This window comes from Afifella aestuarii (assembly GCF_004023665.1).
In the GTDB taxonomy this organism is placed as follows: domain Bacteria; phylum Pseudomonadota; class Alphaproteobacteria; order Rhizobiales; family Afifellaceae; genus Afifella; species Afifella aestuarii.
Genome location: NZ_SAUF01000001.1, coordinates 1,015,200 through 1,072,059 on the forward strand (window position 1 = coordinate 1,015,200; position 56,860 = coordinate 1,072,059).

49 protein-coding genes (1 of these 49 running past the window's edge) are annotated in these 56,860 nt (G+C 62.9%); 31 read left to right on the plus strand and 18 right to left on the minus strand.

What is annotated here, in order from left to right:
- Positions 1-69: 69 nt before the first annotated feature.
- Positions 70-279 carry a hypothetical protein gene (locus EO094_RS04710; RefSeq protein ID WP_128291110.1) on the plus strand — a complete coding sequence of 70 codons (210 nt, stop codon included), beginning with the start codon at positions 70-72 and terminating at the stop codon, positions 277-279.
- A gap of 56 nt (positions 280-335) precedes the next feature.
- On the opposite strand, the gene EO094_RS04715 is transcribed toward EO094_RS04710, so the two are convergent.
- Positions 336-698 carry a DUF1289 domain-containing protein gene (locus tag EO094_RS04715; RefSeq protein ID WP_246008361.1) on the minus strand — a complete coding sequence of 121 codons (363 nt, stop codon included), beginning with the start codon at positions 696-698 and terminating at the stop codon, positions 336-338.
- A gap of 328 nt (positions 699-1,026) precedes the next feature.
- On the opposite strand from EO094_RS04715, the gene EO094_RS04720 reads away from it, so the two are divergent.
- Together EO094_RS04720 and EO094_RS04725 are read left to right on the plus strand one after the other, a co-directional pair.
- Positions 1,027-2,127, plus strand: a complete 1,101-nt coding sequence (locus EO094_RS04720; RefSeq protein ID WP_246008425.1) for an efflux RND transporter periplasmic adaptor subunit — start codon at positions 1,027-1,029, stop codon at positions 2,125-2,127.
- Positions 2,124-5,216, plus strand: coding sequence for an efflux RND transporter permease subunit (locus EO094_RS04725; RefSeq protein ID WP_128291112.1), 3,093 nt, complete (start codon positions 2,124-2,126; stop codon positions 5,214-5,216). Before EO094_RS04720 ends, EO094_RS04725 begins: the two co-directional genes overlap by 4 nt.
- Positions 5,217-5,254: 38 nt before the next feature.
- Here EO094_RS04725 and EO094_RS04730 read toward each other — a convergent pair whose 3' ends face one another.
- From EO094_RS04730 to EO094_RS04740, 3 genes are all read right to left on the minus strand, one after another.
- Positions 5,255-5,731, minus strand: coding sequence for an RrF2 family transcriptional regulator (locus EO094_RS04730; protein ID WP_128291113.1), 477 nt, complete (start codon positions 5,729-5,731; stop codon positions 5,255-5,257).
- 135 nt (positions 5,732-5,866) lie between these two features.
- A complete protein-coding gene (locus EO094_RS04735; RefSeq protein ID WP_128291114.1) occupies positions 5,867-6,376 on the minus strand; it encodes a MarR family winged helix-turn-helix transcriptional regulator in 510 nt (169 codons plus the stop codon).
- A 99-nt stretch (positions 6,377-6,475) separates the two neighbouring features.
- A complete protein-coding gene (locus EO094_RS04740) occupies positions 6,476-7,210 on the minus strand; it encodes a Crp/Fnr family transcriptional regulator (protein WP_281275228.1) in 735 nt (244 codons plus the stop codon).
- Between the two features lie 248 nt (positions 7,211-7,458).
- On the opposite strand from EO094_RS04740, the gene EO094_RS04745 reads away from it, so the two are divergent.
- Positions 7,459-9,669: a sensor histidine kinase gene (locus EO094_RS04745; RefSeq protein WP_128291116.1), complete on the plus strand. Its 2,211-nt coding sequence runs from the start codon at positions 7,459-7,461 to the stop codon at positions 9,667-9,669.
- Positions 9,670-9,811: 142 nt separating this feature from the next.
- Positions 9,812-10,204 (plus strand): response regulator, encoded by a 393-nt coding sequence (locus tag EO094_RS04750; protein ID WP_128291117.1) that lies wholly within the window; start codon positions 9,812-9,814, stop codon positions 10,202-10,204.
- A gap of 69 nt (positions 10,205-10,273) precedes the next feature.
- On the opposite strand, the gene EO094_RS04755 is transcribed toward EO094_RS04750, so the two are convergent.
- Complete coding sequence (locus EO094_RS04755) at positions 10,274-11,428, minus strand: PQQ-dependent sugar dehydrogenase (RefSeq protein WP_128291118.1); 1,155 nt, start codon at positions 11,426-11,428, stop codon at positions 10,274-10,276.
- A 525-nt stretch (positions 11,429-11,953) separates the two neighbouring features.
- Between EO094_RS04755 and EO094_RS04760 the strand changes: the two genes are divergently transcribed.
- The 4 genes from EO094_RS04760 to EO094_RS18530 all read left to right on the plus strand — a co-directional run bounded on the left by EO094_RS04760 (position 11,954) and on the right by EO094_RS18530 (position 16,997).
- Complete coding sequence (locus tag EO094_RS04760) at positions 11,954-13,729, plus strand: N-acetylglutaminylglutamine amidotransferase (protein ID WP_128291119.1); 1,776 nt, start codon at positions 11,954-11,956, stop codon at positions 13,727-13,729.
- 12 nt (positions 13,730-13,741) lie between these two features.
- A complete protein-coding gene (gene ngg / locus EO094_RS04765; protein ID WP_128291120.1) occupies positions 13,742-15,532 on the plus strand; it encodes an N-acetylglutaminylglutamine synthetase in 1,791 nt (596 codons plus the stop codon).
- Positions 15,532-16,686 (plus strand): osmoprotectant NAGGN system M42 family peptidase, encoded by a 1,155-nt coding sequence (locus EO094_RS04770; RefSeq protein ID WP_128291823.1) that lies wholly within the window; start codon positions 15,532-15,534, stop codon positions 16,684-16,686. Before ngg ends, EO094_RS04770 begins: the two co-directional genes overlap by 1 nt.
- Before the next feature lie 98 nt (positions 16,687-16,784).
- On the plus strand, positions 16,785-16,997 hold the full coding sequence (locus EO094_RS18530; protein WP_205649821.1) for a hypothetical protein: 213 nt from the start codon (positions 16,785-16,787) through the stop codon (positions 16,995-16,997).
- Between the two features lie 165 nt (positions 16,998-17,162).
- Here the strand turns inward: EO094_RS18530 and EO094_RS04780 are convergent, their stop codons facing one another.
- Complete coding sequence (locus tag EO094_RS04780; RefSeq protein ID WP_128291121.1) at positions 17,163-17,972, minus strand: universal stress protein; 810 nt, start codon at positions 17,970-17,972, stop codon at positions 17,163-17,165.
- A gap of 172 nt (positions 17,973-18,144) precedes the next feature.
- Between EO094_RS04780 and EO094_RS04785 the strand changes: the two genes are divergently transcribed.
- Entirely contained in the window at positions 18,145-18,882 is a 738-nt protein-coding gene (locus tag EO094_RS04785) for a Crp/Fnr family transcriptional regulator (protein WP_128291122.1), read from the plus strand.
- A 154-nt stretch (positions 18,883-19,036) separates the two neighbouring features.
- Here the strand turns inward: EO094_RS04785 and EO094_RS04790 are convergent, their stop codons facing one another.
- The gene (locus tag EO094_RS04790) at positions 19,037-19,693 is read right to left on the minus strand and encodes a hemerythrin domain-containing protein (protein ID WP_128291123.1); all 657 of its coding nucleotides are present in this window, start codon (positions 19,691-19,693) and stop codon (positions 19,037-19,039) included.
- Between the two features lie 175 nt (positions 19,694-19,868).
- Between EO094_RS04790 and ccoN the strand changes: the two genes are divergently transcribed.
- The 11 genes from ccoN (at position 19,869) to mtnK (ending at position 30,921) form a co-directional block, all read left to right on the plus strand.
- Positions 19,869-21,470, plus strand: coding sequence for a cytochrome-c oxidase, cbb3-type subunit I (gene ccoN, locus EO094_RS04795; protein ID WP_128291824.1), 1,602 nt, complete (start codon positions 19,869-19,871; stop codon positions 21,468-21,470).
- A gap of 37 nt (positions 21,471-21,507) precedes the next feature.
- Positions 21,508-22,239, plus strand: coding sequence for a cytochrome-c oxidase, cbb3-type subunit II (ccoO, locus tag EO094_RS04800; RefSeq protein WP_128291825.1), 732 nt, complete (start codon positions 21,508-21,510; stop codon positions 22,237-22,239).
- Between the two features lie 4 nt (positions 22,240-22,243).
- Positions 22,244-22,450, plus strand: coding sequence for a cbb3-type cytochrome c oxidase subunit 3 (locus EO094_RS18660; protein ID WP_128291124.1), 207 nt, complete (start codon positions 22,244-22,246; stop codon positions 22,448-22,450).
- Between the two features lie 2 nt (positions 22,451-22,452).
- On the plus strand, positions 22,453-23,385 hold the full coding sequence (gene ccoP, locus EO094_RS04810; protein WP_128291125.1) for a cytochrome-c oxidase, cbb3-type subunit III: 933 nt from the start codon (positions 22,453-22,455) through the stop codon (positions 23,383-23,385).
- Positions 23,386-23,741: 356 nt separating this feature from the next.
- Positions 23,742-25,274: a cytochrome c oxidase accessory protein CcoG gene (gene ccoG, locus EO094_RS04815; protein ID WP_246008362.1), complete on the plus strand. Its 1,533-nt coding sequence runs from the start codon at positions 23,742-23,744 to the stop codon at positions 25,272-25,274.
- Between the two features lie 8 nt (positions 25,275-25,282).
- The gene (locus EO094_RS04820) at positions 25,283-25,780 is read left to right on the plus strand and encodes a FixH family protein (RefSeq protein WP_164879557.1); all 498 of its coding nucleotides are present in this window, start codon (positions 25,283-25,285) and stop codon (positions 25,778-25,780) included.
- Entirely contained in the window at positions 25,777-28,083 is a 2,307-nt protein-coding gene (locus tag EO094_RS04825; RefSeq protein ID WP_128291127.1) for a heavy metal translocating P-type ATPase, read from the plus strand. Before EO094_RS04820 ends, EO094_RS04825 begins: the two co-directional genes overlap by 4 nt.
- Positions 28,080-28,280, plus strand: a complete 201-nt coding sequence (gene ccoS / locus EO094_RS04830; protein WP_128291128.1) for a cbb3-type cytochrome oxidase assembly protein CcoS — start codon at positions 28,080-28,082, stop codon at positions 28,278-28,280. Before EO094_RS04825 ends, ccoS begins: the two co-directional genes overlap by 4 nt.
- Positions 28,273-28,704, plus strand: coding sequence for a hypothetical protein (locus EO094_RS04835; RefSeq protein WP_128291129.1), 432 nt, complete (start codon positions 28,273-28,275; stop codon positions 28,702-28,704). The genes ccoS and EO094_RS04835 overlap by 8 nt, the downstream gene beginning before the upstream one ends.
- A gap of 136 nt (positions 28,705-28,840) precedes the next feature.
- Positions 28,841-29,533, plus strand: a complete 693-nt coding sequence (locus EO094_RS04840; protein WP_128291130.1) for a glutathione S-transferase N-terminal domain-containing protein — start codon at positions 28,841-28,843, stop codon at positions 29,531-29,533.
- A gap of 92 nt (positions 29,534-29,625) precedes the next feature.
- Positions 29,626-30,921: an S-methyl-5-thioribose kinase gene (mtnK, locus tag EO094_RS04845; RefSeq protein ID WP_128291131.1), complete on the plus strand. Its 1,296-nt coding sequence runs from the start codon at positions 29,626-29,628 to the stop codon at positions 30,919-30,921.
- Positions 30,922-30,946: 25 nt separating this feature from the next.
- On the opposite strand, the gene EO094_RS04850 is transcribed toward mtnK, so the two are convergent.
- The gene (locus tag EO094_RS04850; protein WP_128291132.1) at positions 30,947-31,480 is read right to left on the minus strand and encodes a GNAT family N-acetyltransferase; all 534 of its coding nucleotides are present in this window, start codon (positions 31,478-31,480) and stop codon (positions 30,947-30,949) included.
- Between the two features lie 148 nt (positions 31,481-31,628).
- On the minus strand, positions 31,629-32,735 hold the full coding sequence (gene mtnA, locus EO094_RS04855; protein ID WP_128291133.1) for an S-methyl-5-thioribose-1-phosphate isomerase: 1,107 nt from the start codon (positions 32,733-32,735) through the stop codon (positions 31,629-31,631).
- A 141-nt stretch (positions 32,736-32,876) separates the two neighbouring features.
- On the opposite strand from mtnA, the gene EO094_RS04860 reads away from it, so the two are divergent.
- The gene (locus EO094_RS04860; RefSeq protein WP_128291134.1) at positions 32,877-33,548 is read left to right on the plus strand and encodes a class II aldolase/adducin family protein; all 672 of its coding nucleotides are present in this window, start codon (positions 32,877-32,879) and stop codon (positions 33,546-33,548) included.
- A 62-nt stretch (positions 33,549-33,610) separates the two neighbouring features.
- Here EO094_RS04860 and EO094_RS04865 read toward each other — a convergent pair whose 3' ends face one another.
- The 4 genes from EO094_RS04865 to EO094_RS04880 all read right to left on the minus strand — a co-directional run bounded on the left by EO094_RS04865 (position 33,611) and on the right by EO094_RS04880 (position 39,051).
- Positions 33,611-35,269 (minus strand): ABC transporter ATP-binding protein, encoded by a 1,659-nt coding sequence (locus EO094_RS04865; protein ID WP_128291135.1) that lies wholly within the window; start codon positions 35,267-35,269, stop codon positions 33,611-33,613.
- A 1-nt stretch (position 35,270) separates the two neighbouring features.
- Positions 35,271-36,404: an ABC transporter permease gene (locus EO094_RS04870; protein WP_128291136.1), complete on the minus strand. Its 1,134-nt coding sequence runs from the start codon at positions 36,402-36,404 to the stop codon at positions 35,271-35,273.
- Between the two features lie 8 nt (positions 36,405-36,412).
- The gene (oppB, locus tag EO094_RS04875; RefSeq protein ID WP_092810188.1) at positions 36,413-37,336 is read right to left on the minus strand and encodes an oligopeptide ABC transporter permease OppB; all 924 of its coding nucleotides are present in this window, start codon (positions 37,334-37,336) and stop codon (positions 36,413-36,415) included.
- Between the two features lie 128 nt (positions 37,337-37,464).
- Positions 37,465-39,051 carry a peptide ABC transporter substrate-binding protein gene (locus tag EO094_RS04880; RefSeq protein WP_128291137.1) on the minus strand — a complete coding sequence of 529 codons (1,587 nt, stop codon included), beginning with the start codon at positions 39,049-39,051 and terminating at the stop codon, positions 37,465-37,467.
- Between the two features lie 162 nt (positions 39,052-39,213).
- Here EO094_RS04880 and EO094_RS04885 point away from each other — a divergent pair, with 162 nt between their 5' ends.
- Positions 39,214-39,930, plus strand: coding sequence for a fumarylacetoacetate hydrolase family protein (locus EO094_RS04885; protein WP_128291138.1), 717 nt, complete (start codon positions 39,214-39,216; stop codon positions 39,928-39,930).
- A 9-nt stretch (positions 39,931-39,939) separates the two neighbouring features.
- On the opposite strand, the gene EO094_RS04890 is transcribed toward EO094_RS04885, so the two are convergent.
- A complete protein-coding gene (locus tag EO094_RS04890) occupies positions 39,940-40,950 on the minus strand; it encodes an NAD-dependent epimerase (RefSeq protein ID WP_128291139.1) in 1,011 nt (336 codons plus the stop codon).
- Positions 40,951-41,343: 393 nt separating this feature from the next.
- Here EO094_RS04890 and bchE point away from each other — a divergent pair, with 393 nt between their 5' ends.
- Both bchE and bchJ read left to right on the plus strand, forming a co-directional pair.
- Positions 41,344-43,113: a magnesium-protoporphyrin IX monomethyl ester anaerobic oxidative cyclase gene (gene bchE / locus EO094_RS04895; RefSeq protein ID WP_128291140.1), complete on the plus strand. Its 1,770-nt coding sequence runs from the start codon at positions 41,344-41,346 to the stop codon at positions 43,111-43,113.
- 57 nt (positions 43,114-43,170) lie between these two features.
- Positions 43,171-43,791 (plus strand): bacteriochlorophyll 4-vinyl reductase, encoded by a 621-nt coding sequence (gene bchJ, locus EO094_RS04900; protein WP_164879558.1) that lies wholly within the window; start codon positions 43,171-43,173, stop codon positions 43,789-43,791.
- Between the two features lie 97 nt (positions 43,792-43,888).
- Here the strand turns inward: bchJ and EO094_RS04905 are convergent, their stop codons facing one another.
- Positions 43,889-46,648 (minus strand): bifunctional acetate--CoA ligase family protein/GNAT family N-acetyltransferase, encoded by a 2,760-nt coding sequence (locus EO094_RS04905; RefSeq protein ID WP_128291142.1) that lies wholly within the window; start codon positions 46,646-46,648, stop codon positions 43,889-43,891.
- A 149-nt stretch (positions 46,649-46,797) separates the two neighbouring features.
- Here EO094_RS04905 and EO094_RS04910 point away from each other — a divergent pair, with 149 nt between their 5' ends.
- Positions 46,798-47,781 carry a zinc-dependent alcohol dehydrogenase family protein gene (locus EO094_RS04910; RefSeq protein WP_128291827.1) on the plus strand — a complete coding sequence of 328 codons (984 nt, stop codon included), beginning with the start codon at positions 46,798-46,800 and terminating at the stop codon, positions 47,779-47,781.
- 8 nt (positions 47,782-47,789) lie between these two features.
- On the opposite strand, the gene EO094_RS04915 is transcribed toward EO094_RS04910, so the two are convergent.
- A complete protein-coding gene (locus EO094_RS04915; protein ID WP_128291143.1) occupies positions 47,790-49,361 on the minus strand; it encodes a bifunctional aminoglycoside phosphotransferase/ATP-binding protein in 1,572 nt (523 codons plus the stop codon).
- 259 nt (positions 49,362-49,620) lie between these two features.
- Between EO094_RS04915 and mgrA the strand changes: the two genes are divergently transcribed.
- Entirely contained in the window at positions 49,621-50,658 is a 1,038-nt protein-coding gene (gene mgrA / locus EO094_RS04920) for an L-glyceraldehyde 3-phosphate reductase (protein WP_128291144.1), read from the plus strand.
- Positions 50,659-50,668: 10 nt separating this feature from the next.
- Here mgrA and EO094_RS04925 read toward each other — a convergent pair whose 3' ends face one another.
- Complete coding sequence (locus tag EO094_RS04925; RefSeq protein ID WP_128291145.1) at positions 50,669-51,385, minus strand: D-lyxose/D-mannose family sugar isomerase; 717 nt, start codon at positions 51,383-51,385, stop codon at positions 50,669-50,671.
- Positions 51,386-51,415: 30 nt separating this feature from the next.
- On the minus strand, positions 51,416-52,498 hold the full coding sequence (locus EO094_RS04930; protein WP_164879559.1) for a LacI family transcriptional regulator: 1,083 nt from the start codon (positions 52,496-52,498) through the stop codon (positions 51,416-51,418).
- Positions 52,499-52,676: 178 nt separating this feature from the next.
- On the opposite strand from EO094_RS04930, the gene EO094_RS04935 reads away from it, so the two are divergent.
- The 4 genes from EO094_RS04935 to EO094_RS04950 form a co-directional block, all read left to right on the plus strand.
- Positions 52,677-53,939, plus strand: a complete 1,263-nt coding sequence (locus EO094_RS04935) for an ABC transporter substrate-binding protein (protein ID WP_128291147.1) — start codon at positions 52,677-52,679, stop codon at positions 53,937-53,939.
- Positions 53,940-54,047: 108 nt separating this feature from the next.
- Complete coding sequence (locus tag EO094_RS04940; RefSeq protein ID WP_128291828.1) at positions 54,048-54,947, plus strand: carbohydrate ABC transporter permease; 900 nt, start codon at positions 54,048-54,050, stop codon at positions 54,945-54,947.
- Positions 54,944-55,828 (plus strand): carbohydrate ABC transporter permease, encoded by an 885-nt coding sequence (locus EO094_RS04945; RefSeq protein WP_092810207.1) that lies wholly within the window; start codon positions 54,944-54,946, stop codon positions 55,826-55,828. Before EO094_RS04940 ends, EO094_RS04945 begins: the two co-directional genes overlap by 4 nt.
- A gap of 2 nt (positions 55,829-55,830) precedes the next feature.
- A protein-coding gene (locus EO094_RS04950; protein WP_128291148.1) for an ABC transporter ATP-binding protein crosses the window boundary here: on the plus strand, positions 55,831-56,860 show its 5' portion. It continues 89 nt past the right edge of the window; only the first 1,030 of its 1,119 coding nucleotides appear in the window; its start codon is at positions 55,831-55,833; its stop codon lies beyond the right edge, outside the window.

Here is a 56,860-nt window from a genome sequence, read left to right on the forward strand (position 1 = left end):
AGGGGCTGGTGCAAACGCACCGGCCCCTGATGCGTTGTTGTCTCGTGATGTGCGCGAAGGAGTGTTCGCATGAGCAATCAGGGGTTTCATGGACATGCCGGCCGGCCAACATCCGAAGCGGGCAAGACGACGCGAGAGAGCAATGCGGACCGGCTCGCCGCGGAAAGGCTCGCGACGGAAAAGCTTGATCGCGAGCTCGACGAGGGGCTCGAGGAATCATTCCCCGCAAGCGATCCGCCGGCTCCGACGCAGCCGCACAAAGAGGTCGACGAGGATTGATTTCGGCGCCGGGGACACGGGTTTAGGACGAGGCGATCGAACGCCGCGCCCTTACCTCATGCGTCGACTGTGAGCTTGTCGAGCGGGCAGGGGACGCCCTGTTTTTCACATTTTCGACGGTAGGCGGTCGCCCAAAAGGGAAGGCCGCCCTGTTCCCTCAGTCTCTCCACCAAGGCCGTCAGGAACGCCTTCTTGTCTTCCTTGCTGTCGAGCCGCTTGAACGAGGCCTTGTCCTCTCGCGACATGCTGCAGCCGATGCAGCGGCCTTTGCGCTTGAATTTGCACACGTCAATGCACGGCGAGGGTGCATTCTTCCAAGTCTTGGTCATGCGGCTCTGGCGGTCTCGGTCAGTCAATGAGGGGCGTCTCGCAATCCTGCGAGCAATCTGAAACATTTGTCGAACGATCGACGACGTCAAGTGGGGAAGTTGTCCCGCACAATCCGTTTCAAAGGGCTGGCTTGGCCGCTGCCGATCATCTTGCCTCCGGCCGTTCCTCCTCTGAGCTGGAGAAGGTCACCGTCACGACCAAATGATCGGGGTCGTCTCGAAGCCTTATGATGGTCGTGTCCTGGCCGCAAAGCTCTCCGAGACTGGTGTCGCAGTGCGCCCGGCAGCACCCGTCTGACAGAAATTTAAGTCGCTCTTCCTATGTGCGGCGCGGTAACATGACATCTCTTGATGTGCCCGGTCGGCCCCCGCGTCGGCTGCTGAAAGGTCGCGACAGCGGAGCGCCTCTTTGTCCCTTGTGAAGCAGGTCATTTTCGTCGCTTTGATCGGAGCGGCCGCGTTGGCGGGCTATGCCGTCTTCGACACGTGGTTCAATGGGAGCCGCGGCAGCGAGGAGGCGCGGGCCGCGCGCGGCCCTGCGGCGATTGCAGTCGAGGTGGCACGTGCCAAGGCTGAGACGATCGAGCGTAGCTTTGATGCGGTGGGCTCCACGCGTGCCCGCCGTTCCGTCGAGATCGTTCCCCTCGCGTCAGGACGGATCACCGAGCTTTTCTTCGAAGCCGGCCAGAAGATTGAGGCTGGCGCGCCGCTGTTGACGCTCGACGACGATATCGAGGCGGCGGACGTCAAAGAGGCGGAAGCGAAACTGCGTGAGGCCGAGCTCGCATTGGAGCGGGCTCGCTCTCTGCACCAGTCGAACACGGTCACGGCCGCCACCGTCGAAACGCTGACGGCGGCGCGGGTCACCGCGGAGGCCGAGCTGGAGCGGGCCCGCCGCCGGTTTGCGGATCGGACCGTGCGGGCTCCGTTCTCCGGCATTGCCGGATTGCGCCGGATCGACCTTGGTGCGCGTGCCGACGACCAGACGGTGATCACCACGCTCGATGATCTCTCGTCCGTCGAAGTGGAATTCGCCCTGCCGGAAACTGCGTTCGGCGAGATCGAGACCGGGATGCCGATCTTTGCGCGCAGCGCGGCTTTCCCCGACAAGACCTTCTCAGGGAAGATCATCGCTATCGATAGCCGCATCGATCCGGCTTCGCGCGCCTTCAAGGTCCGGGCGTCCATCCCCAATGAAGATTTCGTTCTGCCGGCCGGCATGTTCATGACGCTGTCTGTGGTTCTCGACCGGCGCACCGGGGTGATGGTGCCCGAAGAAGCGGTGATGGTGGAGGGGGACGGCGCCTATCTGTTCGTGGCGGATGGCGAGACGGCGCGGCGCCGCGCCGTCGAATTGGGCCAGCGGCAAAGAGGGGCGGTCGAAATCTCCAAGGGGCTTGAGGACGGTGAAGCCGTCATCGTGCGCGGCGTGCAACGCCTGCGCGACGGGTCACAAATCCGCATCGTCGAAGATGCGGAGAATGGCAAGGCGGCCGCGGACGCTGACGGCATCGGATGATTCTCTCCGATATCAGCATCAAGCGGCCGGTTCTCGCCGCAGTCGCCTCGATCCTGATCGTGGTCTTCGGGCTGGCGGCGATTTTGAGCATTCCGATCCGGGAACTGCCCGACGTCGATACCGCCGTCGTAACCGTCACCACGTCTTACGCCGGGGCGGCGCCCGAAATCGTGGATACGGATATCACCGAGACGATCGAAGGGGCCGTCGCCGGCATCAGCGGCGTCAAATCGATCAGCTCCGAAAGCCGTCGCGGCCGCAGCCGCACCACCATCGAATTCGTCATCGGCCGCGACATCGACGAGGCGGCGAACGATGTCCGGAGCGCTGTTGCGCGCGTGCGCGGCGACCTGCCGGATGATGTCGACGAACCGCAGGTGGTCAAGAACGACGCCGATGCCGATCCCGTCATCCGCCTTGCGGTGACCGACCCCCATATGTCGTCGGCGCAGATCACCGACTATCTGCAGCGCTATCTCGTCGACAGGCTGGCGACGCTCGATGGGGTCGCCAATGTCGAAATTTTCGGTGAGCGCAGCTATGCGATCCGCATCTGGCTCAACCGCGAAGCGATGGCGGCGCGCAATCTCACCGTTGCCGACGTGGAAGATGCGATCCGCCGCAACAACGTCGAATTGCCGGCCGGAGATCTGGAATCCTCGCGTCGCCAGCTCGCCGTGCGGGTCGACAGTCGCGTCGCCGGCGTGGACGCCTTCTCGAACATCGTCGTGGACCGCATTGCCGGTTTCCCGGTTCGGCTGAAGGATATCGCGAAAGTCGAGCTCGGCGTGGAAGATGACACGACGCTCGTGCGCCTCAACGGCGTGGAGGCGGTCGGTCTCGGCATTTCGCGTCAATCCCAGGCCAATACGATCGCCATCTCGCGGGCCGTGGCCGCCGAGCTGGAGCGCATCCGCCCGACGCTGCCGGAGGGGATGGAGATCACCGTCGGGTCCGACGATGCCGTCTTCATTCAGGCGTCGATCCGCGAGGTTTTGATCGCGCTCGTGATCTCTCTCGTCCTCGTCGTGCTGGTCATTCTGGCATTCCTCTTGTCGGTACGCGCGACGCTGGTGCCGGCCGTCACCATTCCGGTGTCGTTGATCGGCTGCTTCATTCTCATTTCGGCGCTCGGCTTTTCCATCAACGTCTTGACGCTGCTCGCCCTCATTCTCGCGATCGGGCTCGTCGTCGACGACGCGATCGTGGTTTTGGAAAACATCCAGCGGCGTATCGACGAGGGCGAGACGCCGATGGTGGCGGCGTTTCTGGGCTCAAGGCAGGTGACGTTTGCCGTTCTCGCGACCTCGCTCACGTTGATCGCGGTCTTCATCCCCATCTCCTTTTTGCAGGGGCAGGCGGGGCGGCTCTTCACCGAATTCGGCTTCGTCATGGCGAGTGCCGTGGCAATCTCCACCTTCGTTGCTTTGACACTGTGTCCCGTCCTCGCCTCGCGGCTCCTGAAGCGACATCGGCATCCGGCGGGCCAGGATGACAGCGGTCGGCCTTCGAGGTTCAGGCGTGGCTATGAAGGTCTGCTGCGGCGGGCGCTCGGCATGCCGCTCGTCGTGATCTCCGTCGCTCTCGTCGTCGCGGGAGGAGGCATATTTCTCTATCAGGAGCTGCCGCGAGAGCTGACACCCAAAGAGGATCGCGGCGTCATCTTCGTTCCGCTGACCACGCCGCAGGGGTCCACCACCGCCTATACCGACGGCGAAGTGCGCGTTTTGGAGCGGGAGCTCGAGCCGCTCCTTCAAGGCGCCGACGTGCGCTCGGTGTATTCGATCGTCGGGTCCTGGGGCCGTCCGTATCGTGCGTTCGTGCTGGTGCGTCTGGCTCCCTGGGAGGAGCGTGAGCGCGGCCAGGCGGAGGTGCAGCGCGACATCATTCCGGCAGTCGGCAAGGTGATCGGAGCGACCGGATTTCCGGTGACGCCCGCGGGCCTCGGTCTTCGCGGTAGCAGCACGCCGCTGCGCGTGGTCGTGGGTGGCCCCGACTTCGAGAGCGTGAAGGAATGGGCCAATACGCTCCTGGACAAGGCGCGGCAGAACGAGGGGCTGCGCAATGCCGAGCTCGATTTCGAAGAAAATCAGCCGCAGGCCGACATTCGCATCGACCGCGAGCGCCTGGACGATCTCGGCGTCAGCGTCCAGACGGTCGCGCAGACGCTGCAGACCATGTTCGCCTCGCGCGAAATTTCCGACTGGGTCGACCGTGGCCGCGAATATCCCGTGATCCTGCAGGCGCGCGAGGAAGATCGACGCGTGCCTTCCGATATCGGCAACATCTTCATGCGCGCCGGGGACGGGGAGAATCTCTTCCCCTTGTCATCGGTCGTGACCGTCAAGGAAGCCGCGGCCGCACCGGAGCTGCGCCGATACAATCGCCTGCCGTCCATCACATTGGAGGCGGCGCTTGCAGAAAACTACGACCTCGGCTCCGCCATCGATTTCATCCGCGAGGCGGCCGCGGAAAGCCTGCCGCCGGAAGCCCAGATCGCGTTTGCCGGCCAGTCGCAGCAATATCTCGAAACATCGAGCGGCGTGGCCGTCACCTTCGGTCTCGCGATCCTCATCGTGTTTCTGGTTTTGGCGGCGCAGTTCGAGAGCTTCGTCCATCCGCTCGTGATCATGCTCTCGGTGCCGCTCGCCTTCGCCGGGGCGATCTACGCGCTCTATTTCGCTGGGCTCTCGCTCAATATCTACAGCCAGATCGGCATCATTCTGCTGGTCGGCTTGATGGCGAAGAACGGGATTCTGATCGTCGAGTTCGCCAATCAGCTGCGCGACGAGGGAATGGAGGTGCGCGAGGCGGTGATCGAAGCGTCGATCCTGCGCTTTCGCCCGATCATCATGACCGTGATTTCGACCGTGCTGGGGGCCGTACCGCTGGTGCTGGCATCCGGCGCCGGAGCCGAAAGCCGCAGCGCGATCGGCGTCGTCATCGTCGGGGGGCTGATGCTCGCGTCGCTTCTGACGCTCGTCGTGACGCCCGTGCTCTACGATCTTCTGGCGCGGTTCACCGAGCCGAGGGGCGCGGTCGAGAAGCGGCTCGCGGCGGAGTTACCGTCAGGCGGGCGCCGCACGTAACGCCCGCTCGCAGTCGTTCATCCAGAGAGGTGAAGGGTCTAGGTCGACAGCATCCCGGGGATATCGACACCCATCGTCAGACGATCGATCTCGTCACCTGCGTCGCCGCTGTGCCCTGGATTGCGCAGCATCAGGTCTTCGAGCGTGTGCTGGTCGAGAACTTCCGTAAAGGCTCCGAGCGCCTGGCTGAAGATCCGGTTGACCGGCGACAGCGGTCGGATCGAACAGTCAATCGTTTCGCCGAAGCAATCGGCCTCGACACTCGTCGCCTCCGTGAGGCGCACGACATCGCCGAGATGGATCTCAGCGGGCGTGCAGGCGAGACGCACGCCGCCTGTGCGGCCGCGCATGGTCTTCAAGAACCCGCCCTGCACCAGGAGCGCGACGAGCTTGGCGACATTGTGCTCCGTGATGAGCGTCGCGCGCGCGATCTCTCCGGCATTCGTCTGGCGTCCGAGACGCGCGCAGTGCAGCAGAATCCGCAGTGCCTGACTGGTCTGTTTCGTGAGCCGCATGGAATTGCGCTCCTAGATGTTTGGCACGTCCGGATTCGGGACGGACATGCTCCTGCCTGCAATATGCCTTCGGCCCGAAGAGCGTCAACGGGTGCGTCAAAATACCGTGCCGATAAGTTGTGAAAACAGCGTGCTTTAACGCAGACGGTGCAGCGCCGTGGCGAGGTTCTCTTCCATCTGTCCCAGAACGGCGGCGGCGCTGTTGAGAGCTTCCGGTGAGAAGTCGCGCGTGGCGATCTCCGCGAGCCGTTTCCAGACGGCATCGATGGTGCTGAGCGTCGCTTCGCCGTCGCGGCTCAGGCGCACAACGCTTCTCCGGTGATCGGAACGGTGGTTGTCGCGCTCGATCAGGCCGCCCGCTTCGAGCCGCTCGAGCATCTTGCTGACCGTCGGCGGACGAACACGTAAATCCCTGGACAGGGAGGAAGGGGAGTGTTCGCCATTCCCATACAAAGCGCGCAGAAGCTGGTCCTGGCCGGGATGAATGCCGATCTCAGCCAGTTCGATGCCGAGAAGAGCGCGGCAGAGTTTGGCGGCTTCGACGAGCCTCAAGACGGCTTCAAGGCGAAGGTCGTCGGGGCCACGGGCGGCGCTGGAATTCGATGCCGTCTCTGGAGGACGGTCGTCATGATCGGATGCTTGCATTCACGCTTGGAATTGTCGGGTGCCGCGTCATCCTCGGTGATGTCGTGGCGGTCCGCAGCGTGCATTAAAGTGCTTTAATTCCCATCTGCGGTCACGCGGCTAACGGCTCGGGAACCAGCTCGTGTCGATCTCGTAATAGTGGTCGGCGAAATCGGTCAGCTCCGTCGCACGCTCTTCGTTGGGAAACGAGATGCGATGTCCGTCGCGGGCGATGAGCCCATCCTCCCTGAGCTGCTTCAGCGCGTTGCTGACGGAAATGTTGCTGAGGCCAACCATGTCGCCGATGACCTCCTGCTGCAGAGGCAGCTCGAATCCATCGGCGGAGGAGGGCTCCATGATCCGCAGGCGCGCCCGGCATTGCAGAAGAACGAGAAGCACCCGCGAGGCCGCCGGCATGCGACCGGTGGCTCGCAGGCGGTCGAGAACTGCCGCATGGTCGATCATGGCGAACGTGTAGAAGAGCGCCGTGAGCTTCGGAGAATTCGAGAAGACCCCATGGAGGCCTGATTTCGGGAACGGGCAGATGGTGGCATCCGTCGCCGCCGCGATGCCGTAGGTGCTCTCGGCGAACGCGACCTGGTTGGTGCCGACAGCGTCGCCCGGAAAATGCAGGTCGAGGATCTGACGGCGGCCGTCTGGCGTGTGGACGAAGGTGTAGACCCAGCCAGAGTCCAGAACGAAAAGACGGTTCGTCTCGCCTTCGTCCACCAGTGTCTCGTGCCGCCGGACCGTGCGGCTTTCTCGCTCCAATTCACTGAGCAGACGTCTCTCGGCATCGCTCAGGGGGATGTAATGCGATATCTTGCGGACCAGACAGCTTTCGTCCCCGTGCACGATCCTTATTCCCTTCTACCGGCCAGGCTGTTGAGGCGAGGCAGCGCCCGTTAGGCTTGCCGTTCACATGAACTTGGTCATGTTGCCCTTGTCTGCGGAGCTGTGCGTGCTTCAAAGACGCGAACAAACAACCTAGATCTATTCGATGGTCGATTCTTCTAGCACGGTTTGATGTTCGCCACTCAGTCGTACAATTCTCGGCGGATCTCCTTCTTCATGCCCCCGCCCGTTCGATAGGTGACGCCAGCGTGCCGCTTTCCAGGCTTCTTTACGAATCTCCGGCTTCCCAGGAACCGTCCCCATCCCCGCCGAGCCCTTCTCTGGCCCGCACCGCGGCGCTCGTCGGTGTGCTTGGCGCCTTCATCGTGCTCGCTGCGGTCGCGTCGATCTCCTACCTGCAGTGGCGCGATTTAACGGAGAACACGCGCAGTGCCACGGCGAGCTCCGCGTTTTTTCTGGCCGATCACGCCGCCAGGCTTTTTGAGGTTTCCGATCTTGCGCTGAGGAAGGCCGTCGATGCCATCGGGGAGCGCAATTGGGACGAGATCGAAGCCTCGCGGCCGCTTTTCGAAGAGCTGACCGAGCTGCGTGCCGATCTGCCCTATGTCGATGAATTGTGGGTCAATGACAGCACGGGCGACCTGCGCCTCACCACCTTTGGTTTTCCGGCGCCGCAGGCCAATCTCTCTGACCGTGATGTGTTTCAGGCCCACCAGGCGGAGGACGCCGGTCTCTTCGTCGGCCAGCCGATCATCGGACGCGTAACGGACAGGCCGACCTTCCTCGTCAGTCGCCGGCTCGGCGGGGATGAATTCAAAGGCATCGTGTCGGCGAGCCTCGCGCTCGACTATTTCAACACCTTCTGGAAACGCATCCCGCTGCCGCCCGATGCCCGGGTCGCGCTCTTCCGTAAGAGCGATCAGGCGGTCCTGGCACGTTTTCCGCAAACTCCGGCTGAGACCGCGCCGCTCCCCTTCAACGCGGCACTCGAAGAGATGCTTGCGGAAAACCCGGAGGAGGGGAGCTACACCAACCTGGCGCAGGAAAAGGACGTCAGGTTCGGCTCCTATCACCAGGTCGGCAATCTGCCGATTTACGTTCGTGTCAGCGTGCCGCGGGAGGCACTCTCCTCATTGTGGTTGGAGCAGGCTCAGCCGAACGCGTTCTTCGCGCTTGCGGCAATTCTGTCGCTGATCGCTTTGACCGCCTTCGCTCGCCATCAGGCCCGGCGCGAGGACGAAAGCAGAGCCTTCCTGAAAGACGAGGTGGCGCGGCAAACGGTGGCGCTGCGGGAAGAAACCCAGGCGCTCGAGGCGCTCAACGGCGCGAGCCGAATCCTTTCCGCTGAGCTCGATCCTGGCCGCGCAATCCGCACCATCGTGCAGGCGAGCGTCGTGATGAGCGGGGCGCGTGCGGGCGCCTTTCTGCCGGCTGATCAGAGGCGGGTGGACAGAAACGAGAGCGATCGTATCGTTGTCCGTAGCGAGGACTTTCGCCCCGGTTTTCTGAGCTTTGTCTCCGAACATCGGGGCGAGCTTCTGCGTTCCGGTCACAATATCCTGCGGGTCGACGAAACCGCTGAGTGGACGCAGGAGCGTGAAGTATCCGGCGTCGGCAGCTTTCTTGCCGTGCCGATCATCTCCCGCTCGGGCGAAGTGCATGGCGAGCTGTTTTTGGCCCATTCGAACGCGCATGCGTTCGGGACGCGGGCGGAACGGTTGTCTGTGGGGCTCGCCGCCCAGGCCGCAATTGCGATCGACAACGCCAATCTCTTCGAGGCCGCGCAGAAGGAAATCGCGGCCCGAAAGGAAACCCAGGTGAAGCAGGAGCTCTTGATCCGCGAGCTCCATCACCGGGTGAAGAACACTCTGGCGGTCGTCCAGGCAATCGCCGGTATGACGGCACGTTCGGCCGAGGATATGAGTGCCTTCAACGATGCCTTCGCGGGTCGATTGTCGTCTCTCGCCTCCACACATACCCTTTTGACAGAATTTGCCTGGCAGAAAGTGCCTCTCGGGGATCTCATCCGCGGGCAGCTCGAGCCCTATCCAGAGCGCGTTCACCTCGAAGGGCCGAATCTTGAGCTGGCGGCGGCACAAGCCGTCCCGATCGGCATGGCCATCCACGAGCTCGCCACCAACGCGATCAAATATGGCGCGCTTTCAAAGGCCGAGGGTCATTTGTCCGTCGTCTGGCGGGTCGAGGAGGACAAAAGCGGAGACACGCGCGGAACTTTGTTCCTGGAATGGCGCGAAAGCGGGGGCCCTCCCGCCGTCTCTCCGGCGCGACGCGGCTTCGGCTCGCGGCTGTTGAGCGATGTCTTAAGGGTGCAGCTTCGTGCCCGCACGGAGACCCGTTTCGAACCGGAAGGCCTCGTGTTCGAGCTTGAAGTTCCCATTGCGCCGCTCGTCGTGTCCGACTACCCTGGCTCAGCCGTCGAGGAGAGCGCTCAGGCGTGACCCGTCCCGTTGCGACGGGAACAAAGGACGGTTTTCCAAAAAATGTCTTCTCGCCGGAACCACTTTCGTTCCGTCGCGTTAAATCCAGGCTGCGTATTGCCGTTTGCCAGCAGAAGACGTTTTTGCAGGAGAAATAGCTCGTATGCCCGCCATTTGTGCAGGAGAGAAAGCGGCGCCTCTCCGCGATTGTCAGATCCTACTGGTTGAAGACGAAGCTTTGGTTGCGATGGACCTTGCCTACGAGCTCGAGAAGGCCGGGGCCGAGGTGACCTTTGCTTCCACGCTCGCGGAGGCGCTTGCCATTGCCAATAGCAACGATCCTCCCCACTCCGCGGCGGTTCTCGATATCAATCTGCGCGGTGAAGAGGTTTATCCGGCGGCCGAACGGCTCGCCCAAACTGGCGTGCCCTTCCTGTTTTGCACGGGGCACGGCAAGCTCGAGGACGTGGCGCCTCGCTTTCCGGATGCGCCGGTGCTGAACAAGCCGATCATCGGGCGCCAGCTCGTTTGCGCACTCGCTGCACTTCTTCCTTGAGGCATCCTTCGCTGAGGCGCCATTGAGGGGCAGACCTGCTAGCGCTTCTTCGCGGTTCCCCCACTCTCTTCACCTGGCCTTGCCTGCGTGTACCCGCCAAATGGCTCCGTTCGCTTCGTCCGTCAGGAGGTAGAGCGCGCCATCCGGCCCTTCGGCGACATCGCGGATGCGTTGGGAACGTTCGTGCAGGAGACGTTCCTCGTGGGCCACTTTCTCGCCGTCCAGCTCCAGGCGAACGAGGGCTTGTGAGGCGAGGCCCCCGACGAAAATGTCCCCTTGCCATTCGGGAAACATGTCTCCCTCGTAAAAGATCATGCCGGAGGGGGCTATCACCGGTGTCCATTGATAAAGCGGATCGACCATGCCTTCCGCCTGCGCCTTGCCGGAGCCGACGGGTGTGCCGTTGTAATTGACGCCATAGGAGATGACGGGCCAGCCGTAATTCTCGCCTGGGCGGGCAATGTTGAGCTCGTCGCCGCCCTTCGGGCCGTGCTCGATCTCCCAAAGCTCGCCCGTCTCCTGATTGAGCGCGGCCGCCTGGACGTTGCGATGCCCGTAGGACCAGATCTCCGGGCGCGCATCATCGCGGCCGACATAAGGGTTGTCGTCCGGAATCGAGCCGTCCGGGTTGAGGCGCACGATCTTGCCGAGATCGGAATCGAGCTCCTGCGCCTGGCCGCGGAACGCCCTCGAAAAGCGCTCTCCAAGTGTCACGAAGAGATGGCCTTCGCGGTCGAAGACGAGGCGCGAGCCATAATGGGCGGAGCTTGCGACTTTGGGCTCTTGCGAGAAGATCACCTCGACATTCTGCATCTCCGTCCTGTCGTCGGAGAGTTCGCCGCGGGCAACGGCCGTCGAGGTCGTGCCGCCGTCACCGGGTTCCGCATAGCTCCAATAGACGAGGCGGTTCTCTTCAAATTCGGGATCGAGGGTGACGTCGAGAAGTCCGCCCTGGCTGCGATTGTCGACCTCGGGCAGGCCAGAAATCGGCTCCGATACGTCTCCGGCGGGCGTGACATGACGCAGGTTTCCGGAGCGTTCTGTCACCAGCATCGAACCATCGGGCAGGAAAGCGAGCCCCCAGGGATGGGACAGGCTCTCCGTCACGGTTTCTACGGCAATGTTCGGTCCCTCCGTCGAAAGCGCCTCCTGGGCAAGGCTGGTGCTGGCGAGGAGCGTCGCTGCGAGAATTCCGCCTGTCCCCAAGAACATGCCTCTGGTCATGATGATCCTCCGAAAGCTGCGCCGGCGGGCTTAGACCCGGCTCTGCGAACCAATCGGCAGTGGGAAACTCAGTTCCCGTTGCGGGGCGAGGACGGGATAACGTTCGCTTGAAAATTCAGAGAGAAGCGCTGCGCTTTGCGATGAAGCGCTGAGCTTCGCGATTTTGCGGGCGCCTGTCTCTCGAAAAACTGCCGCGATGCGCAAAGACGTCGCGGATTGGTCGGCGTCTCTCACTCTCTCGCATCATCCCGGCGCCCGCAGCGCCCGCGTTCGCCGCGGAGGGCTTTGGAGCCCGGCGTATCCCCCGTGGAACACAAAAGAATTTCCGACCGGCTCGGGTGAATTTCGAGCGCTCCTGCGACATGATCGGAAGGCATTCTGGGCGGACGATCCGACAAGAGGATCGACGCCTGAAGGAAGACGGTCGGGCGAGGCTTCCTCGCTGGGTTTTTGACCTTTGCGCCAGGTTCTCTAAAACCAGAGGCAACGTTTCATTCTTATTCCTCAACCAGCAGAGAAAATTTCATGTGCGGCATTTGCGGCGAAGTGAGCTTCACCGGCTCGCAGGCCGATCCTTCAGCGATCGGACGTATGCTCGACGTCCTCTCCGCCCGCGGTCCCGATTCCTCCGGGGCCGTCATTCGAGGCCGTGTCGGCCTCGGGCATCGCCGGCTCCAAATCATCGATCTGTCGGCACGCTCCGAACAGCCACTCGTCGATTCCGATCTCGGTCTGTCGATCGTCTTCAACGGCTGCATCTACAATTACCAGGAGCTGCGCACCGAGCTTCAGGCGAAGGGCTATCGGTTCTTCTCCTCCGGTGACACGGAAGTGATCCTCAAGGCCTGGCATGCCTGGGGCGAGGACTGCGTCAACCGCTTCCACGGCATGTTCGCCTTCGCCATTCATGAGCGCGAAAGCGGCCGGGTGGTGCTGGCGCGCGACCGTTTCGGCATCAAGCCGCTCTATCTTTCGGAGACGAACGGCACGCTGCGTTTCGCCTCGTCGCTGCCGGCGCTCGTCAAGGCGGGTGGTGTCGACACAACGATCGATCCCGTGGCGCTGCAATTCTACATGTCGTTCCATGCGGTCGTGCCCGCGCCCTACACCATCCTCAAGGGCGTGCGGAAACTCGCGCCCGCCACGATCCGCGTGATCGAGGCTGACGGGACGAGCCGTGAGAAGGTCTATTGGGATCCGCGCTACGAACGCTCCAGCGAAGAGGTGACGCGCTCCTTCGGCGAATGGCAGGAGATGGTGCTCGATGCGCTGCGGACGGCCGTCGACCGCCGCATGGTCGCCGACGTGCCTGTCGGCGTGCTGCTTTCGGGTGGCGTCGATTCCTCGCTGATCGTCGGGCTTCTCGCCGAGGCCGGGCAGAAGGATCTGATGACCTTCTCGATCGGCTTTGAGGAGGCGCACGGCGAGAAGGGCGACGAATTCGTCTATTCCGACATCATCGCCAAGCATTTCAACACCGACCATCAAAAGCTCTTCGTGCCGTCTTCCGACCTGTTGAAAGAGCTGCCGGGCGCGATTTCGGCGATGTCGGAACCGATGGTCTCCTACGACAATATCGGTTTCTATCTCCTGTCGCGGGAGGTCGCGAAGCACATCAAGGTGGTGCAATCCGGACAGGGCGCCGACGAGATCTTTGGCGGCTATCACTGGTATCCGCCGCTCGCGCATTCGAACAATCCGGCCGCCGATTACGCCAAGGTCTTCTTCGACCGCGACCACGACAAGCTCGGCCAGCATCTGTCGCCCGATTGGATGGCTGCCAAGGACGAGGCGCGTGCCTTTGTTGAGGCGCATTTCAACAAGGCCGGGGCGGAAGATCCCGTCGACAAGGCGCTTCGGCTCGATTCCACCATCATGCTCGTCGACGATCCGGTGAAGCGGGTCGACAACATGACGATGGCTTGGGGGCTGGAGGCTCGCGTCCCCTTCCTCGATCATGAGCTTGCCGAGCTCGCCGCGCGGATTCCGCCGGAGCACAAGCTTGCCGATGGCGGCAAAGGCATCCTCAAGGCGGTGGCACGCGAGGTCGTGCCGAAAGAGGTGGTGGATCGCGAAAAGGGCTATTTCCCGGTTCCGGCGCTCAAATATATCGCCGGCGATACGCTCGACATGGTGCGCGACACGCTGACGAGCCAAGCCGCCCGTGAGCGTGGTCTTTTCCGCAGCGATTATCTCAACGCGCTCTTCGATGATCCGAGTGCCCATATCACGCCGCTCCGTGGGTCGGAGCTCTGGCAGGTGGGGCTCCTGGAGCTCTGGCTGCAGAACCACGAGCTTTAACAGGGGGCTGTCATGTCACGCCGACCGGACAAGAAGGGCCAGGGCAAACGCGCCAATGTCGTTGGCCACAGGCTGTTGCGCATGCGCGAGCAGGGCACGCGGCCGCATCTCGAGCAGGATAGCGAGCGGCCGCATCCCAATGCGGTGATCGATTGTGGCTGGGGGCGGATCCTCTTCACGCAGACATTCGAGACGAGTGAGGCGATGATCGACAAGCTCGGGGCCGAGGGCCCCGACCGGCGCGATATCGCCTTTTATGTGCGCGACCCGCATGTCGTGCTCGCGGCGGCTCCGAACGAGCTCTTCCTCGATCCCTCGCACACGTACCGGCTCGATCTCACCACCTACCGGGCGAAATGGCGCAAGCTGCCCGGTTTTTTCGTGCGGCGGCTGACTTCTCTGGCCGATGCGGAGACGGTCAACCGTATCTATGCGAGCCGCAACATGGTGCAGGTGAACCCGGAGTTTTTCTGGTCGAACCGAGACAGCCGCGCGCTCACCTATTTCGTCGCGGAGGACGAGGCGACGGGCGAGGTGATCGCCACCGTCACCGGCGTCGATCACCAGCGGGCCTTCAACGATCCCGAGCGTGGCTCCTCGCTTTGGTGTCTCGCCGTCGATCCGCAGGCGCCTTACCCGGGCATCGGCGAGGCGATGGTGCGCCGGCTCGCGGAGCATTATCAGGCACGCGGGGCGGCCTTCATGGATCTCTCCGTCCTGCACGACAACGACAAGGCGATCAATCTCTACGACAAGCTCGGCTTCCGGCGCATCCCGATCTTTGCGGTGAAGCGCAAGAACCCGATCAACGAGAAGCTCTTTTCCGGCCCCGACCCGGCCGAGAACCTCAACCCCTATGCCCGGATCATCGTCGATGAAGCGCGGCGGCGGGGCATCGATGTCGAGGTGATCGACGATCAGGCGGGCTTCTTCCGGCTCTCGTCCGGCGGACGGTCCGTGCGTTGTCGCGAGAGCCTGTCAGAGCTCACGAGCGCGGTCTCCATGTCGCTTTGCGATGACAAGTCGGCGACTCGTCGTATCGTGGAAAAAGCCGGGGTGAAGGTGCCAGCCCAGATGGAGGCCGGCGAGGAGAAGGAGCTCGAAGCTTTCCTCGCCGAGCACAAGAGCGTCGTCGTCAAGCCGGCGCGCGGTGAACAGGGGCGGGGCGTCGCCGTCGATCTCGACACGCTCGATGACGTCAAGGCCGCGATCGAAGAGGCAAAGAAATCCGCCGACCGGGTGGTGCTGGAATCTTACTTCTCCGGCACCGATCTCCGGCTGATCGTCATCAATTTCCGGCTCGTCGCCGCAGCAATCCGCGTTCCTGCGCAGGTGGTGGGCGACGGCAAGAGCAGCGTGCGCGACCTGATCGTCAAGCAGAGCCGACGGCGTGAAGCGGCGACCGGCGGAGAATCGAAGATCCCGCTCGACGGAGAGACGGAACGCTGCATCGCCCGCAATGGCTTTTCTCTCGATTCCGTCCTGCCGGAGGGCGAGACGCTGCAGGTGCGGAAATCCGCCAATCTGCACACCGGAGGCACCATTCACGACGTCACGGCGGCCGTGCATCCGACGCTCGTCGAGGCCGCGATTTCGGCCGCCCGTGCCATCGACATTCCTGTGGTCGGCATCGATCTGATGGTGACGGCGCCGCATCTGCCGGAATATGTCTTCATCGAGGCGAATGAGCGACCGGGCCTTGCCAATCACGAACCGCAGCCGACCGCGCAGCGCTTCGTCGATCTTCTGTTTCCGCTCTCGATGCCCGCCTCCGTCAGAATGGCGCAGGAAAGGAAGGGATGATGACGCGGCTCGCGATCGATACGGACTACCTGGCCGATTGGCTGGCGCGGCTTTTAGCGACGCCGAGCCCGACCGGATACACCGACACGATCGTGCGCGATTGCTGTGCGGAGCTGGAGAGGCTCGGCGTCGGCTACGAGATCACGCGCCGGGGCGCCATTCGTGCCATCTATCAGGGCTCCCGCCGCAAGGCGGCCCGCGCCATCGTCGCCCATCTCGATACGCTCGGCGCCCAGGTGAAGGGGCTCAAGGAGAACGGTCGTCTGGAACTCGTGCCCGTTGGCCATTGGTCGGCGCGGTTTGCGGAAGGGGCGCGGGCGACGATTTTTACCGATCACGGTTCCTATCGCGGCACGATTTTGCCGCTGAAAGCCTCGGGGCATACCTTCGCCGATGAGGTCGACACCCTGCCGGTCGGTTGGGATTACGTGGAGCTTCGCATCGACGCGCCGGCGACCGACAAGCCGTCGCTTGAAAAACTCGGTGTGGAGGTCGGCGATATGGTGGCGATCGATCCGCAACCCGAATTCGTCGAAAACGGCTTCATCGTTTCGCGCCATCTCGACAACAAGGCGGGCGTTGCAGTCATGTTTGCGGCACTCGAAGCGATGGTGAAGGAAGATGCGATCACGCCGGTCGACATCCACTTCCTCTTGACCATCGCCGAAGAGGTAGGCGTGGGCGCCTCTGCCATCCTCTCCCACGACGTCGCCTCGATGGTGGCGGTCGACAACGGCACGACGGCTCCCGGCCAGAACTCTTCGGAATTCGGCGTCACTGTCGCCATGGCCGACCAGACCGGCCCGTTCGACTACCATCTGACGCGCAAGCTCGCGCGTCTCTGCCTGGAAAACGACATCCGCTACCAGAAGGACGTTTTCCGCCATTACCGCTCCGATTCGGCCTCTGCGATCGAATCGGGCGCCGATGTGCGTACGGCGCTCATCACCTTCGGCGTCGATGCGAGCCACGGCTACGAGCGCATCCACATGCATGCGTTGCGGTCTCTCGCAGAACTCATCACCGCCTATGTGACGAGCCCCGTCGAGATCCAGCGCGACAGCAAAGAGCTCGGCAGCCTCCAGGGCTTTACCACCCAGCCGACCGAGGACGAGGCGGCCGAGGAGGCGAAGGACGAACCTGTCGTGCTGTGACACTTTGCGCCGGTAGGCGGCTTCGTCGATCGTCCCGTGGCGCTTGACCCGCTTCCCTGTGAAGGCGCGATATCGCGTTCTTTAGGAAGGGATGCGACATGACAAAGAAATCTCATGAAGCGGAGGCTGCAGCGGATCGCTGCTGCCAGGACCAGGCTGCCGGTGAGCATGAAGGCTGCGGCTGTGGCGGCAAAGGCCACGGCAAGCACAAGGAGCACGGGGACCACAAGCACGGCTCGTGCGGCTGTGGCGGCCACGGCCATAAGCACGCGCATGGGGCGGGCGAGGGCGGTTGCGGCTGCGATCATTAAGACCGGCTTTTATCGCTTGGCGCGGAGCTTGGCCGGGGGTGAGGACGCTGCATTTTGAAGCGGCGTCCTAAAGGCGATTGAAAAGGCGGGCGCCGGTTCTTGTGCCGGCTGCCCGCTCCTCAGACGCCCCGCACAAGCGGGGCGCGCCCTCAACCTCGTAGATATTCAGTGCGACATCAAAATCGGAACCGTCATCTGGTCGATGATCGATTGCGTGGCGCCGCCGAAGACGGTCTCGCGCAGACGCGAATGGCCGTAGCAGCCCATGATGATCAGATCCGCGCCGAGGTCGGTCGCGCGGTTCAGGATTTCTCCGCCGACCGAGGTGCGGTCCGGCCGTGCCGTCATGTTCTCGACGTCGAGACCGTGGCGCGACAGCGTGCGTGCAAGCGCATCGCCCGGCACCAATCCCTTGCCCGGCTCATTGTGGCCGGCCTCGACACAGAGGATGTACACCTTGGCACCCTTCTGGATGAGCGGAAGGGCGTCGAAAGCCGCACGGGCCGCCTCGCGGCTGCCGTTCCAGGCGATGAGGACCGTATGGCCGACATCGGTGTACTCGCCCGAGGTGGGGACCACCAGGACGGGCCGACCGGCCCCGAGCACCAGATCCTCCGGACGGTAGTAGGAGGGGAGCTCTTCGGCCGCCTGCGCCGTCACCACGAGATCTGCATTGCGGCAGGTGCGGCAGGCGAGCTGCGTCGCGTTGACGTCGCGCGCATCGAGCTGAAGCCAGGAATTCGCGATCGTTTCCGCCGCGGCTGCGCGATTGAAGGCCGCTCCGATCTCTTCCGCCAGCTGATTGTCGCGCTCCATCTGCATGGACAACCATTCTCCGCCGAGCGGGTCGACGACGTCCGGCGGAATGCGCGGGATCAAATGCAGGCCGACGATGTGAGCAGAATGATCGCGCGCAATCGGCACCGCGACATTCATGAGGCGCGGGATGACATCCACCGTCGGAAGGTGGATCATAATCGTTCCGAGAGGATAACGGCTGCTCACGGCTCTTTCCTTTCAAACGCGTGGAGGAAGGCAGGGGCAGGGTTTAACCAACAGTCTATTATAGAACCTAGCGCCGAATTGCCGCGTTGATCAGGATCAAGCCCCCCTGGAATTGAGGCGTTTTCATCGCTAAGACTGCGGTATGATGAAGCTGGTGCCAATCGCCCCCCTTGAGACGGATCCCGTGCCCGATCTTTGCCGGGCATGCAAGGCTCGAAACAGGGGGATCTGCGGCGCGCTCAACGCATCGCAGCTGTCGGAGCTGACCCGCCGCGCTCACAGGCAGGTGGTCGAGCCGGGAAAGACCCTACTCGATGCCGAGCAGCCGACATCCAACTATTCCAATGTGCTCGCGGGTGTCGTGAAACTGTCAAAAATGCTGCCGGATGGACGGCAGCAGATCGTCGGTCTTCAGTTTGCGCCAGATTTCGTCGGCCGCCCGTTCTCGCCGGAGAGTTCGCTCAAGGCCGAAGCGGTGACCAGCACGGTTCTGTGCACCTTCCCGCGGCAGCTTCTGGAGCGGATGATCAGCGAATCACCGGAGCTGGAGCATAAGCTCTACCTTCAGGCGCTCGATGAACTCGATGATGCGCGCGATCTTCTCCTCACGCTCGGCCGCAAGACGGCGCGTGAGCGGGTTGCGACGTTCCTTCTGATGATTGCGCGCCATTCTCCGCATGCCGATGACAGCGAGGAAGGTGGTACCGGCTTCGAACTGCCGCTGACGCGCGCCGAAATCGCCGACTTCCTCGGGCTCACCATTGAAACCGTGAGCCGGCAATTGACCAAGTTGAAGGGCTCCGACGTGATCCGCGTGGAGCAGAACCGGCGCATCCGTGTCCCGGATATGGAGCTCCTGACAGCTGAAACGGGCGACTAAGCTCAGGCTTGGTCCGCCCGCTACTTGCTAAAAACTGCACAGGGACGTTTCAAAAAGTGCCTGTCAACGCGGTATCCGGGCGCGGCTTTTCTGGCCCTTTTGAGCGCATAATCTTCGTTCGGGCGGGATGCGTTTGGGTGGAATGAACCGGGCGTCAGCCAGCCTGTGCCTGACGCCCGTCCTTGCGAAGAGAATGTCTTCCGACGATCCTGACTTCGCTTGCCAATAGGATGGCGAGAGGCTGGCTGTCGCAGCGCATGCGGTGGCGCAGGAGCGCTGCTCCGAGATCCGCCCGTGCCGATGGCGAGAAGCAGGTGCGGGCCATGGGGAAAACCACCGTCTCCTCCCAGGCGATATGCCGGCGCTGCGATTCGAAGAACGCACGCAGGAGATAGCCGAGAGCCTCGGCTTCGCGGTAGCCGCCTTCCTCGTCATGGGCATCCAAAGCGTCGGCCAGTTCCAGCGCTGCCTGTTCGTCGGCGTCATGTTCGGAGCGGGCGAGGGCAACCGCCTCCCGGATGCCGCGGTCGGCGCGGCAGGGCGCGGCGAGAGCCGGAAACAGGATGTCGTTTTCCAGCCGGATATGGGCGGGGAAGTAGAAGCGCAGCGTCAAAGCCGCAGCGCGCGCCGTCTCCTGGATGACGTCTCGGGGGAGGGCATCGGCGATTGCTTCCAGAAGATCGCACAGACGCTCCTGGAGGGCATGCTCGTAAGCGATCAGCTGGAAGGGGTCTTCCCGAATTATTTCTGCCGTGGGCGCGTCCGCCGCGCAGGCGAGCAGCGCCTCAAGATGGCGTCTCTGCGGCCGCATCTTGGGAAATCCTTCCCAATCGTTCCCCTTGATTTACTAAGTGTGCCGGAACTCCCCCCTTTCCAACTTGATCTGAATCAAGGATCAGTTTCCCCTAAAGTCGATAGCTACTTTGGAAGCCTTCTAGCGCGTCGCTTGGGCGCACTTGGCAAGTTTATAGGAGATGGCCATGGGGATGGCACAAGCCGGCATCTTGTTCCTGATCGCGCTGGTTGCCGTCATAGCCTCTGTGAAGGCTCATGACATGCAGTTCGCGGTCCATATGGGACTGGTTGCCTTGATCGCTCTTGGCGCTGCCATCTGGCGGCTGCGCACCATGGATGTTTCTGGGAAGAACATCCCGCTGCGCGAGCGTCCGGACGGCTACATGGACGACGTGATTCGCTATGGCGCCGTGGCGACAGTGGGTTGGGGCGTCGTCGGCTTCATGGTCGGCGTGTTGATCGCGTTCCAGCTCGCCTTTCCCCATCTTAATCTTGAGCCTTATTTCAACTTCGCGCGTTTGCGGCCGCTGCACACATCGGCAGTGATTTTCGCCTTCGGCGGCAATGCGCTCATCTGCACCTCGTTCTACGTCGTGCAGAGGACGACCGGTGCCCGCCTCTTCGGCGGAGGTCTGCCGTGGTTCGTCTTCTGGGGCTATCAGCTTTTCATCGTGCTTGCCGCCACCGGCTATCTCCTCGGTGTCACGCAGTCGAAGGAATATGCCGAGCCGGAATGGTACATCGACCTGTGGCTGACGATCGTCTGGGTCGCCTATCTCGTCGTCTTCGTCGGCACCATCGCCAAGCGCAAAGAACCCCACATCTACGTGGCGAACTGGTTCTATCTGGCGTTCATCGTGACGATCGCGATGCTGCACGTCATCAACAACCTCGCCGTGCCGGTCTCCTTCCTCGGTTCGAAGAGCTACTCGGCCTTCTCCGGCGTCCAGGATGCCCTGACGCAGTGGTGGTACGGCCATAACGCGGTCGGCTTCTTCCTCACCGCCGGCTTCCTCGGCATGATGTATTATTTCATTCCGAAGCAGGCCGAGAGGCCGGTCTATTCCTACCGGCTTTCCATCGTCCATTTCTGGTCGCTGATCTTCCTCTACATCTGGGCCGGCCCGCACCATCTGCACTACACCGCGCTGCCCGACTGGGCGCAGACGCTCGGCATGGTGTTCTCGGTGATGCTGTGGATGCCGTCGTGGGGCGGCATGATCAACGGCCTGATGACGCTCTCGGGTGCCTGGGACAAGCTCCGGACCGATCCGATCATCCGCATGATGGTGATCGCCGTCGCGTTTTACGGCATGTCGACCTTCGAGGGCCCGATGATGTCCATCAAGGCGGTCAACTCGTTGTCGCACTACACCGACTGGACTATCGGCCACGTGCATTCCGGTGCGCTCGGCTGGGTTGGCATGATCTCCTTCGGCGCGATCTACTTCCTGGTGCCGAAGCTCTGGTTCCGCCCGCGGCTCTACTCAGTGCGGCTCGTGTCCTGGCACTTCTGGCTCGCCACGATCGGCATCGTTCTCTACGCCGCCTCCATGTGGGTCTCGGGCATCATGCAGGGGCTGATGTGGCGTGAGTACAACCAGGAAGGCTTCCTCGTTTACTCCTTCGTGGAAACCGTTGCGGCCATGCATCCCTACTACATCATCCGCGCTCTCGGCGGCACGCTTTACCTCGCCGGCGGGCTGATCATGGCGTTCAACATCTACAAGACGATCCGTGGTGATCTCCGTCAGGAGACCCCGATCGGCGCTGCCGTCGAACCGGCCGAGTGATAGGAGACACAACGTGCTCGACCCGTTTACGAAATTCATCCTGCGCAACCATGACAGGGTGGAACGGAACATCACCGTTCTCTTCGTGCTCTCCTTCATCGTCGTCGCGATCGGCGGCCTCGTCGAAATCGTGCCTCTGTTTTACGTGCAGAACACGATCGAGAAGGTCGAAGGTATGCGGCCCTATACGCCGCTGGAGCTTGCTGGCCGCAACATCTACATCCGCGAGGGGTGCTATCTGTGCCACTCGCAGATGATCCGTCCGATGCGCGACGAAGTCGAGCGTTACGGCCATTACTCGCTTGCGGCGGAATCGATGTACGACCACCCCTTCCAATGGGGGTCGAAGCGGACGGGGCCTGATCTGGCGCGCGTCGGCGGGCGTTATTCCGATGCGTGGCACGTGGAGCATTTGACCGATCCGCGTTCCGTGGTGCCGGAATCGATCATGCCCACCTACAGCTTCCTCAAGAAAACGCCGCTCAAGGCCGACGACATCGCCGAGCATCTCAAAGTGAACGCGGTTGTCGGCGTGCCCTATTCTGAGGACATGATCGCCAATGCGCAGGCGGATCTGCGGGCGCAGGTCGATCCCAACGGCGATCCGAGCGGGCTGGAAGAGCGCTACCCGAAGGTGAACGTGCGCGACTTCGACGGCAATCCGTCAGAGATCACGGAGATGGACGCTCTGGTGGCCTATCTTCAAATGCTCGGCACGCTGGTGGACTTCACCACCTACGAGCCGCTCGCCGAAGACAATCTCAGGTGAGGCGATGAGCACCTACGATACCCTGCGCCACTTCGCGGACAAATGGGGGCTTCTCTTCATGCTCCTGGTCTTCGCTGCGGCGGTTCTGTGGGTCTATCGTCCGGGCGCCCGTGCATCTTACCGCGCCCAAGGCGATATTCCCTTCAAACATGACGAGCGGCCGGCTCAAGAGCAGCCACCGCGTGACCAGACTCCTGGACGTGGAGAGTAATGATGGCCACCAAGAAAGATGGCGCTTCGAACGAGCCGCGAGGCCATGGCGTCGAGATCGACAAGGTCACCGGGACGGAAACGACCGGTCATGAATGGGACGGGATCAAGGAGCTCAACAATCCCCTGCCGCAGTGGTGGCTGTACATTTTCTACGGCTGCACGATCTTCGCTCTCGTCTATGTCGTGCTCTATCCGGCGATCCCGCTGATCAAAAGCGGCACCGATGGAGTTCTCGGCTGGCATTCGCGCTCAGCGATAGCGCGTGAGCTTACCGCCGTGGAGGAAAGCCGCCAGGCGGTGATGAACCAGATCCGCGACACGCCGCTGGAAGAAATCCGCACCAACGACGAGTTGATGCAGGTTGCCTTCCGGGGAGGTGAATCGGCGTTCAAGGTCAATTGCGTGCAGTGCCACGGCTCTGGTGCCGAAGGCGGCTATGGCTATCCGAACCTCAATGACGATGCCTGGATATGGGGTGGAACGCTCGAAGATATCCACACCACGCTCCAGCACGGTGTCCGCTACGAACAGGACGATGAGACGCGGATCTCCGAGATGCCGGCCTTCGGTCGTGATGGTCTCCTGGATTCAAGCCAGATCGAGCAGGTGGCGAATTACGTCCGCTCGCTGTCCGGCCTCGAACATGACGGGGCTCTCGCCGAAGAGGGCGCACAGGTCTTCGCCGACAATTGCGCGGTGTGCCATGGTGAGAACGGGCAGGGCCAGCACATGCTGGGAGCGCCCGCGCTCAACGACCAGGTGTGGCTCTACAGCCCGGATCTCGAGCAGATCGAATCGCAGGTGAACAACCCCAAGCACGGCGTTATGCCAGCCTGGTCGGGGCGCCTCAGTGAAGTCACCATCAAGCAGCTGGCGCTTTATGTCTGGTCGCTGGGTGGTGGTCAGAACGCGGATGCGACCGCCGCGAACTGAGGCGCGTCTCTCCGATCTGAGGTTTTAAAACGGGCGGCCGGCGGCTGCCCGTTTCTTTATATCCCGTTTCCCTGATATGATCGGTTCGATGGGACGGATTGCCGGTCTATTCGTCGTCGACGAAGGCGCGACTTTCTGGCATCCAGGTCTTGTCGTAATCACGATCTGCTGGGTTGAACCGGCCGGAACGTGCGCATGGCTGCGTTGCCTGGCGCTTTGGCATCTCAGCTTTTTATTGTCGCATGCGGCGAATGCGCTCAGTCCGAGCCGGAAACCTGGATTGACTTGGGTCAAACGGATTAGACCGTTTCCAAGCTATCCACGGCGCATGCTGTCGCGGCAGCAATGGAATCTAAATGGCCAAGATGAATCAGGACACCTACGCGGGGGGCGGGGTTGTCGACCAGGTCGAGGCCGATCCGGTCAATAGCCGCAACGAACGGTCGCTTTATGCGGCGCGTCTCAAGATTTTTCCTCAGAAAGTCTCCGGTGCTTTCCGGCGGCTGAAATGGCTGATCATGTTCGTCACCCTGGGCATCTACTGGGTGACGCCATGGATTCGCTGGGACCGGGGGCCGAATGCACCCGACCAGGCGGTGCTCGTCGACCTTGCCAGTCGCCGCTTCTATTTCTTCTCGATCGAGATCTGGCCGCAGGAATTCTACTATGTCGCCGGTCTGCTCATCATGGCGGGCCTCGGCCTCTTCCTGATCACGTCGGTCGTCGGCCGGGCCTGGTGCGGCTACACCTGTCCGCAGACGGTGTGGACCGACCTCTATATGGCGGTCGAACGACGGATCATCGGCGACCGAAACGCCCAGATGCGTCTCGACAAGGCGCCTTGGGGTTTCGCCAAGATCCGCAAGATCGCCACCGTGCATGCGATCTGGCTCCTCATCGCGATCGCGACCGGCGGTGCGTGGGTTTTCTATTTCGCGGACGCTCCGGGGCTCGCCGTCGATCTCGTGACGCTGAAGGCGCCTCCTGCCGCCTATGTGACGATCGCGGTCCTGACTTTTACGACCTATGTCTTCGCCGGCTTCATGCGCGAGCAGGTGTGCACCTATATGTGCCCGTGGCCGCGCATTCAGGGCGCCATGCTCGATGAAGATTCGCTCATCGTCACCTACAACGACTGGCGTGGCGAGCCGCGCTCGCGCCACCGCAAGAAGAGCGAGCAGCAGGGGCTGGACACCGGCGATTGCGTCGATTGCAACGCCTGCGTCGCGGTCTGCCCCATGGGCATCGACATTCGCGACGGCCAGCAGCTCGAATGCATCACCTGCGCTTTGTGCATCGATGCCTGCAACAACATCATGGACAAGGTGAACAAGCCGCGCGGGCTGATTTCCTATTCCACGTTGCAGGATTATCAGGTCCATGCCGCTGCCGCGGTGAGCAAGGGCCGCGAAGTGGCGAAGGAAGAGCAGCGCCGCTTTTCCGTGTCCCACATCGTACGTCCGCGTACGGTCATCTACTTCACGCTATGGTCGCTCATCGGCGTTGCCATGCTCGTTACGCTCGCCATGCGCGACCGTCTCGATATCAACGTCCTGCATGAGCGCAATCCGCTCTTCGTTACGCTCTCCGACGGGTCGGTGCGCAACACCTATACGGTGAAGCTCCTCAACATGCTGCCGGAACTCAAGACGTTCTCGGTGACGCTCGACGGGCTGCCTGGGGCGGAGATGTGGTACGCTGGTGCGGAAGAGGAAAAGAGCCGGAACCTGATCGTCGAGGTGCAGCCGGATCGCGTACGCGATCTCAGGGTGTTTGTGGTGATGCCGGAAGGGGCCCGAGGGTCTCAGGATTTCGATTTCGTTGTCACCGATCCCGAGACGGGTCAGACTTCTTCGGCTGATGCGCAATTCCACGGGCCGACGCGATGAGACGGGTGATGAGTGCTTTCTGGCCAAGCGAGGAAAATCCCCTCAACGGCTGGCATTTCTTCGGCATCATCTCGCTGTTTTTCGGCACCATCATCATCGTGAATTTCACGATGGCCTTCTTTGCGACATCGACCTTCCCGGGGCTCATCGTCGAGAACTCCTACGTCGCGAGCCAGAATTACAACAAATGGCTGGCGGCGAGCCGGGCGCAGGATGCGCGCGGCTGGGACGCGAAGTTCGACACGACCGACGGTATTCTGACTGTCGATCTGCGCGACAAGAGCGGGTCAGCGATCACGGGTCTCGATGTCTCCGCCATCATCGGGCGTGCGTCGGACTGGAACGAGGATCGTCTGGTGACGTTGCAGCAGGTCGCCGACGGCTACCGCGCCGATGAGCCGTTGGGGCCGGGACGCTGGATGGTGGAGCTCAAGGTCCGCTCCGGCGAGGATCTGGTCTTTCGCACGACCGAGCCGGTGATCGTCAACAGCGGACCAGCCTCATGAGCTGCTGCGGGGAAGGCGCCTCGCTTGCCGCGATCGAGCTTGCCCGGTCGCAACCCGACCCTGTTGATGATCACGTCGATCCGGCCTTCCTGCGCGAAGCGAAGGACGGTGCGACCGAACTGACGCTGATCGTGCCGGGCATGCATTGTGCCGGCTGCCTCGCGAAGGTGGAGCGGGCCCTTCTCTCGGTCGCGGGTGTGTCGCGGGCGCGCGCCAATCTGACGGCGCACAAGGCGGTCGTCGGTTTCGATCCGCAGACGGCAGAAGCCGAAGAGCTGATCGCGGCCGTCCGCGGCGTTGGCTATGCGGCAAGGCCCGTCGATCCGGCCGTCTTCAGCAATGCTGCCGACGAGGAGGCGGGAGCGGAGCTGTTGCGCTCGCTTGCCGTGGCCGGATTTGCCGCCGGTAATGTCATGCTCTTGTCGGTTTCCGTCTGGTCTGGAGCCGACGAAGCGACGCGAAACCTCTTCCACTGGATTTCGGCGATGATCGCGCTGCCGGCGATCGCTTATGCCGGGCGGCCTTTCTTCCGCTCCGCGGCGCGTGCGCTTTCGGCCCGCAGCCTGAATATGGATGTGCCGATCTCGCTTGCCGTCGTGCTGGCTGCCTTGATGAGCCTGCACGAGACGATCATCGGTGCCCCGCATGCCTGGTTCGATGCCTCGATCACGCTCCTCTTCTTTCTGCTGATCGGGCGGGTGCTCGATTTCCGCATGCGTGGGGTGGCGCGTGCCGCCGCGACGCGGCTCTTGTCGCTGTCGGCCGACAGCGCGCGGCTCGTTACCGATGATGGCCGTATCAGCCTCGTGCGCGCGGGGACGGTGAAACCTGGAGATGTCGTCGAAGTGGCGGCCGGGGAGCGTGTGCCGCTCGACGGGACGGTCATTTCGGGCTGGAGCGACATCGACAAATCGCCGTTGACGGGCGAACCCTTGCCCGAGGCGGTTCGGGACGGCAGTGCCGTCTTTGCCGGCACGCTCAATGTCACAGGGCCGATCCGTCTCAAGGTGGAGAAGGGGGCGGGGGACAGTCTCCTCGCCGACATCATCCGTCTGATGGAAGGCGCGGAAGCGGGCCGGGGCCGCTTTGTCGGTCTCGCCGACCGTGCTGCCCGCATCTATGCGCCCGCCGTCCATATCCTGGCGGCTCTCGCCTTCGTCGGCTGGTTGCTCGTCGGCATCGGCTGGCACGATTCCTTGATGATCGCCATCGCCGTTCTCATCATCACCTGTCCTTGTGCGCTCGGCCTTGCGGTGCCTGCGACACAGATCGTGGCGAGCGGGCGGCTCTTGAAGGAAGGCATCATCGTCAAGGACGGCGCGGCCCTCGAACGCCTTGCCGGCGTCGATACGGTCGTTTTCGACAAGACCGGCACCTTGACCGGCGGGGATCCCCGTCTTGCCGAGGAGCCGGAGGTGGACGGCAGGAGCTGGGCGCTGGCCGCGTCGCTCGCCAGCAAGAGCCGCCATCCGCTCGCCAAGGCTCTTGCCTCGGCGGCTCAAGACCGTGGGGTTTCGCCTCTCTCCGTGGAGGATGTGCGCGAAGAGCCCGGGGCGGGCATGGAAGCGCGCTTCGAAGGCCGCCGCGTGCGCCTCGGACGGCGGGAATGGGTTGCCGAGGCAGACCCGGCCGAGAGCGGCGGGGCATTTTCGGAAATCTGGCTCGAGATCCCGGGCGCCTCTCCCAAGGCTTTCCGTTTCGTCGATCGGTTGCGGCCCGATGCGGCGCCGCTCGTCGCTCGGCTCAAGGAGATGGGGTTCGGCGTGCATCTTCTGTCGGGCGATCGGCCGGAGGCGGTCGCAGCGGCCGCTCGCGGTCTCGGCATCGCCGAATGGAAAGGCGGGGTGACGCCCGCCGACAAGGTCGCCGAAGTGGAGCGGTTGCAGAGAGAGGGTCGGCATGTCCTGATGGTCGGCGACGGCATCAATGATGCGCCGGCGCTCGCCGCCGCGGCGGCTTCGATTTCGCCCGCGACCGGTTCCGACATTTCGCAGGTCGCGGCCGATTTCGTCCTCTCGTCCGGTGCGCTGGCACCGGTCGCGGAAGGCATCGTCGTTGCACGCCGGGCAAGGCGTGTCATCCTGGAGAATTTCGCGATCGCGCTCGCCTACAACGCGATCGCCGTGCCGGTGGCGCTCGCCGGTTTTGCGACCCCGCTCATCGCCGCGGTTGCCATGTCGAGCTCCTCAATCCTGGTGACGGCGAATGCGCTTCGCCTGTCTCTCGGTGCCGGCAAGCGGACGACCGCAAAGCCGCAGCCGCGCAATGCGCTCGCCGATACCGGCCGGGAAGCAGCGGCGTGACCATCCTCGTCATTCTCATTCCGGCGGCGTTGTTTTTGGGCGCGCTTGGCCTTGCCGCGTTTCTATGGTCTCTAAAGAGCGGACAATACGACGACCTCGACGGTGCCGCCGCCCGCATTCTCCTCGATGACGAGCCTGCGGATGGGAAGCGCCGAAACGAGGCGCGCGAGGAAGAGGACGCAGCCCAACATGTATGAAATTCTGCGCATGGCGCATCTGATCATGATCGCGATGGTCACCGGCATGGCCGTCTCGCATTACGTTATGCTGCGCGCCAGCGCCGGCCGTGAGGGCGAAGGCGGGCGAGCTCTGGCGCTCGCCCGACGCACGCTCGGCAATTTCACCACCATGGTTCTCGCCTTCGTCTGGCTGACCGGCGTCCTGCTTCTGTGGAGCCATTACGGCATGACGGAGAGGGAGGTGAGCGCCTGGTTCTATGTGAAGATCCTCTTCGTCGTTGTTTTGACCGGTGCCCATATCGCCCAGCGGGTCACCGCCGGCGGCATGCGCGGCATCACGGTCGAAGGTCGGCGGATCATCGAGCGCTATGTCTCGATCGTCTGGCTGGCCGCTCTTCTCTCCATATGCTTTGCGGTGATCTCCTTCACGCCGTCGCAATAACGCCTTCGAAGCAACGCCTCGAAGTTACCCGTCGCGTCTCGCGGCCTCCTCGCGGCGTTGCGTCCGGCTTCCTAGAAAATCGGAACGACGTTAACCTTCGCCGGCTTCCCAACGCGCCGGTTTTCGAGGGGGAACAATGACGCGAAGGCTTTTCGATTTGTGCGGGCGAGACCGCAATCTGCGCTTCAGCCCGTATTGCTGGCGCGCCAAAATGGCACTCGCCCATAAGGGTCTCGAATTCGAGACCGTGCCGACGCCGTTTCTCGGCGTCGCGGCGATCGAGCCCGACGTGGTGCGCACGGTGCCTGTGCTCGACGACCATGGTGTCAGGGTGCGCGATTCCTTCGACATCGCAGTGCATCTGGAACATGCCTATCCGGACCGGGCGCCGCTCTTTGCCGCCGCGGACGGGATCGCGGCCGCGCGTTTCATGGAGAGCGCCACGTTCGCGACGCTGCATCCGCCGATCCTGCGCATGATCGTGAAGGCTATCCACGATCAGCTCGACGATGCCGATCAAGAGTATTTCCGCGAGAGCCGGGAGAGCCGTCTCGGCCTGCCTCTCGAAGAAGCGCAGCAGGATGTCGGGCTCGTCAGCCCCGAACTCGATAAGGCGCTGGCGCCGCTCCGCCGGACGCTGGAATTCCATCCATGGCTTGCTGGCGATGAGCCGGGATTTGTCGATTACATTCCCTTTGGAACCCTGATGTGGCTTGCCGTCATCCATGGCGGGCTGCCGATCGACCCCGACGATGCCGTCGCCGACTGGTTCGGCCGCTGCCTCGATCTCCATGATGGTCTGGCGCGCGGCGCACGCTTCGCCGCCTGAGGCAACGCGCGGTCTTGCGGGACGAGCCGCAAGGGCGTTGCATCTCCTGACATGAGGTCGAGCCCCCGGCACGCGGGGGCGGGGAGGATGAGATGACCGCACCCTTGCAAGTCCCGCCGGGCTACCGCGCCCATGATCCGGAAAGCCTGCGCGGCTATCTCGCCGAGATTTCCGCCGTGCGTGACCGGCTCGGCGGCGATCCCGCCGCGTGGACGATCGAGGAGGTCGGAGACGGCAATCTCAATCTCGTCTTCAAGGTGCGCGGGCCGGTGATGGGTGTCGCGGTCAAACAGGCGCTGCCCTATCTCCGCCTCGTGGGCGAAGGCTGGCCGCTGCCGCTGGAGCGGGCGCATTTTGAACATATGGCGCTGAGCCACGAAGCGCAGCATGCGCCGGGCCTCATTCCGGAGATCTACCATTACGACGAGACGCTGGCGCTCATCGCCATGGAGCTTCTGGAGCCGCACATCATCATGCGGCACGGCATGATCGCCGGGACGGTCTATCCGAAATTCGCCGACGATCTCTCCACTTTCGCCGCCAATACGCTCTTCTTCACCTCCGACCTCGCGCTCAAGGCGGCGGAGAAGAAGGCGATGGTCGGTGCCTTCGCCGGCAACACCGAGCTCTGCAAGATTACCGAGGACCTCATTTTTACAGAGCCCTATATGGTGGCGGAGCGGAACCGCTGGACGGCGCCCTATCTCGATCCGCTCGCTGCCGCGATCCGCGACGACGGCGACCTCAAGGTCGCGGTCTCCCGCCTGAAGCTCAAGTTCATGTGCGATGCGGAGGCGATGCTGCATGGCGATCTCCACACCGGGTCCGTCATGCTGACGCCGGAGGAGACGCGCGTCATCGATCCGGAATTCGCCTTCATGGGGCCGATGGGCTTCGATACCGGCGCGGTGATCGCGAACCTTCTGATCGCCTATTTCTCGCAGGTGGGTCACGAGAGCGAGCCGGGCGGTCGCGACACTTATCGTGCCTGGGTGCTTCAGGCGACGACTGAGTTCTGGAACGGCTTTCGCGCCAAGTTCAAAAAACTCTGGGAGGAGAACGGCACGGGCGACGCCTATCCGGCGCCGCTGTTCGCCTCCGAGGCGGGGAAGACGCGTCTCGCGGCGGAGCGTGAGGCCTATCTCGACCGGCTTTTCGCCGACACGCTCGGCTTTGCCGCCGCCAAGATGATCCGCCGCATTCTGGGGCTCGCCCACAACATCGATTTGGAAAAGATCGGGGACGAAAAGGTGCGTGCCACCGCCGAGGCTCGCTGCCTGCGGCTCGCCCGCGACATGATGGTGAACACCACCGCCTACACCTCGATCGAGGCGGTCTGCGGCCAGGCTGAGCGGCTCAACGGCTGGGAGCCGAAACTCGGCGGGTAGGGGAAGAAAGCTGGGAAATCTTTGACTATCCCTGCAAACGTTCCTCGTCGGGCGCCAGGAGCGGCTTTTCGAGAAGGATGACTCGCGACCGAACGTTTTGGCCTAAGTAGGGCTTCACCTCGCCAGTCGGCTCAAAGCCCATTTTCCGCCAGAAGCCCATGACGGGGTTGGCCTCAACCACTGCCAGGCGGATGGTCCGTGCTCGAAGTGTCTGGCGCGCGAGCCGTTCCGCTTCTGTGTAGAGCTGCCGGCCGATGCCTTTACCGTGAAGTCTCTCTTTCACGGCAAGGAGGCCTATGAAGGCGATGCTCGGAGCGGGGTACCCCTCGACGATATCCAGCAGGCCGATGGGCAGGTCGTCTCGATACGCGACGAATGCGTGTTTGTGTCGAGCATCGCGGCCGGGTGGCAGTTCCGTGGCAAAGTCGTAGGCTGCTTCGGGTCTCCGGGGACAGCCGTCGACGTGCGTCGAGTAGGTGCCAAGTTCCTCAAACACGGCCTCCGCGTCCCCCATGTTGTCGGGATGAACCCGGTGCAGATGCAGAGCCGATCCTGCCATAGCTTTTCCTTGAGCCTTCGATCATTTTTGCGGCTGCGCGGACCATGCGCCCGGTTCCACACCAACGATCTTGCGGCTCTCGCCGTTTAATAGCGTCGCTGAGCCTCACTGCCTTTCGCGATGCCAACAGTGAACCCGGTATCGCCGCTCAAGCCGCCACCCGCACCCTTTCGGGGAACGCTGCGGCGATTGCTTCGGGTGTCGGCTCGATGACGCCGCGTTCGGTCACGAGGCCGGTGACGAGGCGGGCGGGTGTCACGTCGAAGGCGTAATTGGCGACCGGTGAGCCGTCCGGCACGATTGTGACGGTTTCGATCTCTCCGGATGAAGTGCGGCCGGTGATTTTCGCCACTTCGTCGCCGGAGCGTTCTTCGATCGGGATTTCTTTGACGCCGTCATGGACGCGGAAATCGATCGTGGGCGAGGGCAGGCCGACATAAAACGGTACGGCATTGTCGCGGGCGGCGAGCGCCTTCAAATAGGTGCCGATCTTGTTGCAGACATCGCCGGAAGCCGTGGTGCGGTCGGTGCCGACGATCACCATGTCGACCAGCCCATGCTGCATGAGATGGCCGCCGGTGTTGTCGGCAATCACCGTATGCGGCACGCCGTGATGGCCAAGCTCCCAGGCGGTCAGTGAGGCGCCCTGGTTGCGGGGCCGCGTCTCGTCGACCCAGACATGGACGGGAATACCCGCCTCATGCGCCATGTAGATCGGCGCCGTCGCGGTGCCCCAATCGACGGTCGCGAGCCAGCCGGCATTGCAATGGGTGAGGATGTTGACCGTCTCGCCCGGTCGCTTGCTGGCGCAGATCGCCTCGATGATGGGAAGCCCGGCCCGACCGATGCCGCGGTTGATCTCCACATCCTCGTCGGCGATTTCGGCCGCACGCTCATAGGCGCGCGCCGGTCGCTCGCTCGGCGATAGCGGTGACAGAGCCTGCATCATCTCGTCGAGCGCCCAGCGGAGATTGATGGCCGTCGGGCGGGTGGCGTGAAGCTGGTCGTAGGCGGCGGAGAGTGCATGGTTGGAGGGATCGCTGCGGGCCGCGAGCGCCATGCCGTAAGCGGCGGTGGCGCCGATCAGGGGCGCACCGCGCACCAGCATGTCCTTGATGGCGGTTGCCGCGTCCTCCATCGTCTCAAGGCGTGCGATCTCGAAACGATGCGGCAGCTTCGTCTGGTCGATGATCTCGACGGTCTCACCGTCGTCACCCAGCCAGATGGTGCGATAGGGCGTGCCATCGACCTGCATCTCGTCCTCCTGCAGAATACACCGAACATGGTCGGAGCGCCGCGCCGGCCTGTCAATGAGACGCGAAGGCCAGGTGCATCTCGGCGCGCCGCATGGCGGAACGTGCCGCTTCGTGATAGCGCCGAGGCAGGAGGAAGTGCCATGAGCAAGACAGAGAAAGCGCTGAGGAAGGCGATCATTGCCGCCTGTCGCGAGATGAATTCAAGCGGCCTCAATCAGGGCACGGCGGGCAATATCTCCGCGCGCTACAAAGACCGGCTTCTGATCACGCCGAGCGGCATTCCCTATGACGAGCTGGAGCCGGAGATGATCGCGGCCCTGCCGCTCAATGGCGAATACGGCGCCTATGAGGGGCCGAACAAGCCGTCGAGCGAATGGCGCTTCCATCTCGACATCGCCAAGGCGCGGCCGGAGATCGGCGCCACCGTCCACACGCATGCGCCCTATGCGACGACGCTCGCGATCGCGCGGCGCGAGATCCCCGCCTGCCATTACATGGTGACGGCGTTCGGCGGAGCCGAGATCCGCTGCGCCCCCTATCGCAAATTCGGCTCCAAGGAATTGTCCGAGGTCGCGCTTGAAGCCCTTCAGGGGCGAAAAGGCTGCCTTCTCGCCAATCACGGCATGATCGCCATCGGCGCCGATCTGGAGCGGGCGATGTGGCTTGCCGTCGAGCTCGAAGCGCTCGCCCGCCACTATTACCAGGCGCTTCTGATCGGTGGCCCTGTGCTTTTGTCTGAACACGAGATTGCCGAAGCCGGCGAGCTCATGTCCGGCTACGGACTTGCCGTGGAGCAGGCGCGCGACGCGTAAGACGCCGCGCGTGTATTTTACTCACGGAACCGGCCCGGGCGGCACGCCTGCGGCCGGGAAGCTTAGGACGCCTCCGCCTCTCGCGTTGCAGCGGCCTCCTGTTCGGCCTCTCTGCGGGCGTCCTGGCTCATGAAGGCCGCGGCCATCAGTTCTTTCGTGTAGTCCTTCTGCGGACGGGCGAAGACGTCTTCCGTCAGCCCTTCTTCCACGACCTTGCCTTCCTTCATGACGATGACGGTGTCGGCAAGTGCCCGCACCACCGAGAGATCGTGGCTGATGAAGAGATAGGAGAGGTTGTGCTCGCGCTGCAATTTGCGCAACAGGTCGACGATCTCCTTCTGCACCGAGCGATCGAGTGCCGAGGTCGGCTCATCGAGGACGAGCACTTTCGGCTTCAAGATCATGGCACGGGCGATCGCGATCCTCTGCCGCTGGCCGCCTGAGAATTCGTGCGGATAGCGGTTGCGCATCGACGGATCGAGCTGCACCTCCTTGAGTGCCTCCACAGCACGGCGGTCGCGTTCCTTGCGGCCGAGCTCCGGCTCGTGGACGAGAAGCCCTTCGGTGATGATCTGGCCGACCGTGAGACGCGGCGACAGCGACCCGTAGGGGTCCTGGAAGACGATCTGCAATTGCCGGCGCAGAGGACGATCGCGGCGAAGATCGGCGCCGGTCAGATCCTGACCCTCGAAGATGATTTCGCCGCGGCTTGAAATGAGGCGCAACAGCGCGCGCCCGAGCGTCGATTTCCCGGAGCCCGACTCGCCCACGATGCCGATCGTCTGGCCTTGCCGCAGCGTCAAAGAGAGGTTTTCGACGGCTTTCAGTTCGAAGGAATTCTTGCCGAAGAGCCCCTCTTTGATCTTGAAGGAGACGGAGACGCCGCGCCCCTGAAGGAGCACGGGAGCTGTCTCCGGGACCGGCTCCTTGTGCCCCTCCGGCTCGGCGGCCAGAAGCATCTTCGTATAGGGGTGCTGCGGACGCACGAAGATCTCGCTGACGGCACCCTGTTCGACCACTTCGCCGGCGCGCATGACATAGACGCGGTCCGCAAAACGGCGAACGATGCCGAGATCGTGGGTGATGAAGACGATCGCCATGCCGAGCCGGTCCTGGAGATCCTTAAGGAGCCTGAGGATTTCCGCCTGGATCGTCACGTCGAGGGCGGTCGTCGGTTCGTCGGCGATGAGGATGTCGGGATCATTGGCGAGCGCCATGGCGATCATGACGCGCTGGCGCTGGCCGCCGGACATCTCATGCGGATAGGCGTCGAGACGCCGCTCGGCATTGGGGATGCGCACAAGCTTCAGAAGTTCGAGCGCCTTTGCCCGCGCTGCCTTGGGGCTCAGCCCGCCGTGATGGATCATCGGTTCGGCGATCTGCCGGCCGATCCTGTAGAGCGGGTCGAGCGAGGACATCGGCTCCTGGAAGATCATGGTGATCTTGTCGCCGCGGATGCGGTTGAGCCGACGCGGAGAGAGACGCAGAAGGTCCTCGCCGCGATAGAGCGCTTTGCCGCTGGCACGGCCGTTGGAGGCCAGAAGCCCCATCAGCGACATCACCGTCTGGCTCTTGCCGGAGCCGGATTCGCCGACGATGGCGACGGTTTCGCCGGAGGCGACATCGAAATTGACGCCGCGGACCGCATCGACCTGACCGTCGGCGAGCGTGAAGCTCACCTTGAGATCGCGCACGGACAGCACGTTTTCGGTGGTGCTCATGTCAGCGGTCCTTCGGATCGAGCGCGTCGCGCAGGCCATCGCCGATGAAGTTCAGCGAAAACAGGATGAGGGCGAGAGCGATGGAGGGATAAAGCAGGAGCCAGCTGGCCCCCTGCATGTTCTTGGCACCTTCAGAAATGAGCACGCCGAGGCTCGTCAGCGGTTCCTGAACGCCGAGACCGAGGAAGGAGAGGAAACTCTCCAGGAGGATCACCTTCGGTACCAGAAGCGTCATGTAGACGGCGACCGGACCCAAAACGTTCGGAATGATGTGACGGCGCACGATCCCTGCGTTGGAGACGCCCAGCGCCTCCGCCGCCTCGACGAATTCACGCCGCTTCAAGCTCAAGGTTTGGCCACGCACGATACGCGCCATGTCGAGCCATTCGATCGCGCCGACGGCGATGAACATCAGCACGAAATTGCGCCCGAAGAAGACCACGAGCAGAATGACGAAGAAGATGAACGGTAGCGAATAAAGCACGTCGACGAGGCGCATCATGACGTTGTCGACGCGCCCGCCCAGATATCCGGCAGTGGCGCCGTAGGCGACCCCGATCATCAGGGCGACGACCGTCGCCAGAAGTCCGATGGCGAGCGAGATGCGGATCGCCATGAAGATTCGCGCCAGGAGATCGCGCCCGTTGCCGTCGGTGCCGGCAATGAAATAGAGACGCGCGACATCCGCTTCGAGCACAGCAGAACGGCCATCGGCCGACGTCTCCGTGATCTTGGCGTTGGAGAAGAGGTCAGAGCGGTCGACATAGCGCGTGATACGCGGATCGACCTCGTCATCATCGGTGATCTCGGCGCGCACTTTATCGCCTTCGACCTCGACGGAGGCGACGTCGACACGGGCGCGGGAGAGCGAGCGTTCCATTTCCGGCACGATGCGCTCTTCATGCGGGTAGGCCTCAAGGCTCGCCGGTACGCGCACATATTCCGAATAGACGCGGTCATAAGGATGCGGCCATACGAGAGGCCCGACGAGCGAGGCGACAGCCATGACGACGAGAATGAACAGGCTCGTCATCGCCGCCTTGTTTCGGCGGAGGCGCACCAGCGCGTCCTGCCACAGGGAGCGGCCGGAGATCGTCGGCTCGTCGAGGGTGATGGGTTCTTCAGCGATCGACATGTTCGGGCTCAATCGTAGCGGACGCGCGGATCGAGCCACGCATAGACAAGGTCGACGATCATGTTGAACACGACCACGAAGATGGAGACGACCACGACTGTGCCCATGACGAGCGTGTAGTCGCGATTGAGTGCCGCCTGGACGAAATAGCGACCGACGCCCGGAATGCCGAAGATCGTTTCAACGACGATCGAGCCGGTCAGAAGCGCAGCGGCGGCGGGTCCGAGATAGGAGACAACCGGCAGAATGGCCGCCCGCAGGGCATGCACCATGACGACGACGCGGGTCGGCAGGCCATAGGCCCGCACCGTGCGCACATGGTCCGAGCGCAAGGCCTCGATCATGGCGCCGCGGATGAGGCGCGCGACGATGGCGATCTGCGGCAGGGCGAGCGTGACAATGGGCAGGATCTTGTTGGGAAGGGCGCCATTGCCCCAACCGCCGGCGGGGAGCCAGCCGAGCGACACGCCGAAAATCAAGGACAGCACCGGTGCGATGACGAAGGGGGGAATGGTGATGCCGAACGTGGCGACGCCGACCACGAGATAATCGATCGTGGAATTCTGCTTCAGCGCGGCGATCGAGCCCAAGACCGTGCCGATGATGAGGGCGAGCGTGAGCGCCGATGCGCCAAGCTGAATCGACACCGGCAGGCCAGCGGCGAAAAGATCGCCCACGGAGAAGTCACGGTAGACGAAGCTCGGTCCGAGATCGCCGTGCAGCAGGTTGCTCAGGTAGAGCAGATATTGCCGCCAGAGCGGTTCGTTGAGGTGATAGATGCGGTTCAAATTCTCCATCACCTTGGCTTCCAGGGGACGTTCCAGATTGAACGGTCCGCCCGGTGCCACGCGCATCAGGAAAAACGATATCGTTATGATGACAAAGAGCGTCGGAATGGCTGTCGCCAACCGGCGCAAAACATAGCTCAGCATCGCCGCTCCGTCGGTGGAAGGCGAAGCCTGCCCATCGGTTCAGGCAGCTTCTATGATTGCAGAAAAAAACCGGACGAGGCTCGAGGTTCCCGTACATCCTGTGCGCGGGAACCTCTGCGTCAGCCCAATTACTGCTCGAGCGACATCCACCGCGTTCCGTGGACGTTGACGAGATTGTCCTCCCAACCCTGCAGCTTGTCGGAAACCAGGCTGAGGGAGGAGTAATAGAGGATCGGGATGAAGGGCAGGTCGCGCATGAAGATCGTCTCGGCCTGCTTCAGGACTTCAGCGCGCTCGTCGAGGTCGCTGGTCTCTTCGGCCTTCTCCATCAGCGCATCATATTCCGGGTTGTTGTAGTTTGCGTAGTTGAAGCCCGGATTGTTGCTCTCCACCAGGAACAGGAAGTTCTGCGGGTCGGAATAATCGCCGATCCAGCCGGCACGCGCGATGTCAAAGTCGCCCTTGTCTCGCAGATAGGCGTAATGGGTGGCGCCATCCGCGGTCACGAAAGTCGTCTTAACACCGATATTCTTCCACATATCGGCGATCGCGGTCGCCGTGTTCTGGTGGTTCTCGCCGGTGTTGTAGCGGATCTCGACGCTCAGCGGATTGTCTTTTCCGTAACCGGCCTCTTCGAGCAGCTCGATGGCTTTGTCTTCGCGGTCGAGCGGATCCATGTCCTTGTAATCGGCATAGGCCGGCTCGCCGTAATTGCCGATGCCCGGAGGAACCAGCGAATAGGCGGGCAGCATGGCGCCGGCCCAGATCTCGTCCGCGATGAATTCGCGATCGATCGCCATCGACAGCGCCTGACGGACGCGCACGTCGGAGAGCTTCTCCTTGTCGGCCTTCACGGCATAATAGTAGTTGCCGAGATACGGAACAATGTGGACTTCGTCGCCCAGCGTATCCTTCACATACTTCATCTGCTCGGTTGGGATGTCGGAGCAGGATTGCACTTCGCCGGCCTCGAAGCGCCGCAGGCAGGCTGAGCGATCCTCGAAGGGAATGTAGATCACCTTGTCGATGGCGACGTTGTCGGCATCATGGAAATTCTTGTTCTTGACGAGGACGATACGCGAATTCGGCGTGAATTCCTGGAGCGTATAGGCGCCGTTCGAGACCATGTTCTCCGGCTGCACGAAATCGGTGCCGAACTCCTTCACCGCCGGGGGATAGACGGGCAGGCTGGTCTGATGGGTCAGCAGCTCGAGGAAATACGGCGTCTGGTTTTCCAGTGTGAACTGGAGCGTGTGTTCGTCGAGCGCCTTGACGCCAATCTCTTCGGGCGGAACCTTGCCGGAATTGGCCGCTTCGGCGTTTTTAATCGGATAGAGGATGTTGGCGTATTTGGCGCCGGTCTCCGGGTTGATGATCCTCTGATAGGAGAAGACGAAGTCCCCAGCCGTCAGTGGTTCGCCGTTCGACCATTTGGCATCGTCGCGCAGGTGGAACGTCCAGGTGAGACCGTCATCGGATGTTTCCCAGCTCTCTGCGACGCCCGGGACGACTTTGGCTGAAGAGCTGTAGACGACGAGGCCTTCATAAAGGTCACGTAGGACATTCGCTTCCGAAATGGTCGACGTTTTGTGCTGATCGAGCGTCTCGGGGTCGGCGTCGTTGCCGCGTGTATAAGTGACCTCGGCGCTGGCGCTCGCGGCCATCAATGCTACCGCCGCTGCGCCCAGAACGAACCTGGACAACAATCTGCGCATTCCTGATCCTCCTTGAGAGGGCGGACTTCAAAAGCCCAGCCTAACGTGCGGGGACACTACGCGCGGAATCGATTGTATGGCAACTTGCCGCCACGGAAGCGTCGAAATCCTGTGCGGCGGTGTCCACAGGCCTGTCGCCGCACGCGCAAAGGAGGCGCCCTTATGAGCCCATCGCAGGAGAAGCCTGGTTTCGTCTTCCCGCCGCCGCCCACGGTCGGCGTGCCGATTGCGACAGACGCGGCGACTTTCCCGGTGCGGCGTATCTTCTGCGTCGGTCGCAATTATGCCGACCATGCGCGGGAAATGGGCGCCGAGGTCGATCGCGAGGCACCGTTCTATTTTACCAAGCCCGCCGATGCGGTCGCTTTATCGGGGGCGACGATCGCCTATCCGCCGGGCACGCAGGATTGCCATTACGAAGGAGAGTTCGTGGTGGCGCTCGGCGGTCCTGCCTTTCAAGTTTCGCCGGATGAGGCGATGGGTTGCGTCTTCGGCTATGCCTCCGGCATCGATTTGACGCGGCGCGACCTGCAGGGCGCGGCAAAGACCAAAGGCCGCCCCTGGGATCTCGGCAAGGCGTTCGAGAATTCCGCCCTGATCGCGCCGATCATGCCTGCGTCCGATTTCGGTGCGATCGGCGAGCAGATGCTCACAACGCGCGTCAATGGCGAGGTGCGGCAGCAGGCGAGACTGTCCGATATGGTCTGGAGCGTGCCGGAGCTGATCGTCCATCTGTCACGCTATTATCACCTGAAGCCCGGCGACCTCCTCTATACGGGCACGCCCGCCGGCGTTGGGGCGGTGAAGCCGGGCGACAAATTGTCCGTTCAGATCGAGGGGCTCGAGGAGCTCGCCATCGCGATCGGGCCGGCGGAGTGACCACGCCGCTCAGGCTTGGCCGTAAAAATCCCGGTACCAGGCGATGAAACGGGCGATGCCTTCCTTGATCGGCGTCTTCGGCCGATAGCCGAGATCGTCCGCGAGCGCCTCGATATCGGCATAGGTGGTGGGCACATCGCCAGGCTGCATCGGCAGGAAGATCTTTTCCGCCTCGCGGCCGAGCGCTTCTTCGATGGCGGCGATGAAATCCATGAGCTCGACCGGCTGATTGTTGCCGATGTTGTAGAGCCGGTAGGGTGCCGAGGAGGAGGCAGGATTCGGCGCCGCGCCGTCCCATTGTCCGTCCGGCTCGGCCGCATGATCGAGCACCCGCACCACGCCTTCGACGATGTCGTCGATATAGGTGAAATCGCGGGAATGGCGGCCGTTGTTGAAGACCTCGATCGGTTCGCCGGCGAGGATTTTCCGCGTGAACAGGAAAAGCGACATGTCCGGGCGGCCCCACGGGCCGTAGACGGTGAAGAAGCGTAAGCCCGTCACCGGCAGGCGGTAGAGATGCGCATAGGAATGCGCCATCAGTTCGTTCGCCTTCTTCGTTGCCGCATACAGGCTGAGCGGATGATCGACGTTCTGGGCGACGCTGAACGGCATCGCCGTGTTGGCGCCATAGACGGAGCTCGACGAGGCGAAGGCGAGATGGACGACGCCATTGTGGCGGCAGCCTTCGAGGACGTTGAGGAAGCCGACGAGATTGGCGTCGGCATACGCGTGCGGATTGGTGATGCCGTAACGCACGCCCGCCTGCGCCGCGAGATGGATGACGCGGTCGGGCCGCTCCTCGGCGAAAAGAGCGGCGCTGCCTTCGCGATCGGCGAGATCGAGGCGGTGAAAGTGGAAGCCCGGTACGGATTGAAGGCGGGCAAGCCGCGCTTCTTTCAAGGTCACGTCGTAATAATCGTTGAGATTGTCGACGCCAATCACCGTGTCACCGCGAGCAAGAAGACGCTGCGCCGTGTGGAAGCCGATGAAGCCGGCAGCGCCCGTGACGAGAACTTTCATCGCGCGCGTCCTCTCGTGACGGATGGGAGGGCTTGCGGAACTTTGACAGCGCGGCCTTGGGCCGTGGCACTGGAAAACATGGGACGGGTCTTCGATCGCGGGTGCCAGAGCCCCGGCTCCTAACACCGGGCGTGCGGCAGGCAAAGAGCTACGGCTTCCGAAGATGTCTCGATCCGCGGCGACTTACCGCAAGGATGCGGCGCTTCTGCCTCTCGCGCCGCCGCCGAAACAGTGTCAATTCCGCGCGACAGATACGTGCGACCACGTCCAGGCCGACCTTCAAGTGGGTGCAAGAAAGCCCGCTCTGCGTGTCATTTGATCGACATCAAAGTGAAGTGTCACGCAGACCTTACAATGGAAACTGTCAAGCGACCTCTCCCGGAGACGGAATCGATGCGCATTCTCATGATTCATCCGAACTACCATTCTGGTGGCGCGGAGATCGCAGGTAACTGGCCACCCGCATGGGTTGCTTATCTGGCGGGCGCTCTGAAAACGGCCGGTTTTACCGATATCCGTTTCATTGATGCGATGACCGACCGTATCGAGGATGAGGAGCTCAGACGTATCATCCGCGAGGAGAAGCCGGACGTCGTCGGCGCCACCTCGATCACGCCGTCCATCTATAAGGCCGAGCGTATCCTTCAGATCGCGAAGGAAGAGCATCCGAACGCGTTGACTATCATCGGCGGCGTGCATGCGAGCTTCATGTATCGCCAGGTCCTGACCGAGGCGCCGTGGATCGACGCCATCATCCGGGGCGAGGGCGAGGCCGTCATCGTCAATGTGATGAAGGCGCTCGAGAGCGGCAACTGGACCGAAGCGCGGTCGAACGTTCTCGGCATCGCTTATAGCGACGGCGATCAGGTCGTCGCCACGCCGGCCGAGCCGCCGATTGCCGATGTCGACACGATCAAGCCGGACTGGAGCGTGCTCGACTGGGAAAAGTATATCTATATCCCGCTCAACACGCGCGTCGCCGTGCCGAACTTTGCGCGCGGCTGCCCCTTCACCTGCTCGTTCTGCTCGCAGTGGAAATTCTGGCGCAACTACCGTGTCCGCGACCCGCTCAAGGTGGTCGACGAGATCGAGGATCTGGTGCGCAACCACGGGGTCGGCTTCTTCATCCTGGCCGACGAAGAGCCCACCATTCACCGCAAGAAGTTCATCCGCTTCTGCGAAGAGATGGTGAAGCGCGACCTGCCGGTTCTGTGGGGCATCAACACGCGCGTTACGGACGTCATCCGCGACGAGAAGCTTCTGCCGCTCTATCGCAAGGCCGGCCTCATCCACGTGTCGCTCGGCACGGAAGCCGCTGCGCAGCTGAAGCTCGATCTCTTCAATAAGGAGACCACGGTCGCACAGAACAAGCGTGCCGTTCAGCTTCTCAAGAAGAACGGCATCATGGCGGAGGCGCAGTTCATCGTCGGTCTCGACAACGAGACGCCGGAGACGCTGGAAGAAACCTACCGCATGGTGATCGACTGGGGCGCGGAGATGGCCAACTGGTCCATGTACACGCCGTGGCCGTTTGCCGATCTCTTCCAGGAACTCGGCGATAAGGTCGAGATCTTCGACTACGAGAAGTACAACTTCGTTACGCCGATCGTGAAGCCGGCGGCGATGGATCGGGCGACCCTGCTCGATCGTGTCATGCACAATTATCGTCGCTTCTACATGCGCAAGATGCTGTTCCACTATCCGTGGATCCGTGACAAGACCTTGCGCCGTTACATGATGGGTTGCCTGAAGGCCTTCATGCGGTCGGGTATGCGGCGTGAGTTCTACGATCTCGGTCGTGTGAATTATTGGGGTCCGCAGTCGAAGAAGAAAGTCGATTTCGGTTTCGACGAGACCCGTACGCTCGATCGGCGCCAGCTTGCCGATCTGAAGAGCGCGCCGCCGCCGCGCAAACTGAAGAAGAAGCGGGTTCCTGCAGAGGTCGCCGCCAACGGTGTGAACGGCGCCAATGGTGCCAACGGCCATGCCGAGGAGATCGACGAGGGCGATCAGTACGACGAGGCGGTGATGACGCCGGCCGCCGTCAGCGCTTGCGGTGCTCCGAAGGGGTTGCCGGAGGATGGAGACGATTACGATGAGGCGATCACCTCATCCAATCCCGCTCCGGCCGAGGTGGAGAAGCCGCGGGCGACAGTGCATTAGGGCGCGGCTATGGCCGTGACCGACGAGCCGACGCGAGTCGGGGGGCGAGAGCGGGACGTGAGCGCGGTTTCGACTGCGGATCACGTCCCGTCTCAACCGGCCGCGCGAATTGGACCCAATGCCATCATCCGCATGGATGAGGCATTGAACGCCATTGTGGGGCGAGAGGCCTGCCAGAGCGTGTTCGCTCAGGCGGGCCTTTTGCATTATCTCGACGCTCCGCCGAGCGAAATGGTCGATGAGCGGGAGGTGATGCGCCTCCATGATGCGGCGCTCGCCGTTCTGGCCCCGCAAGAGGCCGAGGACGCCGCCTTCCGCGCCGGAGAATTGACTGCGACCTATCTCCTGGCGCGCCGCATTCCGAAGCCTTTCCAGCGCATCATGCCGTTTCTGCCGCCCTGGCTCAGGGCACGGCTATTCCTGGCGGCGATCCGGCGCCATGCGTGGACCTTCGTCGGCAGCGGTGCCGTCACCTTCGTGCCGAGCCATCCGGTCGTGGTGTCGATCGCAGGCGGGCCGGTGCGGGGAACGCCGACCGACGCCGTACTCCTTGCCTATTACAGTGGCTGTTTCCAGGAGCTTTTCCGCAGCCTCGTCCACCGCGGAACGCGGGCCGTCGTGCGGCGTGAGGGCGAGGGCTTCCAGCCGCGCGTCGTCTTCGACTTGCGCTGGCGCTAAGCCGCCGAGATCACCTCGGGCGGAAAAATCCGATCAGGCAAAATGAAAACGGGCGCCTCCTCGAGGCGCCCGTTTCCGTTCGGCTTTGAAAAGCCGTTTAGGACGGGATCAGCCGCGGGCGCTGCGATCCGACGGAGGCTTCCGCCTCTTCCTCGGAGGCAGGGGCCTCAAGATGAATGACCACATGGCGCAGGCCGTCGGCTTCGGGGCTCGAGACGGCGACGAAGCCAAGCTCCCGACACATCGACAGCATCGTGTGGTTCTCCGGCAGGATGACGCCGTAAAGCCGCTCGATGCCATCGGCTGCCGCATATTCGATGATCTGCTTCATCAACAGCCAGCCGATGCCGCGGCCCTTCATGTCGCTTCGGACGGTCACCGCATATTCGGCCTCGACATGATCGGGATCTGCGGCAAGTCGCGAAACGCCGAGAAGCTCGCCCGATTCCGGATCGAGTGCGACGAAGGCCATGTCGCGCGCATAGTCGATCTGGGTGAGCCGCGCGATCATCTCTTCCGGCAGCGTCTTCAGCGGCGCGAGGAAGCGCATGCGGATGTCCTCGGGCGACAATTTGCCGAGGAATTCCGGGTAGAGATGCACGTCCGTCGGCATCAGAGGCCGCAGGATCACGCTGGCACCGCTGGCGAGGTCCGCCGTGCTGTCCCAGCCGCTCGGATAGGGCCGGATCGCCATGTCGCGGTTGGGCCCGGATTTGTGCACCTGCTTGGGATCGAAGGCGACGCGCGCATCGAGCGCCACCACCCCGTCGCTCGAAGCGAGAAGCGGGTTGATGTCGAGCGACGTGATCGAGGGCAGGTCGACCGCCATCTGCGAGAGGCGGATGAGGCTCAGCTCCAGCGCATTCATGTCGGCGGGGGGAATGTCTCGGTAGCCGTCCAGAAGGCGCGAGATGCGGGTCTGCTCGATGAGATCGCGGGCAAGGTTGCGATCGAGCGGCGGCAGGCCGGTGGCGCTGTCGGCAATGACTTCGACGGCCGTTCCGCCGGCGCCGAAGACGATCGTCGGGCCGAACAACGGGTCGTTGCCGATGCCGACGATCAGCTCATGGGCCGCCGTGCGACGGATCATCGGCTGCACGGTGAAGCCTTCGATATGCGCGTCGGGCCGGCTGCGCTCCACCCGCTTGGTGATAATGCGCACGGCGTTGACGGCTTCTTCGGGCGTCGAAAGGTTGAGAACGACGCCGCCGACATCGGATTTGTGCGTGATCTCGGCAGACAGGAGCTTCACGACGACCGCCTTGTGGTCGCGCAGGAGCTCGCGCGCCGTTTCTTCGACCTCTTCGATCGTGCGGGCGATCACCGTTTTGACGATCGGAATGCCGAAGGCCGCGAGAACCTCCTTGGCTTCCGGCTCGGTCAGGACGCTGCGGCCTTCTTCCGCCGCCTTCACCATGACGGCCCGGGCGCGCTCCGCATCCCAGGTGAAATCATCCGGCAGGCTCGGTGGCGTGCGCATCAACAGGGCCTGAGCCTTGTGCCAGTCGGTCAGGTAGCCGACGCTGCGGATCGCGTCCGAGGGGCTGAGGAAGGTCGCGACACCTGCCGCCCGCAGCCTCTCCCGTGCCTTCATCACCGTCTCACCGCCGAGCCAGCAGGTCAGAACCGGCTTGGGGTAGGGATGGCGGGCACGGTCGGCTTTGACGGTGGAGATGACAGCTTCGGCGGCGCCATCGGCGGAGGAAAGTGCGGTCGGGCAATTGAGCACGAGAAGCGCATCGACGTTCGGGTCGGCCAGCGCTGCTTCCGTCGCCGCCACATAGCGCTCGGGCGGGGCGTCGCCGATCAGGTCCATCGGGTTGGTGCGCGACCAGGTCGGCGGCATCACCTTGTCGAGTTCTTCGATCGTCTCCGGGGACAATTCGGCAAGGACGCCACCCTCATCCATCAGCTGGTCGACGGCGAGCACGCCCACGCCGCCACCATTGGTGACGATAGCGACGCGCCGGCTCTTTGTCGGCTTGAGGCGCGTCAGCGTTTCGGCGGCGTCGAAGAGTTGTTCGATCTGCCCGACCCGCAAAAGACCAGCGCGGCGGAAGGCGGCGTCGGCAACCGCATCGGCGCCGGAGATCGCTCCGGTGTGGGTGAGGGCAGCCTTGGCTGCGGCCGCGTGGCGGCCAGCCTTGACGACGACGATCGGCTTGGCGCGCGAGGCGGCGCGGGCGGCGGACATGAATTTCCGACCGTGCGGGACGGTCTCCAGATACATCAGAATCGCCGTCGTATCGCGGTCCGTCGCAAGCTGGTTGAGGCAGTCGCCGACATCGACGTCGCCCATATTGCCGAGCGTGATGATCTTCGAGAAGCCGATGGCGTGATTGCCCGCCCAGTCGATGATCGAGGAGGCGATGGCGCCTGATTGCGACAATAGAGCAAGGCGACCCGGACGCGGCGAAATGTGCGAGAAGCTGGCGTTGAGCCCGATATGCGGCAGGAAGATGCCGAAGCAGTTCGGGCCGATGATGCGCAGGGTGTAAGGCCGGGCGGCGTCGAGCATGGCCTGCATCAGGCCGTTGCCTTCCTCGATGCCGGCCGTCAGCACGACGGCGGCGCGGGTGCCTTTTTCGCCCAGCTCTCCGATCAAGCCGGGCACGGCTTCCGGCGGCGTGGCGATGATGGCGAGGTCGGGTGCGTCGGGCAGATCCTTGATCGAGGGGAAGCAGCGTTCGCCGTCGATCGAGGGATATTTCGGATTGACGGTCCAGATCGGGCCCTTGAACCCAGCGCTGTGGAGATTGGCGAGCACTTTGGCCCCGACGGAGCCAGGGCGGGGCGTTGCACCGATAAGAGCGACCGAAGTCGGTGCGAAGGCCTTGTCCAGGTTGCGGATGGTCATGGAAATGTTCCTTGCGGATGCGCTGCCGTTCTATGCTCCTAACGAGGCGCGGCTTTGACCGGCGTCAAGCCAGAGAGTGGCAACAACGTGAAATTTACCGCGGTGCAGCATTTTCCACCGGATGGCGGAGGGTGATCATGACGGCGACGATGCGCGCAATGGTTTTGGAGCGGCCCGGCGCTCTTCTCCTCTTAAAGGATCTTGCCCGCCCAAGGCCAGGACCCGGCGAGGTACTGATTGAGATTTCCGCCTGCGGGGTGTGCCGAACCGATCTGCATGTGGTCGATGGGGAGCTCCAAAACCCCAAACTGCCGCTCATTCCCGGTCACGAAATTGTTGGCCGTGTGGCGGCGTGCGGCGGGAGTGTCAGCGGATTCAAAGAGGGCGATCGCGTCGGCGTTCCCTGGCTCGGCCACACCTGCGGAACTTGCAGCTATTGCCGTTCGGGACAGGAGAACCTCTGCGACCGTCCGGGCTTCACCGGCTACACGATCGATGGCGGTTATGCCGAGTTCTGCGTGGCCGATGCGCATTTCGTCTTTCCTCTCGGCGAGTGGGGAGCGGATGCGGAGATGGCGCCGCTTCTCTGCGCCGGGCTCATCGGTCATCGCTGCCTCAGGATGGCGGGAGAGGCCGAACGTCTCGGCCTTTATGGCTTTGGCGCGGCCGCGCATATCGTGGCGCAGGTGGCCCGCCACCAGGGACGCTCGGTCTATGCCTTCACCCGACGCGGGGACCTCAAAGCGCAGGCTTTTGCGCGCGAGTTCGGTGCCGTGTGGGCCGGTGATTCCTCCGATCAGCCCCCGGACGAACTCGATGCGGCCATCATCTTCGCCCCAGTGGGCGCGCTCGTTCCCGCAGCCCTGAAGGCGGTGAAGAAAGGTGGAGTCGTCGTCTGCGGCGGCATCCATATGAGCGACATTCCGAGCTTTCCCTACGAACTCTTGTGGGGCGAGCGTGTCGTCCGCTCGGTCGCCAATCTCACACGCGCCGACGGCGATGAATTCCTGGCGCTGGCGCCCGAGGTGCCGGTGCGAACGACGACGGTTTCCTATCCGTTGGACAGAGCCAATGACGCTCTTACGGACTTACGATCGGGGGCACTCACCGGGGCCGCCGTCCTGATCCCTTGAGCGGCGCGTTATTGATCGGCGGAGAAGCCGAGAGTTTTCAGGGCTTGGGCAAGGGAATCGTCCACGCTTCCTGTTACGGTGAGGCGCGGCCAGGCGATCTCGCCGATCTTGTAGCCCGTCTGGCGGCGGACGATTTCGGCCGTGGCGTCGGAAGCGTCGTTGCTGCGATGGCGGACGCGGTCGATCAGGGTCTCGATGGGTGCCTCGAGCCAAAGGCCCACGAAATCGGCGCCATTTTCCCGAGCGACGATCTCCACCTGTCGCCGCTCCTCCGGTGTCGCGTGGACGGCATCGACGATGACGCTCGCGCCGGCCTTCAAGGCACGCTCCGCCTTGTGCCAGAGCGTGTCGAAGACGCGGGCGGTGAAATCCGACGCATACGCGCTGTCCGGCAGACTCTCCGTCTCGCCCACGCCGGCGAGGCGCTTGCGCTCGATATCGCTTCGAAGATGCACCGCGCCCGGCGCGCGGCCGAATTGCGGCGCGATGCGCGCGGCAAGGGTCGTCTTGCCGGAGCCTGAAAGCCCGCCGATCGCGACGAGGCGTGGTCGTACCGGCTGAAGGAACGCTTCTGCGGCAGCAAAATACCGGCGGGCTTCGGCTGCCTTTGCCGCTTTTTCCTCTCCGTCGAGGTGAGGAAGCGCGGCGGCGATGACCTTCGAGCGGATGGTGGCACGGATGGAGAGAAACAAGGGCAGGGCCGCGAGCCCGTCGATCTCGGACGCATCGCTGCCCCACAGATAGCGGTTCATGACGATGTTCGCTTCGCGGTGGAGGCCGCGCTCCCACAAATCCATGAGGAGGAAGCCGAGGTCGTAGAGGACGTCGCCTGTTGCGATCGCTTCGTCGAATTCGACCGCGTCGAAGATCGTCGGTTTGTCCGCAATCAGGACGATGTTGCGCAGATGCAGATCGCCGTGACAGCGGCGCACGAAGCCGGCCTCTCCGCGTGCCTGGAGGAGCGGCGTGAGCGCGGTGAGAGCCATTTTCGAGGCCTCGGTCAGAGCGGCGGCGCGGTCCTGCGGATAGAGCTCGGGATTTTCGGCGTAGGCCTCGCTGTTCTGCTCGAGATAGGAGGCGAGGGAGGCGATCGCCGGACCGGTGTCGCGCCTGGGCGCGCGCTGATGGGCGGCGAGGATTTCTTTGACGAGAGACTTCAACAGCTCCTGGGGAAGTCCCTGCTTTTCGGCGATGAGATCGAGGGTCTTCGTCTCGTCGAAGCGGCGCATATGGACCGCCCATTCGATGGGCTCGCCGTCGCCTCCGAGCGTCAGCGCGTCGCCATCACGGGTGATTGCCACGATACCGAGATAGATGTCCGGTGCGGCTTCCTTGTTGACGGCGATTTCCCGCTCGCAGGCAGTCTTGCGCAATGCGAGCGTGGAGTAATCCATGAAGGGAAATTTGACGGCGCGCTTCAGCTTGTAGACGTCCTCGCTGGCAAGGAAAACGACCGCACCATGCGTGTCGATGCGCTTGATCTCGTTTTCAAGGCCGTGGGTCGCGGGATCGGCAAGGAAGGCGAAGACGGCGCTTTGATCTTCCACGACATGTGCCGGCAAGTCGCTGTTCTGGTTCATTCCGTTCCCGTTCTTTGCATTCCAGCCGGCGCAGCCCGTCAGGTGCCGATCGTCCCGACCCCTCATATCGCGGGGCTTTCGCAGGGTCATCCTTTTCGCGTCCGACTTTCGTGAGGAACCTATGGCCGTGCCTCGGTCCTGCTGCGGGTGTCGTCTCCTGCGACCATGCGCTATGTCCTCCAAGACAATTTGCGTGATGCTCCGCGCCGATGGGGTTTCTCAGGGGCACGCGTCGACTGGACACACGAGGGGAGAGGTGATGACGAGCGCAAGCTACCGGCCCGCGCCGAACCGCTACGAAGACATGACGTATAGCCGCTGTGGCAAGAGCGGGCTTCTGCTGCCGGCCCTGTCGCTCGGCCTCTGGCACAATTTCGGTGAAGACGCGCGCGAGGACGTAGCGCGGGCGATCTGCCGGACGGCCTTCGATCAGGGAATCACCCATTTCGACCTCGCCAACAATTACGGCCCGCCGCCGGGTGCTGCGGAAGTGTTCTTCGGGCGGATGCTGAAAAGCGATTTCGCCGCGCACCGCCACGAACTCGTCATCTCCACAAAGGCAGGCTACCGCATGTGGCCCGGGCCCTATGGCGAATGGGGAAGCCGCAAATACCTTCTGTCGAGCCTCGATCAGAGCCTGAAGCGTCTCGAGCTCGACTATGTCGATATCTTCTACTCGCACCGTTTCGATCCGGAAACGCCGCTCGAGGAGACGATGGGCGCGCTCGCCTCGGCCGTGCAGCAGGGCAAGGCGCTTTATGTCGGCCTATCGTCTTACAACTCGGAGCGGACGCGCGAGGCGGTCGCCATCCTGCGCGATATGCGCGTGCCCTGCCTCATCCATCAGCCGAGCTACTCGCTCATCAACCGCTGGATCGAGGAGGACGGACTTCTCGATACGCTGCAGGGAGAGGGCATGGGTACGATCGTCTTCTCGCCGCTCGCCCAGGGCATGCTGACCAACAAGTATCTCGGCGGCGTGCCGAAGGAGAGCCGTGCCGCGCAAGACAAGACGCTCTCCTCCGACTTCTTGAGCGACGACAATCTGAGCCGTATCCGGGGCCTCAACGAGATCGCCCAGCGTCGCGGCCAGAGCCTAGCGCAGATGGCGATCTCCTGGGTTTTGCGCGACCCGCGGGTGACGACGGCGCTGATCGGCGCGAGCCGGCCCGAACAGGTGAGCGAGCTCGTCGACGCGCTCGAAAAACGCAAATTCTCTCAGCAGGAGCTCGCCGACATCGACCGCTATGCCGTCGAAGGCGGGGTCAATCTGTGGGCGCGCTCGGCGGAGAGGTGAGCGGCCGCGCTTACGAGCCGGCGACCCCCCGGCCCGAGGCGTTTTCCAGCCAGGCCGGATAATCGGAGACGAGGAGGTGCAACGGCTCCTCGTCCTCCTCGATCGTTGAAAAACGGCTGACGGGATCGCGGAAAATGTTGTCCGTCAGGTCGTCGTTGACGGTGGAGACTTCGCCGATGAGCGTGTCTTTGCCTTCCGCCCAGAAGGCGTGCCACATGCCTGGCCGCAAGGTGACGCTTTCTCCCGGTTGCAGCAGCAATGTTCCGCCCGCCGGCAGGCGGCGCCAGATCCCGTCGGTCGCGACCAGCACTTCGGCTTCCTGGTCGATGTTGCCGTCCGGATCGGAGGCAAACAGCTCGAGTGCCAGCGTGCCGCCGCCGCGGTTGATGATGTCTTCCGCCTTGATCACGTGGCGATGCATCGGAGAGATCTGATCGCGCCGCGAGATCATGATCTTTTCCGCATAGAGCATGCCGCAGCCGCGGGCGAGATCGGCCGTGTCGCCGTTTCTGACGGTGAAGAGGAAAAGCCCGAGCTTATCGAAATCGCCACCGCCGTAATCGGTGATGTCCCAGCCGAGGCGGCCGGAGACGATGCCTTCGATCTCGCTCAGCCGCGCCTGCATTTCCTTCGGGCGCCAATAGGCAAAGGGCGGCAGCAGAAAGCCGAAAGAGCGGATGAAGTCGTCCGACTGCCTGATGATCGTGTTGATGTCTGAGCGTCGCATGGGTGCCTCTGAGGAGTGCTTAGGCTTAAATCACAGGGTGTGCTTTCCGGCACAGGGGCGGCCGGTACGCTGGCGGAAGCCCGGAGTGGCAAGCGAGGTCAGGGTATCCACTGGCGCTCCGCGCATGCGTGCGAGCAGGAAGCTTGCGAGTTCCTTGCCGGCGAGGACCAGGTCTTCGCAAAAGGAATCGATCGGCGGCCAGACGTTGTCGAGGAGATCCGATGTTTCCTTGGCGACCACATCGACATCGCGCCCGACGATGCGCCCCGCATCGTTGAGGCCCGCCATCAGCGCAACCGAGCGGGTTTCGCTGGCGCAGATGAAGCCGTCGAAGGGGTTTTCCGCCTCGCCAAGCCGCATCGCCGCCTTGCGGAATGCCTGCGACCTTGAATCGAGATCGAGCCCCGGCATCAGGTCATGCTGGACTCGGGCGCGATCTGCCGCTTCCCGGAAGCCTTTCAGCATGAACTCCGCATAGGTGAATTCCGGGCGCGGTGTGACGAGCGCAAGCCGCTTGCGGCCGCGCGCGACGAGGTGCTCCACGGCGAGCCGGGCAAAAGTCTCGTTGTCGAAATCATGGAAGGGATGCGGATGGCCGAGCCGAGTCCTGCCGTGCGTGACGAAAGGCATGCCGCGCTCCAAAAGGAGCTTCACGCGCGGATCCTGCGGCCGCGTATGGGTGAAGATCACGCCATCTGCGGCTGCCGTCTCCGCGATATAGGTGATCGGCTCCATCGGGTCGCTGCCCATCACCTGTGGAAAGACGACGAGATGGTAGGGCGTGTCTCGCAAAATCTCCGAAATGCCGAAGATCATGCGGCGGGCGAATTCGGCGATCGCGTCGCTTTGATCGAGGACGAGAGCGATGACGAGGGTCTTGCCGGTGCGCAGCCGAATCCCCGCCCGGTCGGGTCTATAGCCGATCTCCTCAGCCAGAGCGCGCACTCTTGCCTTCGTCTCAACCGAAAGCTCCGGAGCATCCTTCAAGGCGCGCGAAACCGTCGTGACACCAAGCCCAGTCAGTTCCGCCAAAGTGCGCAAAGTGGGGCGCGCAAAGCTGTCTTGTTTCTTGTTATCGCTGATCTTTCGGAACTCGGGCCGCTTTGGCGGCATGTCTTCGCCTCCTGATGGGGGTGGCATCCTATGCCGCGCATTCCTGCTTCTGCAAACGGCTTGTAGCGTTTGACTTGCGGCGATCTGTAACGTTACAGATTGGACTACCGCCGCGGTCGGTTCGAGCAATCGGCCGGAAGCCACACGACGGTGGATTATTCGGGAGGTTTTCCAACTCATGTACAAGAAATTCGTATCGACGTTCGCTGGCCTTGCCACTGGCGCGGCGTTGTTTGTGGGAAGTGCTGCGGCTCAAGAGACCGTGGAAGTGCTGCATTGGTGGACCGCCGGCGGTGAAGCTGCAGCGCTCAGCGTTCTGAAGAAACAGCTCGAAGAAGAAGGCGTCACCTGGGAAGACATGCCTGTGGCCGGCGGCTCGGGCGTCCAGGCGATGACCGTGCTGCGCTCTCGCGTGACTTCGGGCAATGCGCCGACTGCCGTGCAGATGCTTGGCTACGACATCACCGAATGGGCCGACCAGGGCGTGGTCGCCGATCTTTCCGATCTCGCGTCGAAGGAAAACTGGGACAACGTCGTTCCGACCGCTCTGCAGAAATTCTCCAAGAACAGCGAAGGCCAGTGGATCGCCGCGCCGGTCGACGTGCATTCGACGAACTGGATGTGGGCCAACAAGAAGATCTTCGACGAAGTCGGCGTCGAAGGCGACATCAAGGACTGGGATCAGCTGATCCAGGTTCTCGATAAGATCAAGGAAGCTGGATACACGCCGATCGCCTATGGCGGTCAGCCCTGGCAGGACGCGACCGTGTTTGAAGCCGTCGTGCTCGCCACGGGCGGTCCGGATTTCTACCAGAAAGCGCTCAACGATTTCGACGAAGAGGCGCTCGGCTCCGATACGATGAAGCAGGCCTTCGACCGGATGTCGAAGCTTCACGAATATGTCGATCCGAACTTCTCCGGCCGCGACTGGAACCTCGCCACCGCCATGGTCATCAATGGCAAGGCCGCGCTTCAGTTCATGGGTGACTGGGCGAAGGGCGAGTTCCTGCGCGCCGACATGAAGCCGGGCGAGGACTTTGTCTGCCAGCGCTTCCCCGGCACGGAAGGCTCGGTTCTCTTCAACTCCGACCAGTTCGTGATGTTCAAGGTGGGCGAAGACAAGCGCGACGCGCAGCTGAAGCTCGCTTCCGCCGTCATGTCGCCGGAATTCCAGATCGCCTTCAACAAGGTGAAGGGCTCCGTCCCGGCGCGCACCGACATTGCGCCCGACGAGTTCGATGCCTGCGGTCAGAAAGGCATGAAGCAGCTCGCCGAGGCCAATGACAACAACCATCTCTATGGTTCGCTCGCGCATGGCTATGGCGCGCCGTCTGCCGTGAAGAATGCCGTCTTCGACGTCGTCACGGCGCATTTCAACGGCGAGTACACGTCCGAGGAGGCCGTTCAGGCTCTCGTCGACGCCGTTGCGTCGGCCCGCTGACGCTTCTGATGATCTCGCCCCGGCCGCCTCAGGCCGGGGTTTCCCATCATCTTCAGCGTTGAGGGCGCCCCAGTGACTGCGACTTCCACCACCGCCACGGAGCCGCTTGTGCGTCCGCGCCGATCAGGCGCGTTCCGGCGCGGCCTGCAGGACTGGCTGCCGCGCATCGTTCTTGCGCCGAGCTTTGCCGTTATCGTCCTCTTCGTCTACGGCTTCATCATTTTCACCGTCTATCTGTCGATGACGAGCTCGACGCTTCTGCCGCGCTTCGACTTCATCGGCCTCGGCAATTACGTCAAACTCTTCGACCTGCCGAACTGGTGGATCGCGCTCAAGAACCTCGCGATCTTCGGGTCTCTCTACATCGTCATCTGCTGCGTGCTCGGCCTGCTGCTCGCTATTCTTCTCGACCAGAAGATCCGCGGCGAGGGCGTCTTGCGGCCGATCTATCTCTATCCGATGGCGCTCTCCTTCATCGTCACGGGCACGGCGTGGAAATGGTTTCTCGATCCCGGCATCGGGCTCGACCACACCATGCATGCGCTCGGCTGGACGAGTTTCCATTTCGGCTGGATCAAGGACCGCGAAATGGCGATCTACACCGTCGTGATTGCGGCCGTCTGGCAGTCATCGGGCTTCGTCATGGCGATGTTCCTGGCGGGCCTTCGGGGGATCGACACGGAAATCATGCGTGCCGCCCAGATCGACGGGGCGGGGCCCTGGCAGCTCTATCGGCGCATCATCATTCCGATGCTGCGGCCGGCCTTCCTCTCGGCCTTCGTCGTCCTCGCGCACATGGCGATCAAATCCTACGACCTCGTCATCGCGCTCACCAACGGCGGACCAGGGCGTGCGACGGAGCTGCCGGCGACGTTCATGTATTCCTACACCTTCACGCGCAGCCAGATGGCCGTCGGTGCGGCCTCCGCGGTGGTGATGCTGATGATGGTCGCGTCCATCATCGTGCCTTACCTCTATAGCGAGCTGTCGACGGAGCGAGAGCAATGAGCACGGCAACCGAAGGCCCGCAGCTGGGGTCGGGCTCTGTCTTCGGACGGGCGATCCTCTACGCGGTGCTGATCGTCTTTGCGGTCTATTATCTCCTGCCGCTCGTCATCATGCTTTTGAATTCGGTCAAGCCGCTCGATGAGATCCGCTCCGGCAATCTCATCGCGCCGCCGCAGCACTGGACGCTTCAGCCCTGGCTTTCGGCATGGAGCGAGGCGCAGGTGGGCGTGCAGGCGACCGGGCTCAAACCCTATTTCGTCAATTCGTTCCTGATGGTGATCCCGGCCGTTACCATCTCGATGGTTCTCGGTGCGATCAACGGCTACGTCTTGACCAAGTACCGGTTCAAGGGCGATTCCATCGTCTTCGGGCTGATACTTTTCTCCTGCTTCATCCCGTTCCAGATCGTGCTCATTCCGATGGCGAAGGTGCTCGGCACGCTCGGCATCGCCGGCACGGTTCCCGGTCTCGTCCTCGTGCATGTGGTCTACGGGCTCGGCTTCACGACGCTCTTCTTCCGCAATTATTACGCGGCGTTCCCAACGGAGCTCATCCGCTCCGCTCAAGTCGACGGGGCGGGCTTCTTCCGCATCTTCTGGCGCATTCTCCTGCCGAGTTCCGGGCCGATCATCGTCGTTACGATCATCTGGCAGTTCACCAATATCTGGAACGACTTCCTCTTCGGAGCCTCGTTCTCCGACTTCGATTCGCAACCGATGACGGTGGCGCTCAACAACCTCGTCAGCTCGTCCACCGGCGTGAAGGAATACAATGTTCACTTCGCCGGGGCCGTGCTGGCCGCTCTGCCGACGCTTGTCGTCTACATCGTGTCGGGGCGTTATTTCGTGCGCGGGCTGATGGCCGGCGCTGTGAAGGGCTGAACATGGCGTTTCTTGAAATCGACGGTCTCTATAAATCCTTCGGCCAGACCGACGTTCTGAAGGGCATCGATCTCGCCGTTGAGGAGGGGGACTTCCTCGTGCTTGTCGGTCCCTCCGGCTGCGGAAAGTCGACGCTCCTCAATACGATTGCGGGGCTTGAAAGCGTGACGAAGGGCGAGATCCGCATCGCCGGCGAGCGTGTCAACGAGCTCAAACCGTCGGAGCGGGACATCGCCATGGTGTTCCAGTCCTATGCGCTCTACCCGAACATGTCGGTGGCAAAAAATCTTGCCTTCGGCCTGGAAATGCGGGGCGTCCCCAAAGACGAGCGGGACCGGGCGATCCAGGAAGTGGCTGAGATGCTACAGATCGAGAAGCTTCTCAATCGCCGTCCGGGCCAGCTTTCCGGCGGCCAGCGCCAGCGCGTCGCCATGGGGCGGGCGCTGGTGCGCAAACCGCAGGTCTTCCTGTTCGACGAGCCGCTGTCGAACCTCGACGCCAAGCTGCGCGTCGACATGCGCATGGAGATCAAACGGCTCCATGCGACGCTCGGGACCACCATCGTCTACGTGACCCACGATCAGATCGAGGCGATGACACTCGCGAGCACGATTGCAATCCTGAAGGATGGCGTGTTGCAGCAATTCGGCTCGCCGGAAGAGGTCTACAACAATCCGTCCAATCTCTTCGTGGCGGATTTTATGGGGTCGCCGGCGATGAACCTCGTGCCTGCCGAAGTGCAGAAGCAGGATGGGGCGATCGGTGTCTCGTTGAAACAGCGTTCAAACGGCGCGCTTTTCCTGCCCGTGCGGGAAGGCGTGGCCGATCAGCTCGGTGACTGGGTGGGCCGGACCATCACTTTCGGCATCCGTCCGGAAGCGGTGACGGATCCGGATGCTGCCGACCAGAAGGCCGGCCATCTCGTGGAGGCGAGCTGCCGAGCTGAGATGGTGGAGCCGACGGGTGCCGACACCTATGTCGTCACGCATCTCGGCGGCAAGGAATTCACGGCGCGGCTTCGGGCCAACAGCC

What these genes read in the sequence shown, in the direction of transcription:
- EO094_RS04710 (WP_128291110.1), top strand. Translation starts at nt 70, where the DNA reads ATGAGCAATCAGGGGTTTCATGGACATGCCGGCCGGCCAACATCCGAA.
- EO094_RS04725 (WP_128291112.1), top strand. Translation starts at nt 2,124, where the DNA reads ATGATTCTCTCCGATATCAGCATCAAGCGGCCGGTTCTCGCCGCAGTC.
- EO094_RS04730 (WP_128291113.1), bottom strand. Translation starts at nt 5,731, where the DNA reads ATGCGGCTCACGAAACAGACCAGTCAGGCACTGCGGATTCTGCTGCAC.
- EO094_RS04735 (WP_128291114.1), bottom strand. Translation starts at nt 6,376, where the DNA reads ATGCAAGCATCCGATCATGACGACCGTCCTCCAGAGACGGCATCGAAT.
- EO094_RS04750 (WP_128291117.1), top strand. Translation starts at nt 9,812, where the DNA reads ATGCCCGCCATTTGTGCAGGAGAGAAAGCGGCGCCTCTCCGCGATTGT.
- EO094_RS04755 (WP_128291118.1), bottom strand. Translation starts at nt 11,428, where the DNA reads ATGACCAGAGGCATGTTCTTGGGGACAGGCGGAATTCTCGCAGCGACG.
- EO094_RS04760 (WP_128291119.1), top strand. Translation starts at nt 11,954, where the DNA reads ATGTGCGGCATTTGCGGCGAAGTGAGCTTCACCGGCTCGCAGGCCGAT.
- ngg (WP_128291120.1), top strand. Translation starts at nt 13,742, where the DNA reads ATGTCACGCCGACCGGACAAGAAGGGCCAGGGCAAACGCGCCAATGTC.
- EO094_RS04770 (WP_128291823.1), top strand. Translation starts at nt 15,532, where the DNA reads ATGACGCGGCTCGCGATCGATACGGACTACCTGGCCGATTGGCTGGCG.
- EO094_RS18530 (WP_205649821.1), top strand. Translation starts at nt 16,785, where the DNA reads ATGACAAAGAAATCTCATGAAGCGGAGGCTGCAGCGGATCGCTGCTGC.
- EO094_RS04780 (WP_128291121.1), bottom strand. Translation starts at nt 17,972, where the DNA reads ATGATCCACCTTCCGACGGTGGATGTCATCCCGCGCCTCATGAATGTC.
- EO094_RS04785 (WP_128291122.1), top strand. Translation starts at nt 18,145, where the DNA reads ATGATGAAGCTGGTGCCAATCGCCCCCCTTGAGACGGATCCCGTGCCC.
- EO094_RS04790 (WP_128291123.1), bottom strand. Translation starts at nt 19,693, where the DNA reads ATGCGGCCGCAGAGACGCCATCTTGAGGCGCTGCTCGCCTGCGCGGCG.
- ccoN (WP_128291824.1), top strand. Translation starts at nt 19,869, where the DNA reads ATGGCACAAGCCGGCATCTTGTTCCTGATCGCGCTGGTTGCCGTCATA.
- EO094_RS18660 (WP_128291124.1), top strand. Translation starts at nt 22,244, where the DNA reads ATGAGCACCTACGATACCCTGCGCCACTTCGCGGACAAATGGGGGCTT.
- ccoP (WP_128291125.1), top strand. Translation starts at nt 22,453, where the DNA reads ATGGCCACCAAGAAAGATGGCGCTTCGAACGAGCCGCGAGGCCATGGC.
- ccoG (WP_246008362.1), top strand. Translation starts at nt 23,742, where the DNA reads ATGGCCAAGATGAATCAGGACACCTACGCGGGGGGCGGGGTTGTCGAC.
- EO094_RS04820 (WP_164879557.1), top strand. Translation starts at nt 25,283, where the DNA reads ATGAGTGCTTTCTGGCCAAGCGAGGAAAATCCCCTCAACGGCTGGCAT.
- EO094_RS04825 (WP_128291127.1), top strand. Translation starts at nt 25,777, where the DNA reads ATGAGCTGCTGCGGGGAAGGCGCCTCGCTTGCCGCGATCGAGCTTGCC.
- EO094_RS04835 (WP_128291129.1), top strand. Translation starts at nt 28,273, where the DNA reads ATGTATGAAATTCTGCGCATGGCGCATCTGATCATGATCGCGATGGTC.
- EO094_RS04840 (WP_128291130.1), top strand. Translation starts at nt 28,841, where the DNA reads ATGACGCGAAGGCTTTTCGATTTGTGCGGGCGAGACCGCAATCTGCGC.
- mtnK (WP_128291131.1), top strand. Translation starts at nt 29,626, where the DNA reads ATGACCGCACCCTTGCAAGTCCCGCCGGGCTACCGCGCCCATGATCCG.
- EO094_RS04850 (WP_128291132.1), bottom strand. Translation starts at nt 31,480, where the DNA reads ATGGCAGGATCGGCTCTGCATCTGCACCGGGTTCATCCCGACAACATG.
- mtnA (WP_128291133.1), bottom strand. Translation starts at nt 32,735, where the DNA reads ATGCAGGTCGATGGCACGCCCTATCGCACCATCTGGCTGGGTGACGAC.
- EO094_RS04860 (WP_128291134.1), top strand. Translation starts at nt 32,877, where the DNA reads ATGAGCAAGACAGAGAAAGCGCTGAGGAAGGCGATCATTGCCGCCTGT.
- EO094_RS04865 (WP_128291135.1), bottom strand. Translation starts at nt 35,269, where the DNA reads ATGAGCACCACCGAAAACGTGCTGTCCGTGCGCGATCTCAAGGTGAGC.
- EO094_RS04870 (WP_128291136.1), bottom strand. Translation starts at nt 36,404, where the DNA reads ATGTCGATCGCTGAAGAACCCATCACCCTCGACGAGCCGACGATCTCC.
- oppB (WP_092810188.1), bottom strand. Translation starts at nt 37,336, where the DNA reads ATGCTGAGCTATGTTTTGCGCCGGTTGGCGACAGCCATTCCGACGCTC.
- EO094_RS04880 (WP_128291137.1), bottom strand. Translation starts at nt 39,051, where the DNA reads ATGCGCAGATTGTTGTCCAGGTTCGTTCTGGGCGCAGCGGCGGTAGCA.
- EO094_RS04885 (WP_128291138.1), top strand. Translation starts at nt 39,214, where the DNA reads ATGAGCCCATCGCAGGAGAAGCCTGGTTTCGTCTTCCCGCCGCCGCCC.
- EO094_RS04890 (WP_128291139.1), bottom strand. Translation starts at nt 40,950, where the DNA reads ATGAAAGTTCTCGTCACGGGCGCTGCCGGCTTCATCGGCTTCCACACG.
- bchE (WP_128291140.1), top strand. Translation starts at nt 41,344, where the DNA reads ATGCGCATTCTCATGATTCATCCGAACTACCATTCTGGTGGCGCGGAG.
- EO094_RS04905 (WP_128291142.1), bottom strand. Translation starts at nt 46,648, where the DNA reads ATGACCATCCGCAACCTGGACAAGGCCTTCGCACCGACTTCGGTCGCT.
- EO094_RS04910 (WP_128291827.1), top strand. Translation starts at nt 46,798, where the DNA reads ATGCGCGCAATGGTTTTGGAGCGGCCCGGCGCTCTTCTCCTCTTAAAG.
- EO094_RS04915 (WP_128291143.1), bottom strand. Translation starts at nt 49,361, where the DNA reads ATGAACCAGAACAGCGACTTGCCGGCACATGTCGTGGAAGATCAAAGC.
- mgrA (WP_128291144.1), top strand. Translation starts at nt 49,621, where the DNA reads ATGACGAGCGCAAGCTACCGGCCCGCGCCGAACCGCTACGAAGACATG.
- EO094_RS04925 (WP_128291145.1), bottom strand. Translation starts at nt 51,385, where the DNA reads ATGCGACGCTCAGACATCAACACGATCATCAGGCAGTCGGACGACTTC.
- EO094_RS04930 (WP_164879559.1), bottom strand. Translation starts at nt 52,498, where the DNA reads ATGCCGCCAAAGCGGCCCGAGTTCCGAAAGATCAGCGATAACAAGAAA.
- EO094_RS04935 (WP_128291147.1), top strand. Translation starts at nt 52,677, where the DNA reads ATGTACAAGAAATTCGTATCGACGTTCGCTGGCCTTGCCACTGGCGCG.
- EO094_RS04945 (WP_092810207.1), top strand. Translation starts at nt 54,944, where the DNA reads ATGAGCACGGCAACCGAAGGCCCGCAGCTGGGGTCGGGCTCTGTCTTC.